The following is a 53,419-nucleotide window of genomic DNA, read 5'->3' on the forward strand; positions in this document are numbered from 1 at the left end:
GCCGTTGATCGAGTAGTTGTAGCGGAACGAGATCGACCCGGCGGGCGTCACGGCCACATAGAGGCCGTCACGGTCGTTTACTTTGTACAGCTTGTCCTGCGGCTTGAGGTTACTCAGCTTGGTATCGGTCAGCATGGTCTGCGTCCTTTTCAGGTTCGCAATACCATGCTCGGAAAGACCGCTCGTTTCGCCTCTCTAGCCCTTGTAAATCAACGGTTTGTGCGATTTAGACACCATGAGCCGCCGGAAAGCCGTGGCATGGTATCGAGCGCCGATCATGGCATCAATTCAACTAATACCATTTGCCATGCCATAAAAAAAACGGTGCTTGGGGGTGCGTCATGTTGCCAGCCGATGCCGAACGCAGACGCAAAAAAGCCCGCAGTGACGCGGGCTTACGGTGGTTTTGGTGCTTTTCAGAGCCAGCAGTTGCCAAACGCCCAATCACTCCCACTCGATCGTGGCTGGCGGTTTGCTGCTGACGTCGTAGGTCACGCGGTTGATGCCGCGCACTTCGTTGATGATGCGGCTGGAGACGCGCTTGAGCAAGGCGTAGGGCAGCTCAGCCCAGTCGGCGGTCATGAAGTCGCTGGTTTGCACCGCGCGCAGCGCCACCACGTAGTCGTAGCTGCGGCCATCGCCCATCACACCCACGCTTTTCACTGGCAAAAATACGACAAAAGCCTGGCTGGTCAGCTCGTACCAGCTCTTGCCGCTGACGGGGTCTATGGTGCTGCGCAGCTCTTCGATGAAGATGGCGTCGGCGCGGCGCAGCAAATCGGCGAATTCTTGCTTTACCTCGCCCAGAATGCGCACGCCCAGGCCCGGGCCGGGGAAGGGGTGGCGGTACACCATGGCCGGGGGCAGACCGAGGGCGACGCCGAGTTCGCGCACCTCGTCTTTGAAGAGGTCGCGCAGCGGCTCCAGCAATTTGAGCCCCAATTGCTCGGGCAGACCACCCACGTTGTGGTGGCTTTTGATGGTGACGGCCTTCTTGCTCTTGGCGCCGCCGGATTCGATCACGTCCGGGTAGATGGTGCCCTGCGCCAGCCACTGGGCACCTTGGCTGGAAGCACCACTGGCGATCAGCTTGGCGGCCTCGGCCTTGAACACCTGAACAAATTCGCGCCCGATGATCTTGCGCTTGGCCTCTGGATCGCTCACTCCGGCAAGCTGGCCAAGAAACTGCTCGGCCGCGTCAACCCGGATCACCTTGGCGTGCAGCTTGCCCACAAACATGTCCATCACCAGGTCGCCTTCGTTCAGGCGCAGCAGGCCGTGGTCGACAAAGACGCAGGTGAGTTGATCGCCAATGGCGCGGTGAATCAGCGCTGCCGCCACCGACGAATCAACCCCGCCCGAGAGGCCCAGAATGACATCCTCAGCCCCGACTTGCTGGCGGATTTTCTGCACCGCCTCGGCAATGTGATCGCGCATCACCCAGTCGGGCGTGGCCTGGCAGATGTCGAGCACAAAGCGCTCCAGTAGCGCACGGCCCTGCACCGTGTGCGTCACTTCGGGGTGGAATTGCACGCCGTAGAAGCCGCGCACCTCGTCGGCCATGCCGGCAATCGGGCAGGTGTCGGTGCTGGCCATGAGCTTGAAGCCCGGCGGCAGCTCGGTGACCTTGTCGCCGTGGCTCATCCAGACCTTGAGCATGCCGTGGCCTTCGGGGGTGTGAAAGTCGGCCAGGTCTTTGAGCAAGGCGGTGTGTCCACGTGCACGCACTTCGGCGTAACCAAACTCACGCTGGCGACCGCTTTGCACCTGGCCGCCAAGTTGCTGCGCCATGGTCTGCATGCCGTAGCAAATGCCCAGCACCGGCAGGCCCAACTCGAACACCGCTGCCGGGGCTTGGTCGGTGTTGTCTTGATAGACGCTGGCGGGGCTGCCCGAGAGAATCACGCCCCGCAACTGGCCGTCGGCGGCGTAGCTGCGCAGCCACGCGTCGCTGACGTCGCAGGGGTGGACCTCGCAGTAAACGTGCGCTTCGCGTACGCGCCGGGCAATCAGCTGCGTGAGCTGCGAGCCGAAGTCGAGAATGAGAATTTTCTGGTGCTGCATGGGCGAGGGTCTGACAAGGCGACAAAATGCCACCGGCCGTCGCCGTGGACGGCCGGTCGGCCAGGCGGCTTCAATCGGCCCGGTAGTTCGGGGCTTCTTTGGTGATCTGCACGTCGTGCACGTGGCTCTCGCGCATGCCGGCGGCGGTGATCTGGACAAATTCGGCCTGAGCGTGCATTTGCTCGATGCTCGTGCAGCCGCAGTAACCCATGGCAGCGCGCAAGCCGCCGGCCATCTGGAAAATGATCGACACCACCGAACCCTTGTAAGGCACGCGGCCCTCGATGCCTTCGGGCACCAGCTTGTCGGCGTTCGGGTTGCCGGTGCTGCTTTCCTGAAAATAGCGGTCGGCACTGCCTTGTTGCATGGCGCCGATGGAGCCCATGCCGCGATAGCCCTTGTAGCTGCGCCCCTGGTACAGCACGATCTCGCCCGGCGATTCTTCGGTGCCGGCAAACATGCCGCCCATCATCACGGCGTCGGCACCGGCGGCAATGGCCTTGGCGATGTCGCCGCTGTAGCGGATGCCGCCGTCGGCAATCATGGGCACGCCGCTGCCGCGCAGCGCGCTGGCCACGCTGTCGATCGCCATGATCTGCGGCACGCCCACGCCGGCGACGATGCGGGTGGTGCAGATCGACCCCGGACCGATGCCGACCTTGACGCCGTCAGCCCCGACCTCGAGCAGCGCCAGCGCCGCCGCGCCGGTGGCGATGTTGCCACCGATCACGTCCACGCCGGGGTAGTTCTGCTTGACCCAGCGCACGCGCTCGAGCACCCCTTTGCTGTGGCCGTGCGCGGTATCGACCACGATCGCGTCCACCCCGGCCTTGACCAGCGCTTCGACCCGTTCCTCGGTGCCCTGGCCCACGCCCACCGCCGCGCCCACGCGCAAGCGCCCGGCCGCATCGCGCGCGGCGTTTGGAAAATTGAGCTGCTTGGTGATGTCTTTGACGGTGATCAGGCCCTTGAGCTCAAAGGCGTCGTTGACCAACAGCAGGCGTTCGAGCTTGTGCTTGTTCAGCAAGGTCTTGGCCTGTGCCGGCGTGGTGCCGTCGGGCATGGTGATCAGGCGCTCGCGCGGCGTCATGATCTCGCTGACCGGCAGCTCGTAGCGGGTCTCAAAGCGCAGGTCGCGGCCGCTGACGATGCCAACCACCTTGCCGGCGTCAACCACCGGAAAGCCCGAGACGCCGAGCTCATCAGACAACTGCATCACCTCGCGCACCGTGGTCTGCGGCGCAATCACCACCGGGTCGCGCAACACGCCCGACTCGTAGCGCTTGACTTTGGCCACCTGCGCAGCTTGTTCCTGCGCGCTGAGGTTTTTATGGATGATGCCTATGCCACCCTCTTGCGCAATGGCAATGGCCAGCCGGGCCTCGGTCACGGTGTCCATGGCGGCCGAAACCAAGGGCAGATTGAGCTTGATGTGACGGGAAAACTGGGTGGCGAGCGAAGCGTCCTTGGGCAGGACCTGGGAATAAGCAGGCACCAGCAACACGTCGTCGAAGGTGAGAGCTTTGCCGAGTAGGCGCATGGAAAAAGGCTCCAAAAGCGCCATTGTATCTGGCCGACCTGTGACCAATCCGGCCGCAGCAGAGCCAGAGCTTGGCTGCTCCCGTTGCCGCCAAGCCCCCAGTCTTTATGCACGGCAAGGCCCAATGAGGGCTTCACGTAGGCGCTCACCACCTTCAGGCTGTTGGGGTTCAGGGCTTCGATGAAGTCTTTGCCGCCGGCGTCGGGGGTGCCGCTCTGGGTGCCGGGGATCACTTTGGCCTGCAAGTGGGTCAAGCCGCCTGCAACTGCCCCAGCGGCAGTTTGGACACCGACCGGTTGAACACCGGCTTAACGCCCGCCACGTGATCCACCCGGTCCGCCACAAAGTAGCCAAACCGCTCGAACTGGAATTTCTGATCCGGCTGTGCGGCGGCCAGTGAGGGCTCCACGTAGGCGCTCACCACCTTCAGGCTGTTGGGGTTCAGGGCTTCGATGAAGTCTTTGCCGCCGGCGTCGGGGTTGGGGTCTCTGAACAGGCGGTCGTACAGGCGCACTTCGGCGCTCACGCCGCTGGTGGCGCTCACCCAGGTGATGGCGGCTTTGGCTTTCACGCTGTCGGCGCCGGGGGTGCCGCTCTTGGTGCCGGGGATCACCTTGGCCTGCACTTCGGTCACGCTGCCGCTCGCGTCTTTGGCGCAGCCGGTGCATTCGATGACGTAGCCGCCTTTGAGTCGCACCACATTGCCAGGAAACAAGCGCTTGTAGCCCTTGGGCGGCGCTTCTTCAAAGTCTTCGCGTTCGATCCAGACGTGCTTGCCGATCTTGAACACCCGGTCGGGCGGCGGCGTCTGGCCTTCGGCTATGGCCGAGTGGGGCAGGGCGGGTTGGGTGCAGGCTTCAGTGGCGTCGTCAGACCCGAACACCTCGGCCCAGTTGGTGAGCACCAGCTTGACCGGGTCGAGCACGGCCATGCCGCGGTGGGCCTTGTTTTCCAGGTCTTCGCGCAGGCAGCCTTCGAGCGTGCTGTAGTCGATCCAAGAATCGCTCTTGGTCACACCGATGCGTTCGGCAAAGAGCTGGATGCTCTCGGGCGTGTAGCCGCGGCGGCGCAGGCCGACTATTGTGGGCATGCGCGGGTCGTCCCAGCCGCTGACCTTGTGGTCGTACACGAGCTGGGCGAGCTTGCGCTTGCTGGTGATGACATAGGTGAGGTTGAGGCGGGCAAATTCGTACTGGCGCGGCGCGGGCGCAGCCAGCAGGCCGCCTTCAATCAAGCGCTCCAGCAGCCAGTCGTAAAACGGGCGCTGGTCTTCAAATTCCAGCGTGCAGATGCTGTGGGTGATCTGCTCCAGCGCGTCCTCGATGGGGTGCGCAAAGGTGTACATGGGGTAGATGCACCAGGCGTCGCCGGTGTTGTGGTGCGTGGCGCGGCGGATGCGGTAGATGGCCGGGTCGCGCATATTGATGTTGGGCGAGGCCATGTCTATTCTCGCGCGCAGCACCATGCTGCCGTCTTCGTGCTGGCCGTCGCGCATTTCACGCAAGCGCGCCAGGTTTTCGGCCGGCGTGCGATTCCGGTACGGGCTGTCCACGCCGGCAAGCCGGAAGTCGCCGCGGGCGGCGCGCATCTGCTCGGCGGTTTGCTCGTCCACATAGGCGTGGCCGGCGGTGATGAGGTATTCGGCCGCGCGGTACATGAAATCAAAGTAGTCGCTGGCCTGGAACAAATGGCTCTGGCCGTTGGCTTCCCAGTTGAAGCCCAGCCACTGCACTGCGTCGAGGATGGAGTTGACGTATTCGGTGTCTTCTTTCTCGGGGTTGGTGTCGTCAAAGCGCATGTGGCACACGCCGCCGTAGTCGCGCGCCAGGCCAAAGTTCAGGCAGATGCTCTTGGCGTGGCCCACGTGCAGGTAGCCGTTGGGCTCGGGCGGGAAGCGGGTGCGGATTTTTGCCGGGTCCAGCGGGCCGGCGGCGTGGTGGGCGGCGTCGCCCGGGCTGCCGGCCCAGCGGCGCTGTGCGTAGGTGCCTTGCTCCAGGTCTTTTTCGATGATCTGGCGCAGGAAGTTGGAGACCTTGTGCTCCTCGCCTTCGGTGGCGGCGGGGGCGTTGTTTCTAGGCTCGCTGGAGGGGGTGTTGGAACTCATTCGCCCATTCTATTGATCCGGTCTGGTGCAGTCTTAATTTCCGTTCGGGTTGAGCTTGTCCTTCGACCCTTCGACCCTTCGACCCTTCGACAGGCTCAGGACAGGCCAAGCTCAGGACAGGCCAAGTTCAGGGCGAACGGTTTTTAGGCTCAAACCCCCTGAACAGTGGCCAGATTGGCCCGCGCTGTGGATCGGAAGTGTGCGCTGATGCGAACGTCTTGCGCAGCGGTCTGCCAAAAGCGCGCCGCCAGTTCGCGCGCGCGCGGCCACACGGCCAGGGTATGCACGCCGGGCTGCGGGGGCTGAGCGGCAAAGTCGCGCGGCACCAGCTCGCCGGCCACCGGGGCATACAGCATGGGCAGCATGTCGTAGGCGGGTGCGAGCCGCCAGCGGTGTTCGTGCAGCAACAGGGAGATGTTGCCGTGGTGGCGGTCGGTGTTGGCAATCAGCGCGCCAAAGGCATCGAGCAGGCAGAGGGTGCTCACGTCGGCGGTGCTCAGGCGCTCGGGGCCAGCCTGGTCTGAACGACGCGCGGTGTCGACCCAGTTGGTGCCCTGGCCGATGTACTGGCGGTCGTACACCTCTAGCGAGACCATGCCCACGCGGCCCTGCGGCGTGCGGTCGAAGCGGCGGCTCTCCAGGAACACGCGGCCTGCGGCCTCGATCAGCTCCGTGTGGGCGGCGCTGACGCCCGCCTCGGCCAGGGTGTGCAGGGCCAGCGCTTCGCAAATGAGCAGGTCGCGCCAGCGCTGGGCGAGCGCGCTGTCACCAGCCGGGGAGAACTTCACCAGCACCGGATGGCCTTCGCGCACGGCGCTGAACTTGGGCTGCTCGCCGCCCGCGCTGGAGCCTGCCAGCGTCTGCCCCAGCGCCTGCGTGGCCAGCTCCGGGTATTGCGCTGCGGGTGTGTCCACCGTGGGCGCGCGGGTGCGCTGCGGCGCGGGCAGACCGAGGAAACGGTCGAACGCGGCGGCGCCCACGATCAGGTTGCCGGGCAGGTCTTCTCCTGCGTTGACCAGGGCTTTCAAGATGTGGTCGTCGCTCCAGTGCTGCAGGTGGGTGGGCAGTTGCAGGGCTGGGTGCGCGGCGGCGAAGCCCCGGCCCAGAAAGCCCTGGGGCCGCATGTCGTAGAGGAACCAGGGCAGGCTGTCGTGCGCGGCGCTGCTGCCGTGCGCCTTGTCGGCCTCGTCCATCCAGAAGCCGCCGCCGGCCAGCGGGTGCAGCGTGCCGAAGGGGCGCAGCTCGCCCAGCGGCGTCACCTCGTGCACGCTCACCTGGCGGCCCACGCCGGCCACTTCGCGCGGCAGCAGGTAGCGCCGCGCCCGCGCCGCACCCACCGCCACCACCAGGCCGCTGGCCAGCAGCGGCGCCAGCAGGCGCGACACCGTGGGCTGGCTCACGCCCAGGCGCTCTTGCAGCTGGGTGCCGCTGGCCTGGCCGCCCAGGCGGTGCAAGGCCTGCAACAACTCGGTTTCGGTGGTGCCGGGGGTGTTCATGAATACATTGTTGAATAGATATTAAAATTGTACTGTGGCGATAAATTCGTTGTTTATCAATGATATTTTGAAGTTTGTTTCGTTTCAATGTGTTGTATGTGAATGGATTTTACATGGTGAAATTGCCCCGCCCGGTGAGCGGCGCCTGCAGCGTCCGGGCCTGCGGGCGTGAACCATGCGCAGCGGGCCGCGCATGCCGACCAGGGGCGTCGCTTAGGCCCCTGCAAGCAGCCCGCCCACGCGGGTGGCGGCACTGTGCGGATTTTGCGGTGGACGCGTGCAAGGCGAGATCGAAAGACTTTGTGGTGCACCGCACCAAGCCTGAAGACCTGCACAGGCCGCCCGTGGCTGGGGCTGGCAGCCGGGGCGCTGCAGGTGGTGCCCGCAGGCTTGCCGTTGCAGCTCAACCCACTGCAGAAGGCGGCACCCTGGCTTGGGGCTTCAGGCCTTCTTGTCGGCGCCGGCGACCAGGGCCTTGAGCGCGGCCTCGATGGCGCCAGCGGTTTCCTGGGGGCGCTCCATTGGAAACAGGTGGCTGCCTTCGAGCATGCGCAGGCGCTCGGGCTGGTCTTTGCCCACCAGCCGGTGCGTCATGCTCATGCCGATCTGCTTCATCTCCAGCGAGTCGGTGCCACCGATGAAGGCCACCGGACACGGCAAGGGGTGGCGGCGCAGCAGGCGGCTCAGGTTGTGCGGCAGGGTGTTGTAGATGGCGGTTTCCACCTCGCGGTCAAAGGTGAGCACCCGCCTTGCGCCCTGGGCGCAGGCTTCGTCGTGCGTGCCGTGGGCGATGTAGTCGCGCAGCACCTGCGGGTCCCAGCGGGCAAAAGCCTTTTTGTGGGCAAAGTGCTCGAAGGCGGCCTGGGCATCGGGCCAGATGTTGCGGCGCTTGCGACTGATCTTGCCGGGCGAGATCGAACCCACGAGCTGGGTGCGCTTGATCAGCTCCAGCGTGCGCGCGCGCCAGCCGCCGAGCACCGGCGAGTCGATCAGCAGCACGCCCCGGACCGCGTGGCCGCCCAGCTGCGGGTGGCGCGCAGCGCACATGAGGCTCAGAAAGCCACCCAACGAATGGCCCACCAGCCAGGCGCCCTGAGCCTGGCGCTCGATCTCGGGCGCGGCGAAGTCGGCCAACTGCTGCACCAGGTGCGGCCAGTTGCAGGTGACCGGGTAGGCCGGGTCGTGACCGAACTGCTCCAGCGCCCGCACAGAGAAGCCGCGCGCGCGCAGCGACTCGAACAGCACGCCGTAGGTGCTGGCGGGGAAGCTGTTGGCGTGGGAAAAAATGATCAGGGACATGATCGCTGGCTGCGTGGCTCCAAGGGGGTACGTGATGCTTTGTCGCTGCTGGCGCTGTTATCGCTGTTGAGAAAGCGAATTGGAGCGTATTCATACGTGCCAGACGACAAAAACGGCCCGCGAAGGGCCGTTTTTGTTGCGGGATAAAAAGGCTTACTTCCCGCTTTCAAGCTTGAAGATATCCGCCGTGCCTTCGCCTGTGGACAGCAGGCCGGTCTTGGCGTAGATGCCCAGCTTGGCGCGCGTGTCCACGATGTCGAGGTTGCGCATGGTCAGTTGGCCGATGCGGTCTTGCGGGCTGAACGGCGCGTCTTCCACCTTTTCCATGCTCAGACGCTCGGGCGCATACGTCAGGTTGGGCGATTCGGTGTTGAGGATCGAATAATCGTTGCCGCGGCGCAGTTCCAGCGTCACCTCGCCCGTGATGGCGCGCGCCACCCAGCGCTGCGCGCTCTCGCGCAGCATGAGGGCCTGCGGGTCGAACCAGCGGCCCTGGTAGAGCAGGCGGCCGAGCTTGAGGCCGTTGATGCGGTACTGCTCGATGCTGTCTTCGTTGTGGATACCGGTGAGCAGGCGCTCGTAGGCGATGTGCAGCAGCGCCATGCCCGGGGCTTCGTAGATGCCGCGGCTCTTGGCTTCGATGATGCGGTTCTCGATCTGGTCGCTCATGCCCAGGCCGTGGCGCCCGCCAATTTCATTGGCCTTCTGGAACAGGTCGACCGGCGAGTCCAAGCGCTGGCCGTTGATGGCGACCGGCTGGCCTTCTTCGAAGCGGATGCTGACTTCTTCGGCCTTGACTTGCACTTCCGGTTTCCAGAACGCCACGCCCATGATGGGGTTGACGATGCGCATGCCGCTGCTCAGGTGCTCCAGGTCTTTCGCTTCGTGCGTGGCGCCGAGCAGGTTGCTGTCGGTGCTGTAGGCCTTTTCGGCGCTCATCTTGTAGCCAAAGCCGTTGGCCGTCATGAAAGCGCTCATTTCGGCGCGGCCGCCCAGTTCGTCGATGAACGACTGGTCCAGCCAGGGCTTGTAGATCTTCAGGCTGGGGTTGGTCAGCAGGCCGTAGCGGTAGAAGCGCTCGATGTCGTTGCCCTTGAAGGTGCTGCCGTCGCCCCAGATGTGGACCTCGTCTTCCTTCATCGCCGCCACCAGCAGGGTGCCGGTGACGGCGCGGCCCAGCGGGGTGGTGTTGAAGTAGCTGATGCCGCCGGTGCTGATGTGGAAGGCGCCGCACTGGATGGCGGCAATGCCCTCGTGCGCCAGTTGCAGGCGGCAGTCGATCAGGCGCGCCTGCTCGGCGCCGTAGGCCATGGCCTTGCGCGGAATGTCGTCGTAGTCCGGCTCGTCGGGCTGGCCCAGGTTGGCGGTGTAGGCGTAGGGCAGGGCGCCTTTTTGTTTCATCCACAGCAGGGCGGCGGAGGTGTCTAAGCCGCCGGAGAAGGCGATGCCGACTTTCTGCAGTCGGGGTAGGTGTTGCAGGATGGTGGCCATGTTGTGGGGGATCGCTGATTAAGCGAAATGGCAGATGTAGTGGTAGGCCTGGCTGACGCGGATTTCAAAGCGGCCCTTGGCCGCTACGCTGAAACTGTCTCCCGGGCCGGCCGTGAGCCACTGCGGGCTGTCACCGATGCGGTATTCGCAGCCACCGGCCACGCATTCCATGGTTTCGGGCGCACCGATGTTGAAGGTGAGCGTGCCGGGCAGCACCACGCCGACCGATTTTTTGCTGCCGTCGGGCAGCGTGAGGCTGTGGCTGACGCACTTGCCGTCAAAAAACACATTGGCCTGGGTGTTGACGCGAACGCCGTCGAAGTGGGTGGGGGTCATGCGGATGGGAAGGAAGTTGCGGCGACTGATTTTAAAGCCGCCGCCCCGGGCTGGCTGCCTGCAAGCCCACGCTGGGCTTGGCCCCCGCGCCTGCCACGGGCTTCACACGATGCGGCTTCGCGCTCTTGGCAGCAGCGAGCGGGGCAGCCAACCCTCGAACAAGGGTTGCAAGCGTTCCAGCCGTTGCTGCGCCACGCACTGTCCATGCAGGTGGCACAACTGGGTAAAGAGCTCGGCGCGGGCAAACCACAGCGCCTGCGCGCTGCCCAGGGTGTTCAGTCGTTGGTGCAGCCCGGGGTTGACGTGCCGCCCGTCTTCCCCCAAGGCGTGCAGCATGGTCCGGCGAATCTCGCCCACAGTGGCGCGTGGGTCTGCGGGTTCCGGCGAGCCCAGCAGCGCTGCCAGGCTGTTTCGAATAGGGCTGCTGAAGGTAAACATAGGGATGCGCTTTGGCTTGTTCCGCCCCAAGCTGAGGCCCTGCCGGAGTCATGGATCCGGGCAGCGAGCCAGCGGCGCTTGTCTTGGCCGCCGCTGGATCTGGCCAATCGGGTCAGTCTTCTAGACTGATGTCTGTCGCCAGCAAGACGCTGCCACCGGTCGCGTTGGTGCCCAGAATACCCTCGACTTCGAGCCGGCGGCCGTTCAAGGCGGTGGTGGCCGGGAGGCCGTCATGAAAGCGCGTGTCTGCGTCCCATTGCACCGAAATGGCGCCGCCGCTGCTGCCACCAAGAGGTGTCAGCGTGAAGCTGCCGCCTGTGCCTGTGGTCGCGGGCACCACGGCCGATGCCGTGCCGTAGCTGTCAAAGTGCAGGGAGACGCCGTCGTCTTCTTCCACCAGGCTGGCGTTGAAAATACCCGCTCTGAGTTCGCCTTCGAGTTCGACGCGTGCTCCGTTGCCCAGGAAGTCGGTTCCGTCCGGGAAGATGGCAGGTGTGTTCGGCGCCGTCACGGCGATGCCGTTGACACTGAAGCGGGTGGCCGAGACGAACTGGCTCACCACGCCTTTGAGTTCGGCCAGCGGGTCTCCCTGCTCTAGCCACTGAGGAACGAAGCGTTCCACCTTCACCGCCAGCAGCACGCCGTCGACCACCCGGCCTTCGACCTCGACCTGCGCGCCCTGCGCGACGACGGCACGGCCGTCCGGGAACGCCGCAGAATGGGCGTCCACGCGCAGGCCGCCGACATCGAAATCGGTGGCCGAGCGAAAGGCCGTGACCGCCTGCGTGACTTCCAGCCAGTTGCGCGCCGGTGCCAGCGCTGCGGCTGCGACCTCTGGCGCGGTGCGGATGTGGGTCACGGCCCAGGGCTGCGGTTCGGCTGTGGTGGCGGCAGCCAGGCGCACCCGCACCCGCAAGCCGTTGGCGAGCGTGACATTCGGCATGTTGGTGGCCGGACCGTAGGCCAAATGGATGCTGCCGATATTGAACTCTCTGGCCGTGCCGCTCAGGGCGCTGACGAGGCCTTCGATCTTGAATACTTGCGCTTGCGGCTCATCGTCGATGTAGGTGGCCTGCAAAACGCCGCTCTGGTTGACGATGCCGTAGACCTCGACCACCAGACCGGTGCTCAGCGAGCCCAGGCCCGCTGGCAAGTCGGCATCGAAGAAGGTGCTGGCGCTGACCTGCACGGTCTGGCCGAGCACCACGAACGTATTGCCGTTGATGGAGGTGATCGGCCCGAGCAGGCTGCTGTCGGCCACCGGGTTGCTCAGTGTGGCCCGCCCGTCGCTGACAGCACTCGCGCTTGACGCGGCCACCACCATGCCCAGCCGCAGGTCGGCAGCCGGCACCGGGGCGCCAAAGCCGTCGGTGATGCTGGGGACGCTGTAGCGCACGCCGTTGATGACGATGGAGCCAAAGCCGGTGATGACGCCGGAGAACGCCCCGGTGCCGCCGATGCCGATGGCGGCGGTGCCGCCGCCCCCGCCGCCACCGCCGCCGCCCCCACCGCAGGCGCTCAGAGTGGCTAGGGCGGCCAGGGCGAGCAGGGTTTTTCTGCGCGTCATGCCCGGGTTGAGTTGTTCAAAGTTCGACATGGTTTAACTCCTGATGTTGAGGTGAAGCTTGCTGAAACGAAACGAAAAACTGAGGTCAATAGCTGTGGTCCTTGCCCGCCGCTGCTGTGTGGCCAGCGGGCTCGTGCATGGCGGTGTTCCAGGTGTACAGGCCGATGCGCATGCGTTGCCTGGCCTCGTGCGGGGCGGCGCGATCGGCCTTCATCAGGCCCTCTATTTCCGGCACCAGCAACTGGAGCAGTTGCTTCCAGGCCTGCGCAATTTTGGGTTTGAGCGCCGCTATCGATTGCTCGGACAGTTCGTCGGCGTCGATCGCCTGTTCGAAATGCGGCGCACCCTGGCCCAGCACGTTGGCGCTGGCCGCGCGCAGGTGGTCGCCGACGTTGTGGCCCAGAAAACCCACCATGCGCGTCCAGTCGCCGTGCGGCACGAAAGCCTGTTGTTGCAGTTGCACCGTGTCGCTGGCGGCGTCGTGCCGCGCCAGGTGCAGGCGGCACAGCTCGTCCAGCAGGGTGCGCGGGTGCACGTCGCGCGTGACCGACTGCGCCAGCGCCTCGAAACTGGGCTGGCTGCCCTGGCGCGGCAGCACCAGCGGCTGCTGCTGCTCATTGCACCAGGTGGGGTCGGTGGTCCAGCGGCTGAACACCTGGCTGGCGGGCGCCGGGCGCGGGCTGAGTTCGCTGGTGTTGTGCGCCAGCAGCCGCGCCACTTCGCGCCGCGCCAGACCGGTGGCGGCGCTCAGGTGGCTGGTGTTGGGCTTGCGGCCTGCCGCGCACTGCTCGGCGTGCGCCACCCTCACGAAGGCCAGCCGCATCTGCTCTTCCAGCGACTGAATGGTCAGGCCGCGCGCCACGCACAACTGCGCCAGCGGCGTCAGGACGGACTGCAGCGCTTGTTGCAAGGCTTGTTGTTCGGTCTGGAGCGGGTGGTCGGGCGCGTGCATGGTGCGAAGACGGTTTTGGATCGAGTGGCCTTTATTTTAAATGTGCAAAACGCACATTTAATCGGATTTTTTGTAACTTCATGTTTTCAGGCCCGGAGACGTCAGCCGGACGCCGGACGCTGGCGCAGCGCCCGGCGGGATAATCGGCCGCACATGAACACATTGAGCGAATGGCTGGCGCACTGCGAACGCCTGCACCCGAAAAGCATTGACATGGGCCTGGAGCGCGTGCGGCGCGTGGCCCAGCGCATGGGCCTGACCATGCCCTGCCCGGTGGTCACGGTGGCGGGCACCAATGGCAAGGGCTCCACCTGCGCCATGCTGGAGGCCGTCTACGGCGCAGCGGGCTACCGCACCGGTTTGTACACCTCGCCGCACCTGGTGCGTTTTGAGGAGCGCTGCCGCATCCAGGGTGAGGCGGTTGCGGCCAACGCTTTGCTGCCCGCCTTTGCCGAGGTGGAAGCGGCGCGCCTGGGGCAGGGCGGCAGCGACGAGGTGGGTTTGACATATTTCGAGTTCACCACGCTCGCCATCTTGCGCACCCTGTCGCACAGCGGTCTGGACGTGGCCATTCTTGAGGTCGGCCTGGGCGGGCGGCTCGATGCGGTGAACATCGTCGATGCCGACTGCGCCGTCATCACCTGCATCGCGCTGGACCACATGGAGTGGCTGGGCGACAACCGCGAGGCCATTGCTTACGAGAAGGCCGGCATCATGCGCACCGGCCGCCCGGTGGTGGTGAGCGATCCGGTGCCACCGCAAAGCCTGCTCGACCGCGCGCTAGAAGTGGGCGCCAACCTGTGGCGCCTGGGCAAGGACTTCCACTTCGCCGGCGACCAGCAGCAGTGGGGCTGGGCCATGCACCCCGCGCACGGCGGGCGGCGCTACGCCGGCCTGGCCTACCCGGCGCTGCGCGGCGCCAACCAGTTGGTCAACGCCTCGGGCGTGCTGGCGGCCGTCGAGGCGCTGCGCCCGCGCCTGCCGGTCACGGCGCAGGCGGTGCGCAACGGGCTGGCCCTGGTGGAGCTGCCCGGGCGCTTCCAGATTGTTCCGGGCACACCCACCTTGGTGCTGGACGTGGCGCACAACCCGCATTCGGTGGCGGCGCTGGCGGAAAACCTGGACGCCATGGGTTTTTACCCCAGCACGCACGCGGTGTTCGGCGCCATGGCCGACAAAGACCTGGGCGCCATGTTTGCGCGCATTGCGCCGCTGATCGACCATTGGTATTTGTGCGATCTGCCACTGGCGCGCGCCAGCCGGGCCGACGACCTGGCGCTCTTGCTCGACGCGACAAGCGCTGGCGCCACGGCGCGCCATGGCCGGGTGGCGGGCTGTTACGCCAGCCCGCAGCAGGCGCTGCAGGCTGCGGTGTCGGCTGCGCAGGCGGCTGATAGAATCGTAGCCTTTGGTTCTTTTCATACCGTGGGCGGGGTTTTGCACAGCGGCACGCCCCGCTTGGCCGCCAAACACCTGGTTTCCTGAGTCGACGCGCCGGTTTGCCGCAACCGGCCGGGCTGGTGCATGGACTTACCCCGAATGTTCAAATTTCGTACCGGCTCCCAGGGCAAACCCGCGACGGCGCCGCCGCAAAGCATAGAGATGGTGCGCCAGCGCGCCCGTCACCGCCTGATCGGCGCTGCCGTGCTGGTGCTGCTGGGCGTGATCGGGTTACCGCTGCTGTTCGACAGCCAGCCGCGCCCGATTGCGGTCGACTTCCCGATCGAGATTCCAGCCAAAAACGAGAGCCTGCCTCCGCTGGTGGTGGGCGCGGCCGCGCCGGCTGTGCCAGCGGCTTCGCGTGTGGCACCAGTAACGCCGACGCAGCCGCCCACCCCTGAACCCGCCGGCTTGGCGCAGGGCGCGCAAGAGGCCTTGGTGCCCGCCGCCGCCCCGCAGGCCGGTGCGGGCCCGGCTGCCCGCGCACCTGCACCGGCGGCACCTGCACCGGCACGCGCGGTCGAATCGACCCCGACCCCAGCTCGAGCTCCGGCTCCGGCTCCGGCTCCGGCTCCAGCTCCGACCCCAGCTCCAGCTCCAGCTCCGGCCGATGGCGCCAAAATTGCCGAGGCGGCACGCATCAAGGCCTTGCTCGAGGGCCGGACGGCTGCACCACCGACTGCACCACCGACTGCGCCTGCGCCCGCTGCCGCTCAGCGCGTGGTGGTTCAGGTCGGGGCTTTTGCCGATCCGGCGCGCGCGCGCGAGGTGCGCCAGCAGCTCGAGCGCGCTGGCCTCAAGACCTATGTGCACGTGGCACAAACCGCCCAGGGGGAGCGCATTCGCGTGCGGCTGGGGCCGTTTGCCAGCCGGGCCGAGGCCGAACAGGCCGCCGCCCGGGTCAGGGCGCTAGGCTTGCCGGCGGCCATTTTGACTTTGTGACACTCGCTTGGCTGTCGATCAAGAGCTTGGGCGTTTGACGGACATGGGCTGGCTGGACTGGGCCTTGCTGGCCATGCTGTCCTTGTCGGTCTTGCTGGGGTTTTGGCGCGGCCTGGTACACGAAGTGATTGCGGTGGCGGGTTGGGTGGCGGCTTTTTTGCTGGCGCAGGCCTACGCGGCTGAAGTGGCGGCCGGGCTGCCGCTGGCGGATCTGGCGCTGCCGTTGCAGGTGGCCATCGGTTTCGTGCTGATTTTTATTGCGGTGGCGTTTGCCGGCGGCTTGCTGGTCTGGATGGTCAAACGGCTGTTTGCCGTGGTGGGTTTGCGACCGGTGGACCGGGTCTTGGGCGGCGCCTTTGGTGCGCTGCGCGGGCTGTTGTTCATGCTGGGCTTGACGCTGGTGGTGCATCTGACGCCGCTGCGCACGCAGCCCTGGTGGCAAGATTCGCTGCTGGCGCAGCCGCTCAGTTCGGCGTTGCTGGCGCTACAGCCCTTGTTGCCCGAGTCGCTGACGCGGCATCTGTCTTGATTTTTTCTTCTGGGGATCGAATATGTGCGGAATCGTCGGCGTGGTGGATCAGGGGCCGGTCAATCAACTGATTTACGATGCCTTGTTGTTGTTGCAGCACCGCGGCCAAGATGCGGCCGGCATCGTCACCGAGCACAAGCGCAAATTTTTCATGCACAAGGCCAAGGGCATGGTGCGCGACGTGTTTCGCACCCGCAATATGCGCTCGCTGCAGGGCCACAGTGGCCTGGGCCAGGTGCGCTACCCGACGGCGGGCAATGCCTACAGCGAAGAAGAGGCGCAACCGTTTTACGTCAACGCGCCGTTTGGCCTGGTGTTGGCACACAACGGCAACCTGACCAACGCACAAGAATTAAGGCAAGAGCTGTTCCAGACCGATCACCGCCACATCAACACCGAGAGCGACTCCGAGGTGTTGCTCAACGTGCTGGCGCATGAACTCGACAAAGTCTCGCGCGGCGCCGACTTGAAGCCCGACGACGTATTCGCCGCCGTGCGCGGCGTGCACCAGCGCGTGCGTGGCTCGTACGCGGTGGTGGCGCTGATTGCCGGTCACGGCCTGCTGGCGTTTCGCGACCCCTACGGCATTCGCCCCTTGTGCGTGGGCCGCAACGGTAGCGGGGTGATGGTGGCCAGCGAGTCGGTCACGCTGGAGGGAAATGGTTTCGAGCTCGTGCGCGATGTGCAACCGGGCGAGGCGCTGCTGGTCGACCTGAGCGGCCGCATGTACGCACAGTCTTGCGCCGAGCGGATCAGCCACCACCCCTGCATTTTTGAGTACGTCTACCTGGCCCGGCCGGACTCGGTGCTCGACGGCATTTCGGTCTACCAAGCACGCCTGAATCTGGGCCAGACGCTGGCCCGGCGCGTGGCCAGCATGGTGCCGCCCAAAGAGATCGACGTCGTCATCCCGATCCCCGAATCCTCGCGCCCCAGCGCCATGCAGTTGGCGCAGTTGCTTGGCCTGCCGTACCGGGAAGGCTTCGTGAAGAACCGCTACGTCGGACGCACCTTCATCATGCCCGGGCAGGGCTTGCGCAGGAAGTCGGTGCGGCAAAAGCTCAATGCCATCGGCAGCGAGTTCAAGGACCGCAATGTGCTGCTGGTGGACGACTCGATCGTGCGCGGCACCACCAGCCGCGAAATCGTGCAAATGGCGCGCGACGCCGGCGCGCGCCGGGTTTACCTGGCCAGCGCCGCGCCGCCGGTGCGCTTTCCCAACGTCTACGGCATCGACATGCCAACGTCTCATGAGCTGGTGGCGCACAACCGAACCATCGAAGAGGTGCGCCAGAGCATCGGTTGCGACGCGCTGATTTACCAAGAGGTCGACGCCATGAAGCAGGCGGTGGGTTCACTCAACCCGGCGCTGGCGGGCTTCGACGCCTCGTGCTTTGACGGCGTTTACGTCACCGGCGACATCACGCCCGAAGGAATTGTCCGCCTCAATCAGACGCGTGGCCCGAGCGAAGAAGGCGAGTCAGACGGCTCGCGCCTGGCTTTGCCGAACGCGCACAGCGCCTGAGAGCGGCTGGAGCGCACGCATCGACATGAGCACAGACACTCCCCAGCCCCCTGCTGCGCCCGGCAGCGGCTTGCACCGCGATACGCTGGCGGTGCGCACCGCCAGCGAGCGCAGCCAGTACGGCGAACACTCAGAAGCCCTGTACCTGACCAGCGGCTACGTGCAGCCCAGCGCCGCGGCGGCGGCGCGCCGTTTCGCCGGCGACGAAGAAGGCTTCACCTACGGCCGCTACGGCAACCCGACCGTGGCCAGCTTCGAGCGGCGCCTCGCCGCGCTCGAAGGCGCGCCGGCTTGCATTTCCACCGCGTCGGGCATGTCGGCCATTCTCATGCTGTGTCTAGGCCTGCTCAAAAGCGGCGACCATGTGCTGTGCTCGCAGTCCATGTTTGGCTCGACCATCAAGCTGATCGGCACCGACTTGGCCAAGTTCGGCGTCGAGTCCAGCTTTGTGCCGCAGAGCGATCTGCGCGCCTGGCAGGCGGCGCTGCGGCCGCAGACCCAATTGCTGTTCGCCGAAACGCCAACCAACCCGCTGACCGAGGTGTGCGACATCCGCGCCCTAGCCGACTTGGCGCACAACGCCGGCGCTTTGCTGTGCGTGGACAACTGCTTTGCCACCCCTGCGCTGCAACGCCCGCTGGCGCTGGGGGCTGACATCGTCATGCATTCGGGCACCAAATACCTGGACGGCCAGGGCCGTGTCATGGCTGGCGCCCTGTGCGCCAGCGAAGAATTGGTGCACAAAAGTTTTTTGCCCATCCTCAAGAGCGGCGGCATGACGCTGGCGCCTTTCAACGCCTGGGTTGTGCTCAAGGGGCTGGAGACGCTGGAAATCCGCATGCAGGCGCAGTCGGCGCGCGCGCTGGTACTGGCGCAGTGGCTGGCGTCGCACCCCTGTGTGACGCAGGTGTTCTACCCCGGCCTGCCCAGCCATCCCCAGCACGCGCTGGCCATGCTGCAGCAGTCCGGCTGCGGCGGTGCGGTGCTGTCGTTCGAGGTCAAGGCGGCCAACGCCGAGCAGGCACGCACGCGCGCTTTTCAGGTGCTGGACGCGATGCAACTGCTCTCGCTATGCACCAACCTGGGCGACACCAAAACCCTGGTGGCGCACCCGGCCAGCACGTCGCACGGCCGCCTGACCGAAGCGCAGCGCTCGGCTGCCGGCGTCAGCCAAGGCCTGATCCGCGTGGCGGTCGGGCTCGAACACCTGGGCGACATCCAACTCGATCTCGATCGCGGCCTTTCTTCCTTCTGACATGACCGTTCAAATTCGCACCCGTTTCGCCCCGTCGCCTACCGGCTTCATCCACCTGGGCAACATCCGCTCGGCGCTCTATCCGTGGGCGTTTGCCCGCGCCCATGGCGGTGTTTTCATTCTGCGCATCGAAGACACCGATCTGGAGCGCTCGTCGCAGGAGGCGGTCGACGTCATCATCGAAGGCATGGCCTGGCTGGGGCTGGATTTCGACGAGGGCCCGTTTTATCAAATGCAGCGCCTGGAGCGCTACCGCGAGGTGTTGGCCGAGCTGGTGGCCGCTGGACATGTGTACCCCTGCTACATGGGTGTGGCCGAGCTCGACGCGCTGCGCGAGCGTCAGATGGCCAACAAGGAAAAACCGCGCTACAACGGCACTTGGCGGCCCGAACGCGGCAAGCAACTGCCGCCGGTACCGCAGGGCATAAAACCGGTGCTGCGCTTTCGGAACCCGCAAGGCGGCGTGGTGGCCTGGGACGACAAGGTCAAGGGCCTGATCGAGATCCGCAACGACGAGCTCGACGACCTGGTGATTGCGCGCCCCGACGGCACGCCCACCTACAACTTCTGTGTGGTGGTGGACGACATCGACATGGCGATCACGCACGTGATCCGGGGCGACGACCACGTGAACAACACGCCGCGCCAGATCAACATCTTCCGCGCCCTCGGCCAGGAGCCGCCGGTTTATGCCCACCTGCCGACCGTGCTCAACGAGCAGGGCGAAAAGATGAGCAAACGCAACGGCGCCAAGCCCGTCACGCAGTACCGTACTGAGGGCTACCTGCCCGACGCGATGGTGAACTACCTCGCGCGACTGGGCTGGAGCCACGGCGACGACGAGATATTCAGCCGCGCGCAGTTCCTCGAATGGTTCAACCTCGACCACCTGGGCCGCAGCGCCGCGCAGTTCGACGAAGCCAAGCTGCGCTGGGTCAACGCCCAGCACCTCAAAGCGATGGACGACGCTGCGCTGGCGCCCCTGGTGGCAGAACAATTGCAAAGACGCGACATCACGGCCGACGAGCGCCTGCCGCGCATCTGCGGCCTGTTCAAGGACCGCTGCGACACCACCGTGGCACTGGCCGGCTGGGCTGCTGCCTTCTATGCCGATGTGAATCCCAGCGCCGACGAAGTGGCGCAGCACGTCACCGAGGCGATCCAGCCCGCGCTGGCAAGCCTGGCCCAGAAACTCGCGGCCTGTGCCTGGGACAAGGCCAGCATCTCGACCGCCATCAAGGAAACCACCACCGCCCACGGCATCAAGATGCCGCAACTGGCCATGCCGGTGCGCGTGCTGCTGATGGGCACGGCGCAGACGCCCTCGCTCGACGCGGTGCTGGAACTGCACAATCGACAAACAGTTTTGGCCAGGCTTCAAAAACCCTGAAAAATGTCCTATAATTTGAGGCTTGCTGATTCGCACTAGGCGCTGACAACGCCAAAGGCAAATCAACACACCCTGTGGGGGTATAGCTCAGCTGGGAGAGCGCTTGCATGGCATGCAAGAGGTCAGCGGTTCGATCCCGCTTACCTCCACCACAATTTGTGAAATGGGCATTGTTGGCGCTGCTACAATGCACAGTTCGGTTTAGTTCCAAGGTTTTGACCCTATCGTCTAGAGGCCTAGGACATCACCCTTTCACGGTGAGTACCGGGGTTCGAATCCCCGTAGGGTCGCCAAGTTTGTGGCACTTGGCCTGAGGCTGCAAAGCATCAGGCAAAAGCTGCACCACTGCGGAGTGGTAGTTCAGTTGGTTAGAATACCGGCCTGTCACGCCGGGGGTCGCGGGTTCGAGCCCCGTCCACTCCGCCATAAAATATAAGCAAATCAACAGCTTAGAACAAAAAGCCCGACCTTAACAGTCGGGCTTTTTCGCTTGTTCGCTCGGTCTGGGTGTCCCTGTGGTGTCCCGATTTGTCTCCGGTTTGACCAAAAAAGTCAATCAGACTAAGGCCATCCTGCGCTCGCTGGCTTCGTGCTGGTGGGCGGGACGGCTCTGTCGATGCATCTGAGTCACCGCGTCAACTACCCGTGTTCCGCGCTCTGCCTCCCTGGCCTGAAGGCCGGGGTTTCACGCGCAAACTGATGAGTCTCTAAAAAGAGTTGCATGTAACGCATTTGGCGCGTATAGTGTTGCATGTAACTTAATGGAGGCTCAAATGGGAGCCAAACACGTTAACGAACGAGTTCAAAAGCACCGCGACGCGCTGCGCATGGCAGGGTTGCGCCCGGTGCAAATTTGGGTGCCTGACACCCGCCGCCCGGACTTCGCGGACGAATGCCGTCGTCAATGCCTTCTCGTTGCGCAGGCGGACAGCGCCGACACGGCTATGCAGCAGTTCATGGATGAAGCCTTGGCAGACGTGGGCGGCTGGACAGAATGAGACGCGGCGACCTCGTAACCATCGCCATGCAAGGCGACTTCGGAAAACCACGGCCCGCCTTGGTCATTCAAGCCGACCAGTTCAGCGAGCATACGAGTGCAACTGTTCTGCCCATTACCAGCACGCTTGTTTCTGCACCCTTGCTGCGCGTCACCATTCAGCCGAGTGTCGAGAACGGCTTGCAGAAGTCATCACAGGTGATGGTGGACAAGGCTATGACGGTGAGGCGCGACAAGGTAGTGCCAGCCTTCGGGCGCATCGACGCGGATGCACTGCTGGAGGTTGAGCGGTGTTTGGCCGTGTTCTTGGGGATAGCGAAATGAGCGGCGCGACAGGCCTTGGGCAAGCTTGTGTGAAAGTTCTGGAACATGCCTGGGGAGAACCACCTCTGCATTGAAGGCGCGATCGCGCTCAACCACGCTGTGCTCCCAGTTCAGGTCCAGTTTTTGGCGTGCCAGCAGCTCGGCGAGCTCGCGGCGAAGCGCGTCCTCGTTGAGGGTCGGGAGTCGAGAGAGGAGGGTGGTTGTCGGGTACAAAACCGCCAAAACCGAATACCAAGAGAGGAGATATCTGCCCAAAAAAACAGCACACCCTACGATCTAAACCGCACAGCACCATGCCCGGTCACGATCACCGGAATCTGCGGTCACGATCAACGGAATACGCACGATTGCCGATCAGATCAACAACCGGCCCAGGAAGGGCTTGGGCGTACGATCCCCACTGGCGGTCTATCGGGAGCTGCTTCTGAACAGCCCGCAACACTCCACCCTCGTTCATTGAAACCCAGGGTGTTGCACTTCACTTTTGAATCCGCCCTTTGACTTTGTCTGGTCAGCGTGACTGTTCGTGCGCGCCGGTTGTGCTGCCCGATGCAGCCCGAATCCGGTTTGCATCTCGAGTGCGAATTCGCTGCATCAGGCTCGTTTCAGGGTGAAAATAGCTACTCTCTTCGCGCCCGCTCCTCGCGGGACCAGGCTGTCACTGGCATGAAATTTGCTTTAAAGTAAGGCGACTCGAACCCCTGTGCCTGCAGCGGGTCTGTCTTGCAGCACCGTATTTCCCGCGCAATCCCGCGCTCTTGCTGCTGCGGCTGTGCCGCCAGCGCCCACCTCATCACGCTGAACCCATGGTCCGCATCCACCTCGCCATCGACCTGAATTACACGGTCAACACCTTGCCGGGTGCTGATTTCATCTTCAACCTCCAGGCCGCGCAGACGCGCCAGCAGTTTGTCGCCTGGGAAGATCTGCTGGTGAGCCAGCCCGTGCCAATGAGCAGCCACACCGACTTGGCCACGAACATGCGCACTCTGCGCCTGACCGCCGCGCCCGGCCCGCTGCTGGTGCGCTACCGCGCCACGCTGGACATCAGCCACCACGCGGCGCCACCCGCCCTGGTAATGGAAACACCCGTGGCCCAACTGCCACCAGACGCGCTGACTTACCTATACCCCAGCCGCTACTGCCAGTCCGACTGCATCACCGCCCAGGCCATGAACCTGTTTGGCAACTTGCCGCAGGGATATTCGCGCGTGATCGCCATCCGCGACTGGGTGCGCTCGCAGGTGAAGTTCCAGTCCAACACCAGCAACTCCATGACCTCGGCGCTTGACACCATGCACAGCCACCTGGGCGTGTGCCGAGATTTCGCCCACCTCATGATCGCCATGTGCCGCGCGCTCAACATCCCGGCGCGGTTTAGCACGGGCATCGATTTCGGCGCCGACCCAGCGCTTGGGCCGACCGACTTCCACGCCTATGTAGAAGTCTATCTGGGCCACCGCTGGTACATGTTTGACCCGTCAGGAACCGCCATCCCCATGGGGTTCGTGCGCATCGGTACCGGGCGCGATGCGGCCGACGCCTCGTTCGCCACCATCTTCGGCAACGTCACTGCGCTGGCGCCGCGCATCGACATTTCAGCCCAGGCCGGTGCAAACACCGGCTGGACATACCCGGTGCATCGCACGGAAGCCCTGTCCACCGATGCGGTGTTCGCCTGGAACGTGGTCAACGCCCGCTGAACCCTGCTTTAAAAAACTTTGTGCGCAGCCGAAAATCCGATGTATACTGCAAGGCTTCGCTGATCGATGTTCTGCTCTTGAGTGGTTCAAAAAGCCAGCGAAGCGCGGTGGCCAAGAGGCCGGGCAGCTTGAAAAAAAATTTTGGTGCTTAGCAAAAAATTTTTAGAAAAACTGCAAAAACCGTGTGAAAACCGTGTGATAATACGAGGCTCTGCTGATCGCAGCAGAGCAAAAACAAGCAGCAGCAACCGTGCTGAATGCTTGCGGATCATTAAAAATATACAGCCGATAAGCGTGGGCGTTTGAAGGCGATTGCCAAACTGGACACGAAAGTGTCCGAGTCGCAAGACTTTAAACGCTCATGAGAATAGAAGTGAAGTTCACTTCAATTCCGTTTTTATGAGTAAATTCAAGATCGAACTAAAGAGTTTGATCCTGGCTCAGATTGAACGCTGGCGGCATGCTTTACACATGCAAGTCGAACGGTAACAGGCCGCAAGGTGCTGACGAGTGGCGAACGGGTGAGTAATGCATCGGAACGTGCCCAGTCGTGGGGGATAACGCAGCGAAAGCTGTGCTAATACCGCATACGATCTATGGATGAAAGCGGGGGACCGAAAGGCCTCGCGCGATTGGAGCGGCCGATGTCAGATTAGCTAGTTGGTGGGGTAAAGGCCCACCAAGGCGACGATCTGTAGCTGGTCTGAGAGGACGACCAGCCACACTGGGACTGAGACACGGCCCAGACTCCTACGGGAGGCAGCAGTGGGGAATTTTGGACAATGGGCGCAAGCCTGATCCAGCAATGCCGCGTGCAGGAAGAAGGCCTTCGGGTTGTAAACTGCTTTTGTACGGAACGAAACGGTCCGGGTTAATACCCTGGGCTAATGACGGTACCGTAAGAATAAGCACCGGCTAACTACGTGCCAGCATCCGCGGTAATACGTAGGGTGCAAGCGTTAATCGGAATTACTGGGCGTAAAGCGTGCGCAGGCGGTTTTGTAAGACAGGCGTGAAATCCCCGGGCTCAACCTGGGAATGGCGCTTGTGACTGTGAAACTGGAGTGCGGCAGAGGGGGATGGAATTCCGCGTGTAGCAGTGAAATGCGTAGATATGCGGAGGAACACCGATGGCGAAGGCAATCCCCTGGGCCTGCACTGACGCTCATGCACGAAAGCGTGGGGAGCAAACAGGATTAGATACCCTGGTAGTCCACGCCCTAAACGATGTCAACTGGTTGTTGGGTCTCTTCTGACTCAGTAACGAAGCTAACGCGTGAAGTTGACCGCCTGGAGAGTACGGCCGCAAGGTTGAAAACTCAAAGGAATTGACGGGGACCCGCACAAGCGGTGGATGATGTGGTTTAATTCGATGCAACGCGAAAAACCTTACCCACCTTTGACATGTACGGAAGTTGCCAGAGATGGCTTCGTGCTCGAAAGAGAGCCGTAACACAGGTGCTGCATGGCTGTCGTCAGCTCGTGTCGTGAGATGTTGGGTTAAGTCCCGCAACGAGCGCAACCCTTGCCATTAGTTGCTACGAAAGGGCACTCTAATGGGACTGCCGGTGACAAACCGGAGGAAGGTGGGGATGACGTCAAGTCCTCATGGCCCTTATAGGTGGGGCTACACACGTCATACAATGGCCGGTACAAAGGGCAGCCAACCCGCGAGGGGGAGCCAATCCCATAAAGCCGGTCGTAGTCCGGATCGCAGTCTGCAACTCGACTGCGTGAAGTCGGAATCGCTAGTAATCGTGGATCAGCATGTCACGGTGAATACGTTCCCGGGTCTTGTACACACCGCCCGTCACACCATGGGAGCGGGTCTCGCCAGAAGTAGTTAGCCTAACCGCAAGGAGGGCGATTACCACGGCGGGGTTCGTGACTGGGGTGAAGTCGTAACAAGGTAGCCGTATCGGAAGGTGCGGCTGGATCACCTCCTTTCTGGAAAAGAGCAGTCAAGCTCAAACGCTCACACTTATCGGTTGTTGGAGAGAAGTCGCCAGCGGTCTGGATTCATCCGGGCCTCTAGTGGCCGACTTGGGGTCTGTAGCTCAGCTGGTTAGAGCACCGTCTTGATAAGGCGGGGGTCGTTGGTTCGAGACCAACCAGACCCACCAAGTGCTCTTTGCTCCGCAATCACCCGGGGGGATTAGCTCAGCTGGGAGAGCACCTGCTTTGCAAGCAGGGGGTCGTCGGTTCGATCCCGTCATCCTCCACCAAACATCTGATCGTTCAACATCAAAGCTTCTGGCGCAGCCGGGAGCTTTGATGTGGATCGGTATCTACCGATTGACAGGCAACGAAGTTGCCACGGCTGTTCATTAAAAATTCATAGAGTCGAATCAGCGTTGCTGATGGAAAGCACATATTCGTAAAGGTTTCATGTGCACCGTGCCATCAGCAACAAGAATTTTTGATTGCGTCAACGAATATTCAATTTTATCGAGAGATACGAATTGAAGCGGCATAACGCGTCAGGTGCAAGACCTGACAGACATTTGCTTGAGACATGGCTTTTGCGTTGCAAGACGTCAAAGTTATAGGGTCAAGTGAATAAGAGCATGTGGTGGATGCCTTGGCGATGATAGGCGACGAAGGACGTGATAGCCTGCGAAAAGCTTCGGGGAGCTGGCAAATTAGCTTTGATCCGGAGATGTCCGAATGGGGAAACCCACCTAGCAGTAGGTATCGCATGGTGAATACATAGCCATGCGAGGCGAACCGGGTGAACTGAAACATCTCAGTAGCTCGAGGAAAAGAAATCAACCGAGATTCCGAAAGTAGTGGCGAGCGAAATTGGAAAAGCCTGTTAGTGATAGCACAAGACTTAACGGAACGTTCTGGAAAGGACGGCCATAGCGGGTGATAGCCCCGTACGTGAAAAGACCTGTGTGGTACTGAGCTGACGAAAAGTAGGGCGGGACACGAGAAATCCTGTCTGAACATGGGGGGACCATCCTCCAAGGCTAAATACTCATCATCGACCGATAGTGAACCAGTACCGTGAGGGAAAGGCGAAAAGAACCCCGGGAGGGGAGTGAAATAGATCCTGAAACCGCATGCTTACAAAAAGTAGGAGCCCGCAAGGGTGACTGCGTACCTTTTGTATAATGGGTCAGCGACTTACATTCAGTGGCAAGCTTAACCGAATAGGGCAGGCGCAGGGAAACCGAGTCCGAATAGGGCGATTTCAGTCGCTGGGTGTAGACCCGAAACCAAGTGATCTATCCATGGCCAGGATGAAGGTGCCGTAACAGGTACTGGAGGTCCGAACCGACTGGTGTTGCAAAACCAGCGGATGAGCTGTGGATAGGGGTGAAAGGCTAAACAAACTTGGAAATAGCTGGTTCTCTCCGAAAACTATTTAGGTAGTGCCTCAAGTATTACCGTCGGGGGTAGAGCACTGTTTTGGCTAGGGGGTCATGGCGACTTACCAAACCAAGGCAAACTCCGAATACCGACGAGTACAGCTTGGGAGACAGAGCACCGGGTGCTAACGTCCGGACTCAAGAGGGAAACAACCCAGACCGCCAGCTAAGGTCCCTAAAACGGGCTAAGTGGGAAACGAAGTGGGAAGGCTAAAACAGTCAGGATGTTGGCTTAGAAGCAGCCATCATTTAAAGAAAGCGTAATAGCTCACTGATCGAGTCGTCCTGCGCGGAAGATGTAACGGGGCTAAGCCAGTTACCGAAGCTGCGGATTTGCAATTTATTGCAAGTGGTAGGAGAGCGTTCTGTAAGCCTGTGAAGGTGTCTTGTGAAGGATGCTGGAGGTATCAGAAGTGCGAATGCTGACATGAGTAGCGTTAAAGGGGGTGAAAAGCCCCCTCGCCGTAAGCGCAAGGTTTCCTACGCAACGTTCATCGGCGTAGGGTGAGTCGGCTCCTAAGGCGAGGCAGAGATGCGTAGCTGATGGGAAACAGGTCAATATTCCTGTACCGATTGCAAGTGCGATGTGGGGACGGATCTTAATAGGTTAGCCGGCGGTTGGATGTGCCGGTTTAGACAGATGTAGGCGATACGTAGGCAAATCCGCGTGTCATATACCGAGGCTGTCGACCGAGCGGGCTTGCCCGTGAAGTAACTGAACGAGGTCCCAGGAAAAGCCACTAAGCTTCAGCTTGCAATTGACCGTACCGCAAACCGACACTGGTGCGCGAGATGAGTATTCTAAGGCGCTTGAGAGAACTCTGGAGAAGGAACTCGGCAAATTGACACCGTAACTTCGGAAGAAGGTGTGCCCTTGTAGTGTGATGAGAACATCTGAGCACGAACGGGTTGCAAAAAATTGGTGGCTGCGACTGTTTATTAAAAACACAGCACTCTGCAAACACGAAAGTGGACGTATAGGGTGTGACGCCTGCCCGGTGCTGGAAGATTAATTGATGGGGTGAAGCCTTGATCGAAGCCCCAGTAAACGGCGGCCGTAACTATAACGGTCCTAAGGTAGCGAAATTCCTTGTCGGGTAAGTTCCGACCCGCACGAATGGCGTAACGATGGCCACACTGTCTCCTCCAGAGACTCAGCGAAGTTGAAATGTTTGTGATGATGCAATCTCCCCGCGGAAAGACGGAAAGACCCCATGAACCTTTACTGTAGCTTTGTATTGAATTTTGAACAGATCTGTGTAGGATAGGTGGGAGGCTTTGAAGCAGGGTCGCTAGATCTTGTGGAGCCAACGTTGAAATACCACCCTGGTGTGTTTGAGGTTCTAACCTGGGTCCCTGAATCGGGATCGGGGACAGTGCATGGTAGGCAGTTTGACTGGGGCGGTCTCCTCCCAAAGTGTAACGGAGGAGTTCGAAGGTACGCTAGGTACGGTCGGACATCGTGCTAATAGTGCAATGGCATAAGCGTGCTTAACTGCGAGACTGACAAGTCGAGCAGATGCGAAAGCAGGACATAGTGATCCGGTGGTTCTGTATGGAAGGGCCATCGCTCAACGGATAAAAGGTACTCTGGGGATAACAGGCTGATACCGCCCAAGAGTTCACATCAACGGCCCTGTTCGACACCTCGATGTCGGCTCATCACATCCTGGGGCTGAAGCAGGTCCCAAGGGTATGGCTGTTCGCCATTTAAAGTGGTACGTGAGCTGGGTTCAGACCGTCGTGAGACAGGTTGGTCCCTATCTACCGTGGGCGCTGCAGATTTGAGGAAGCCTGCTCCTAGTACGAGAGGACCGGAGTGGACGCACCTCTGGTGTACCGGTTGTCACGCCAGTGGCATCGCCGGGTAGCTAAGTGCGGAAGAGATAACCGCTGAAAGCATCTAAGCGGGAAACTCGTTCCAAGATAAGATCTGCCGGGGCCTTGAGCCCCCTAAAGAGTCGTTCAAGACCAGGACGTTGATAGGTCGGGTGTGGAAGCGCAGTAATGCGTTAAGCTAACCGATACTAATTGCTCGTGCGGCTTGACCCTATAACTTTGATGACAGTCAGCAGGCAAATGTCTGGAACACATAGTTCCTATGCCTTCATGGTTCATTCCATGACGTTGACCGCAGTCAAAAATCAGCTGATTCCAAACTCTATGAATTCGTCCGCTTGCGCATTGCGCGCAGCCGGAATACAAGTTATGCCTGACGACCATAGCAAGGTGGTACCACTCCTTCCCATCCCGAACAGGACAGTGAAACGCCTTTGCGCCGATGATAGTGCGGGTTCCCGTGTGAAAGTAGGTCATCGTCAGGCTCTTACCAGCCCCCCAAACCCCCTCGCGCCTGCCGGTGCCTGGGGGTTTGGGCTTTGTGGGTCTGCAGTTGTTCGGCAAACAAGCGCAGCTTGCATGTGCCGCAACGCATCACTGCATGCAGTCGCTCTTGTCAGTGACGACTCATTCGTAGCGCAAGGCTTCGATCGGATCGACTGCATGTTCAACCCGGCCAAGAGAACAGTCTGCACAGGCCTGCCGGGTGCGGGCTCGGGCATGATGTCGGCAATGGTCACGCGCCGTCGCCTTTTTTTTCGTAACGCTCAAGCCCTGCTGCTCAGACTGTGCCGCTCGGGGTTGCGCTTTCCCTGGCGCAATACGGCGCTCACGCTGAGCGAGCGTTTTCGGGAAGACCGCCTGGGCGTCACGGCCAGCAGCCTGAGCTTTACGACCCTGATTTCACTGGTGCCGCTATTCACGGTGGCGCTGGCGATGTTCAGCGCTTTTCCGGTGTTCGACCGCTTGCAAATCACATTGCAAGACTGGCTGATTGATCGCATGGTGCCGCAGGCTATTGCTGGCCCGGTGCTGGCTTACCTGAACGAATTTTCCGAGCGCGCCAGCCAAATGGGTTGGGTGGGTGGCGTGGCTTTTCTGGTCACGGCGCTGGTGCTGATTCTGACCATAGACAGCAAGCTCAACGATATGTGGCGCGTGCGGCGCAGCCGCGGGCTGACCCAACGCGTGCTGGTGTACGGGGCGCTGCTGACGCTTGGCCCGCTGGTGTTGGCGTTCAGTCTGACTATCACCAGTTATCTCGTCGGGGCATCTGCGGGTTTGGTCGGCGCGCTGCCGGGTTCTACCCAGTGGCTGCTGGCAGGTTTGCAGTTTGCGCTAGGCTTGTTGGCGCTGACGGCGCTGTACCGCTGTGTGCCCAACACCCGGGTGCGCTGGCCACACGCGCTGGCGGGCGGTTTGTTCGCGGCCCTTGGGTTCGAGCTCGGCAAGCTGCTGCTGGCCGTGTATTTAGCCCTGATGCCGGGCTATTCGCTAATTTACGGCACGTTGGCCACCCTGCCGATTTTGCTGCTCTGGATTTACCTGGCCTGGGTGATCGTGCTGCTGGGTGCGGTGGTGGCTGCCTACTTGCCCAGCTTGCTCTCAGGTGTGGTGCGGCGCAGCGGCGCGCCGGGATGGAATTTTCAGCTCGCACTTGAATTGCTGGATCAATTGCACAACGCGCGAGCCGCCGCGCTGCCCGGCCAGCGTCTGGATGCGCTGGCGCTGGCCTTGCGTCTTGATGCGCGGCAACTCGAAGAACCACTGGCGGCCCTGGTGGCGCTGGACTGGCTGGGGCGGCTCGATGCTGACGGTCAGCGCTACGTGTTGCGGGTGGACCCGGCGCAGACCCGGTTGGCGCCGCTGATCGAGCGACTCTTGTTGCCGCAGCAGTTCAGCACACGCCGCTTCTGGGCTGAAACCGGTTGTGCTCAGCTCACGCTGGAGCAGGCGTTGACGCAAACAACGCTGCGCTGCAGCGGCCTCAGCCCCGCACGTCGCTGCAGCTGAGTACCGACCGAAGCGCAAGCAGCGCAGCGAAAAATCTCGTATCGATCCCGGCGTAGGCCCGTGTATGCTCGTACATCCGAGTGCGTTGTGCGGGCCAGATGGAGCGCCAGCGTGCTGCCGTCGCCCACGTTGGCCAGGTGGCTGAAGGTGGGCTGGTATATTGTGTGCCGTCTTGCCGTTTGCATCTGCCCAATGTGCAGCTGCCCAATGTGCAACTGCCATCAACCGAGGAGAACAAACATGAAAGTCAGCGACATCTTGCGCTTAAAGGGCGACGCGCTCTACACCTGTCACCCTGATGAACCGTTAGATAAAGCGGTCGAGGCCATGTCCAGTCGCGACAGCGGCTCGCTGGCTGTGATGGAGAACGGCGAATTGGTCGGCATGTTGACGTTTCGCGAGGTGATGCAGACCTTGGCGTCCAACGCGGGCACCCTCAGCGGCAAGCGGGTACGCAGCGTGATGGATGACCACCCCATGTGCTGCACCTCTCAGACATCGATCGAAGATGTGCGGCCCATGATGCTGGAGCACCACACACGGTACATGCCGGTGCTGGACCAGAAGATGCTGATGGGCGTGATCAGTTTTTACGACGTCGCCAAGGCGGTGGTCGACAGCCAGAATTTCGAAAACAAAATGCTCAAGGCCTACATACGCGACTGGCCGCAAGAGCAAGCCGGCGCCAGCGGCGACGCAAGCGCACGCTGAGAGATTGGGAGAGCGCGGCCTGCGCCGCTGCAGGGCCGCATGCATGCTTCGCACACAGAAATCTGGCGCTCGCTGCCAGCAGGGCTCTGGGATTGCGCAGGCGCGGCTGCGGGCATTTTTTTCACCCCACATTTTTAGTGCGGACTGCGCAGCCTGCGTTGCGCAAGAGCCGACTCTGTATCTGTATCGCGTCCGTCAATGAATGCCGTAGCCATCGAACACAGCACACCAGTGTCTGATATCCCAGCCGATGACACGGCGGAATTCACGTTAAAAGCATCGCCTTGGCGTGTCTCGGTGGCGCCAATGATGGACTGGACGGATAGACATTGTCGCTATTTTCATCGTCTGCTGACGCGCCACAGCCTGCTGTACACCGAGATGGTGAGCACTGGCGCGCTGTTGCACGGCAACGCCGCCCAGCACCTGCAATTCAACCCGCAGGAGCATCCGCTGGCGCTGCAACTCGGTGGCAGCGCGCCGACCGAGCTGGCGCACTGCGCCAAGCTCGCGCAGGCATACGGCTACGACGAGGTCAACCTCAACTGCGGCTGCCCGAGCGAGCGCGTGCTGCGTGGCGCTTTTGGCGCCTGTCTGATGGGGCAGCCTGCCTTGGTGGCCGACGGCGTCAAGGCCATGCTGGACGTGGTGGACATACCGGTGACGGTCAAGCACCGCATTGGCATCGACCGGATCGAGAGCTACGGATTTGTGCGCGATTTTGTCGGTACGCTGGCGCAGGCGGGTTGTCGCGTTTTCATCGTGCATGCGCGCAACGCCTGGTTGCAGGGGTTGTCACCGAAAGAAAACCGCGACGTGCCGCCGCTGCGTTACCCCTTGGTGTATCAGCTCAAGCGTGATTTTCCAGACCTGACCATCGTCGTCAACGGCGGCATTCGCAGCCATGCACAAATGAGCGAGCACCTTGCACAGGTAGACGGCGTGATGATAGGGCGCGAGGCCTATCACAACCCCTGGTTGCTGGCGAGTTGGGATCAGCAGTTTTACGCCGCCCCAGATCAGAACACCGGGCTTACGCGCGAAGCGGTGGAGTTGGCGCTGGTCGACTACATGGAGCGCGCCGGCGCCCACGACGGCGCGCCCTGGTACGCCATTGCCTGCCACATGCTGGGCCTGCGCCATGGCTTGCGCGGAGCTCGCAAGTGGCGTCAGGTCTGGAGCGACCACCGCCTGAAATCCTCGCCTGCGCGCAGCGTCTGGGCTCTGGCGCAGGCGCATGTCGGGCCGGCGCAGGAGTCCGACTGAACAGCAGGTCTTCGGTGAAGCTGATCCGGTGTTGCTTGTCGCCGGTCTCGAGGTGGCGATCACCACCGCCCGACTCGTCACGGTGCCACGCTCGGTGTCGATCTGGTAACTGCTGTCGCCCTGCACACGCAGGGCTTTCACGCCGCAGGGCTGCCAGCACATCACGCCACCCGCTTCGCACCCGGCCAGCAGCAGGGCGATCAGGTCTTCGGCGCAACGGTCGCAGAACTTCAGACGGATTGCAGCCGCTGCACGGTGTCGGGGTATTGCGCTACCAAGCGAATGAGCAGGGCCGCCTGGGCGTTGGGTTTGGCGCGGCCTTGTTCCCAGTTTTCCAGCGTGCGCGGGTTGGTGCGCAGGTAACGGGCAAACACGGTGCGCGAAAGGTGCAACTGTTCGCGCACCTGCAGCACGTCTTGTGCGGTCAGGCTGGGCGCCGGTTGCGCCTCGGCCTCAAAGCTGCGCAGGGTGAGCTTGCCTTCGCGCTCCTGCGCCAGGGCGTCAAAGCCTTCGCTCAATTCGGCAAAGAGGTTACGCTTTTTCATGCTGGGCTCCTTCAGCTGGTTGTACATCAGGCGCCTTGGCGCTTGTCGCCACCCAGCCACCAGAAATAGATCACCCGCAAGCCGCCCCGTTTGCCTTTGCCCCGGCGGGCATCAGCGTGCCGGAGTTTGCGTAGGCCGCCGGTGCCTTCGATCACATCGCCTGCCTCGGGGTTGGCCAGCAGGGCCTGTTGCAGGTGCCTGTATTGCGCGTCGTCCAGATACGAAGATCGGACACGTTCAAAAACAGGGAGTTCTTTGAACAGGGCTCGCACGACAAAATTATACGCAAATTGCGTATAAATAGCCCAATACCGAAGAAGTTCAGGCCACCTGGCGCTGCGATTGCGGCTGCGCCACGGCGGCGACGCCGCGCACCACATCACCGACCACGATCACCGACGGACTGCCCAGGCCTTCGCGGGCCAGCGTGGCGGTGAGTTCACCCAGCGTGCAGAGCGCGTGGCGCTGCTGCGGCAGGCTGGCGTTCTCGATGATGGCCAGCGGGGTGCTGGCGGGCAGGCCGGTCAGCAGCTCGGCCTGGATGGCTGCCGCGCTGGACACGCCCATGTAGATCACCAGCGTGAGCCTGGCGTCGCGCGCGGTGGCGGCCAGGGCTTTCCAGTCGGTGCCGCGCGATTCGTGTGTGATGCCGGGCTTGGCGTGGCCGGTGATGAACACCACGCCGTGCGCGTGCTCACGGTGGGTGAGCGGTGCGCCCAGCGAGGTCAGGCCGGCCAGGCCTGCCGTGATGCCGTTGATCACCTGCACCTCGATGCCTTGCTCGCGCAGGTGCTCCACCTCTTCGCCGCCACGGCCGAAGATGAAGGGGTCGCCGCCCTTCAGGCGCACCACCACCTCGCCTTCGCGCGCGGCCATGAGCATGAGTTTTTCAATGAAGGCCTGCGGCGTGCTCTTGCAGCCGCCGCGTTTGCCCACGTGCACGATGCGCGCGCTGGGCGAGGCGTGCGCCAGCACGCCGTCGCTCACCAGGTCGTCCACCAGCAGCACGGTGGCCGCGGCAATGGCCCGGGCGGCCTTGAGGGTGAGCAGTTCCGGGTCGCCCGGGCCGGCGCCGACGAGGGTGACGCTGCCGGGGTTGAACCGGGTCTGGGACGTGGTGACGGTGGCGGGCGTGTTCATGGTGGGCTGACCTTTGCGGTGCGGCTTGTCTTTGCAGTGGGCTGGCGCTGCAGCTCCTGCAGGATGTGTGCCACCTGCAGCGCGATCGGCGCGGGCACGGGTTTGCGGTCATCGAGCACGTCGCGGATGTAGGCGGCGGTGCTGGCCGCGTCCACCTCGCGCGGCAGCTCGGGCAGGCTGGCCAGCGAGCCCGCTTGCGCGGGCTGCAGCAGGATGCGTTCGCCATCGCGGAACGCGTCCATCTGCGGCGTGCGGCGCGCATCGGCCACCGGCTCGCCTTCGGTGCCGCGCAGCAGCAGGGCGTGTGCGCCGACCAGGGCAAAGGTCTGCGCCATCGACAGCGCGTACTCGGGGTGCGTGTAGCTGCCCACCACCAGGGCCGCGCCCTCGCAAGGGTTCATGAGCTTGACCAGGCTGTGCGCCGGGTTGCGCAGGCCGACCGCGCGGCGCACGTCGAGCAGGCGCTTGAGGCCCGGGCTCAGCAGTTCGGTGGGCAGGTAGGCGCACTGGCCTGCTTGCAGCTGTGGCACCGAGGTCTGCGCTGCTTGCCCCAGCGCCGCGAACACCTCTGCGCTGGTGATGCGCCTGTCTTCGGTGGCGCTGCCGTGCACCAGCACCGCTGCGCCGCCGCGCGCCAGCAGCAGCGCCAGCAGCGGGGTGAGCACCGGCAGCTTGCGTGCACCGTTGTAGCTGGGCAGCACCACGGTGGTGAGGCCGTTGTGGGGCACACGCTGCAGCCGGGCGTGGGTGGCGTCCAGAAAGCCGGCCATCTCTGGCGGCGTTTCGCCCTTGATGCGCATGGCCAGGCAGAAGCCGCCGATCTCCAGGTCGGTCACGCGGCCGTCGAGCACCTGGCCCAACAGATCCGTGGCGTGTTCGCGCGACAGCGAGCGGGCGCCGTCCTTGCCGCGCCCGATCTCCTTGATGTACTGACTGATGCCCATGGGTGGTGATTGTCCGCGATGTCAGATAACTTCGGGTTATATGGAGGACCGTGATCTCAGCCTCTCAAACCGCCACCCAAGACGCGGGCACCGCCTTGACCAGCCGCCGCAGCTCGGGGATGCAGGAGCCGCATTGGGTGCCGCACTGGAGCTTGCCCTGCAGTGCCGCCAGCCGGTGGTCGGCGCTGCCGCCGCAGTCCGGCAGCGCGGTGCGGATCGCGTCCTCGCTGACGTTGCAGCAGGAGCAGATCTGGGGGCTCCGGGCGAGCACCGCGACCGGCGCCGATGCGCCGGGCATCAGCAGCAGGCGGCCGTGCTTGCCTGCGGGCAGTTGATCCTGCAGCAGGGTCTTGATCCAGGCCTCGGCGCTGGTGTCGCCGGCGAGCAAGAAGGCGTCGAGCGTGACGCTGTCGCTCTCCTGCGCCGTCTCGCGTTGCAGGCGTGCGGTGCGGCGCTGTTGCCGGCGCTGGTCCAGGTAGCGCAGCGTCTGCGGGGTGTTCAGGCCGAGCAGGGCCTCGATGCGCTCGATCAGGGCCGCATCGGGCGCCTCGTGCGCGGCGGCGCGCAGCAGCACGCCGCTGCGCTCGCGCCCGAAAGGAACGCAGGACGCAAAGTCGAACGACGGCATCAGGCGGCGCAGCTCGGCCAGTGCCGTCAAGGCCGACGCCTCGGGCAGCCAGGCCAGGCCCAGCAGGGTCCAGGGCAGTTCGGCCTTGAGGATCTTGACCGCCGCGTGCTTGAGCTCGGGCTGTTGGGAGCTGGGGCAATACGCCGAGCTGGTGAGGGCATTCACGCCCGCCAGCGGCTCGCCCTGGCTGCTGCGGCCACTCAGGTATTCAGGCCCCCAGTGCATGGCGATGAAGACCTGGGTGGGCTGGACCGTGCGCGAGCCCTGCACCGGCAGCACGATGGCGCCGCGCTTGCTGGTGACGTGCACCAGGTCGCCGTCTTGCAGCCTGCGGCGCTCCATGTCCTGCGGGTTCATCTGCACGCAAGGTTCGGCCACGTGGCCGAACAGCCGGCCGAGCGTGCCGGTGCGGGTCATGCCGTGCCAGTGGTCGCGCAGGCGCCCGGTGGTGAGCGAGAACGGATAGCGCGCTTCGCGCGGCTCGGCCACCGGCATGTAGGGCAGGGCGGCGAAGCGGGCCTTGCCGTCGGCGCTGGGGAACACGCCGTCTTCGTAGAGCCTTGTTTTGCCAGCCGTTTCGCCTTCGCGCAGCGGCCATTGCTGCGGGCCTTGGGCGTCGAGCATGGGCCAGGACAGGCCGCTGATGTCGAGGTCGCGGCCCCGGGTGGAGTCGCGGTGTTCGAGCCAGATCTGTTCTGGGGTTTGGTAGGGGAACAGCGTATTGGCTGGTGCAGCATCTTTCTCCGGCTGCAGCGCAAACGGGGTCAGAGCCGAATTTCGATCGACGTTGTTGGATGCCTCGGAGGCTGCTGTCCTGAATTCGGATCTGACCCCGTTTGCTTTTTCCAGCCGACGCGCGAAATCCACCCCGATCTGCCAGTCGTGCCGGGCTTCTCCCGGCGCGGGCACGGCCGCGCGCACGCGGCTGATGCGGCGTTCGCTGTTGGTGACGGTGCCTTCCTTCTCGCCCCAGGTGGTGGCGGGCAGCAGCAGGTCGGCGAAGTCGCAGGTGGCGGCGGTGGAAAACGCTTCCTGCACCACCACAAACTCGGCGCGCTGCAGCGCGCGGCGCACGGTGGCCTGGTCGGGCATGGACTGCGCCGGGTTGGTGCAGGCTATCCACAGCGCCTTGATCTCGCCGTCGGCCGCAGCCTGGAACATCTCCACCGCGGTCTTGCCGGGCTGGCTGGGCACCTCAGCCACGCCCCACAGCGCGGCCACTTCGGCGCGGTGCGCCGGGTTGGCCAGGTCGCGGTGCGCGCTCAGCAGATTGGCCAGGCCACCCACTTCGCGCCCGCCCATGGCGTTGGGCTGGCCGGTCAGGCTGAAGGGGCCGGCGCCGGGTTGGCCGATCTGGCCGGTGGCCAGGTGCAGGTTGATGAGCGTCGCGTTTTTTGCGGTGCCGCTGCTGCTCTGGTTCAGGCCCTGGCAATACAGGCTGAGCGTGGGTTTTCGGTGGGTGGTCCCCGGGCCGTCCAGGCCAGCGAACCATTTTGCGGCGGTGAACAGGTCTTGCTTGTTCAGGCCACAGACCTGCGCCACATGCTCGGGTGTGCTGCTGCGCACCAGCGCCTTGAGATCGTCGAAGCCGCTGGTGTGGGCGGCGATGTAGTCGGCGTTGGTCCAGCCTTCCCACAGCATGATGTGCAGCAGGCCGTGGAACAGCATCACGTCGCTGCCCGGTTGCAGCGGCAGATACAGGTCGGCCAGTTCGGCGGTGTCGGTGCGGCGCGGGTCGGCCACGATCAGCTTCATGCCGGGGTTCTTCTGGCGCGCTTCTTCGATGCGGCGAAACAGCACCGGGTGGGCAAAGGCCGTGTTGCTGCCGACGATGAACAGGCATTGCGCGTGGTTCACGTCGTCGTAGCAGGCCGGTGGCGCGTCGGCCCCCAGCGTGAGTTTGTAGCCCGCCACCGCGCTGCTCATGCACAGGCGCGAGTTGGTGTCCACGTTGTTGGTGCCGATCAGCCCTTTGGCCAGCTTGTTGAAAACATAGTAGTCCTCGGTCAGCAACTGGCCGCTGAGGTAGAAGCCCACGGCGTCAGGACCGTGTTGGGTGATGGTCTGAGCGAAGCGCTCGGTGGCCAGGTCCAGTGCCGCGTCCCAGCCCAGGGCCACCGGCACCTGGCCGCGCTGCAGCCGCTGCATGGGTTGCAGCAGCCGGGTCTGGCGCGTGATCGCGGGTGTGGCCGTCAGGTGCAGCGTCGTGCCCTTGGTGCAGAGTTTGCCGAAGTTGGCCGGGTGGTCTGGGTCACCGCGCACGCCGGTGATCTGGCCGCCCTCGGTTTCGATGAGCACGCCGCAGCCCACACCACAGTAGGGGCAGGTGGAGCGGGTTGTCTTCACCCCCTCTCCCCCTGGGAGAGGGTGGGGGTGAGGGCTGTTTCCGGAGTGCAATGCCATGGGGAAAGCCCTCACCCTAGCCCTCTCCCAGAGGGAGCGGGGACAAGACACGTCGCGCCGGGCCGGCGATGGGGCGGGTCAGGTCGGTGGCCTGCGTGGCGAGTTCGCTCGCGTCCAGGAACACCTGGCCGTCTTCGACCTTCACCGTGAACTTCGGTGTGCAGCCTTCGTCGGGCGCGGCGGCCTGGCCGGTGCACAGGCCGATGGTCCAGTTGTGCAGCGGGCAGGCCACGCTGGTGCCGAACACGATGCCTTGCGAGAGCGGGCCGCCTTTGTGCGGGCAGCGGTCGAGCAGGGCAAACACCTCGTCCTGGTCGTTGCGGAACACGGCCACGTCCAGGCCCCGGGCGCGTTCGACGCGGCGCGAACCCAGCACCGGGATGTCTTCCACGCGGCAGATGAGTGTCCAGGCGCTGGCGATCATGCTGTGCTCCCTTCGGTAGCGTTGCTGATGGTCTTGATCGGGATGAACTGGCGCGTGTCCACGGCCGCTTCCTTGAAGTCGAACCAGGGATCGGGCTCGCCGTCGAGCGCGAACTGCAGGCGTTCCCACAGCGCCTTGCGTCCGGCGGCGTCGTCCAGGATGCGCTTCTTCACATAGTCCAGACCGACGCGGTTGACGTAGTGCACCGTGCGCTCCAGGTACCAGCCCTCGCTGCGGTACAGCTCCATGAAGGCGCCGGTGTGCTCCATCACCTCTTCGGCGGTCTTGAGTTTCACGAAGAAGTGCGCCACCTCGGTCTTGATGCCGCCGTTGCCGGCCACGTACATCTCCCAGCCCGAGTCCACGCCGATGATGCCCACGTCCTTGATGCCAGCCTCGGCGCAGTTGCGCGGGCAGCCGCTGACGGCGAACTTCACCTTGTGCGGTGCGTACATGCGCCACATCGCGCGCTCCAGGTCCTTGCCCATCTGGGTGCTGTCCTGCGTGCCCATGCGGCACCACTCGGAACCCACGCAGGTCTTCACCGTGCGCAGCGCCTTGGCGTAGGCGTGGCCGCTGGGCATGCCGATGTCTTTCCACACGTTGACCAGGTCTTCTTTCTTCACGCCCAGCAAGTCGATGCGCTGGCCGCCCGTGACCTTGACGGTGGGGATGTTGTACTTGTCCACCGCGTTGGCGATGCGGCGCAGTTCGTCGGCCGTGGTCTCGCCGCCCCACATGCGCGGGATCACGCTGTAGGTGCCGTCCTTCTGGATGTTGGCGTGCGAGCGCTCGTTGATGAAGCGGCTTTGCGGATCGTCCTTGGCCTCTTTGGGCCAGGTGCTGATCAGGTAGTAGTTGACGGCCGGGCGGCAGGTGGCGCAGCCGTTCGGCGTCTTCCAGCCCAGTGCCTTGAAGGTGTCTGCAATGGTCAACAGTTTGTCGTTGCGGATCGCGTCCCGCACGTCCTGGTGGCTGCGATCGGTGCAGCCGCAGATGGCCTTCTTCCTGGGCGTGGCCGAGTAGTCGCCACCGGCGGTGAACATCAGGATCTGCTCGACCAGGCCGGTGCAGGAACCACACGAAGCGCTGGCCTTGGTGTGCTTCTTCACCTCGTCCAGCGTGAACAGGCCTTTGTCCTTGATGGCCTTGCAGATGGTGCCCTTGGTCACGCCGTTGCAGCCGCAGACCTCGTCGCTGTCCTGCATGGCGGCGGCCTTGTTGTGGCCCTGGTGGCCCACATCGCCGATGTTGCTCTCGCCAAACATCAGCTTGTCGCGGATGTCGCTGACGGTGCGGCCTTCGCGCAGCAGCTTGAAGTACCAGCTGCCGTCCACCGTGTCGCCGTACAGGCAGGCGCCGACCAGCTTGTCGTCTTTGATGACCAGCTTCTTGTAGACGCCGCCGAAGGGGTCGCTCATCACGATTTCTTCGGTGCCTTCGCCACCGGTGAAGTTGCCGGCGCTGAACAGGTCGATGCCGGTCACCTTGAGTTTGGTCGAGGTGAGCGAGCCGGTGTAACGGCCGATGCCGAACTCGGCCAGGTGCGTGGCCAGCACCTTGCCCTGCTCGAACAGCGGGGCCACCAGGCCGTAGGCGATGCCGCGGTGCGCCGCACACTCGCCCACCGCGTAGATGCGCGCATCGGTCGTGGTCTGCATGGTGTCGCTCACCACAATGCCTTTGTTCACGTGCAGGCGCATCGACTCGGCCAGCGCGGTGTTGGGGCGGATGCCCACGGCCATCACCACCAGATCGGCTGGCAGCTCGGTGCCGTCCTTGAAGCGGATCCTTCCCACCCGTTCGGGCTGAGCCTGTCGAAGCCCTGCAGGCCCTTCGACAGGCTCAGGGCGAACGGCGGGGAGCAAGGCATCAGTCTGCGCACCCATCAGGAACTTCATGCCGCGCTCTTCCAGCGACTTCTGCAGCAGCTTGCCTGCCACGGCGTCGAGCTGGCGCTCCATCAGCCACGGCGCGACGTGCACCACGCTCACGCTCATGCCGCGCTTCATCAGGCCGTTGGCCGCTTCCAGGCCCAGCAGGCCGCCGCCAATGACCACGGCGTGTTGGTAGGTGGCGGCGGCGTCGATCATGGCCTGCGTGTCGGCGATGTCGCGGTAGGCCAGCACGCCTTGCAGGTCCTTGCCGGGAAGCGGCAGGATGAAGGGGTTGGAGCCGGTCGCCATGATCAGGCGGTCGTATGCGGCCGACACGGCCTCGCCATTGGGCCCCACCGCGTGCACCACGCGCTTGACGCGGTCCACCTCAGTCACCTTGTGGCCCGCATGCAGGGTGATCCCGTGCTCGGTATACCAGCTCCAGTCGTTCAACACGATCTCATCCAGCGTCTGCTCACCGGCCAGCACCGGAGAGAGCAGGATGCGGTTGTAGTTGGGGTGCGGCTCCGCGCCAAACACGGTGATGTCGTAGAACTCGGGTGCGATCTTCAACAGCTCTTCGAGCGTGCGCACACCGGCCATGCCGTTGCCGACCAACACCAGCTTGCGCTTCACCTTGGGGTTTACTCGCATGTCCATCGTGTTCTCCTCAAAGCATTTTTTCAACGTGCGCCTGGCGGGTGTAGAGAAAGTCGATCACCGCCTTGCGGTACCGCTGGTACTGCGGATCATCGGCCAGTGCCACGCGCCTGCGCGGGCGCGGCAGGTCCACGCTGAGCACCTCGCCGATGGTGGCGGCGGGCCCATTGGTCATCATCACGATCTTGTCGGACAGCAGCACCGCTTCATCCACGTCGTGTGTGACCATGACCACGGTGGCGTGGGTCTGGGTGACGATCTCCAGCAGCTCGTCCTGCAGCTTGGCGCGGGTGAGGGCGTCGAGTGCGCCAAAGGGTTCGTCCATCAGCAGCACCTTGGGTTCCATCGACAGTGCGCGGGCAATGCCCACGCGCTGCTTCATGCCACCCGATATTTCGCCAGGGCGCTTTTGTGCGGCGGCGCTCAGGCCGACCAGGGCCAGTGCGTCTTCGGTGCGCTGCTTCAAGTGGGCTTTGCTTTCGGTGGCGCAGAACACCCGCTCGACCGCCAGGAACACGTTTTCAAAACACGTGAGCCAGGGCAGCAGCGAATGGTTCTGGAACACCACCGCGCGCTCGGGGCCGGGGCCGGCGATTTCGCGGTCGGCGCAGAGCAGCACGCCGCTGGTGGGGGTGGTCAGGCCAGCGATCAGGTTGAGCAGGGTGGACTTGCCGCAGCCCGAGTGGCCGATCAGCGCCACGAACTCGCCCTTGGCGACCGAGAGATTGATGTCGCGCAGCGCCGGGAAATTGCCCTTCCTGGTCTTGAAGGTCTGCTCGACGGTCTGGATGTCGATGTACTTCGTGTTCATGCCTTCACCTCTTCGTAGGTAAACAGGGAAGCCAGCTTGATGAGAGCGAATTCGAGCAGCAGGCCGACGATGCCGATCACGAAGATTGCGATGATGATGTTGGAGACGTTCAAGTTGTTCCACTCGTCCCAGACCCAAAAGCCGATGCCCACGCCGCCGGTCAGCATTTCGGCCGCCACGATGACCAGCCAGGCCGTGCCCACCGCCAGGCGCACGCCGGTCAGCAGGTAAGGCAGCACGGCTGGAAAAAGAATCTTGGTGAAGATCTTCCATTCGCTCAGGTTGAGCACGCGGGCCACATTCAGGTAGTCCTGCGGCACGCGCTGCACGCCCACGGCGGTGTTGATGATCATGGGCCAGATCGAGCAGATGAAGATGGTCCAGATGGCGGCCGGGTCGGCGCTTTTGAACACCAGCAGGCCAATCGGCAGCCAGGCCAGCGGCGAGACCGGGCGCAGCAGGCTGATGAGCGGGTTGAACATGCGCGAGAGGAACTCCGAGCGGCCGATGGCAAAGCCGGCCGGCATGCCGACCAGCGCCGCCAGACCAAAGCCGAGCGCCACCCGCTCCAGCGAAGCCAGCACATTCCAGCCGATGCCCTGGTCGTTGGGCCCGGCATAGTAGAACGGGTCCGAAAACACCTGCAGCGCCTGCGCCCAGGTCTCAAGGGGCTTGGGGATGCCGCTGGCGCTGGTAGCTGCGATCGCTTGCCACACCAGCACCAGCAGGGCCAGACCCAGAACCGGCGGCAGCACCGCCATCCAAAGGCCTTGGAAATCGCGCGTTGGCTTCTTGGGGGCTGCGGCGATCGGAGCGCAGGCGCCCGTGGTTGCGGCGATGCAAGACGAGGCGGGGCCGGCGGCTGGCGTGGCGCTCGCCTCCAGCGGCGAATGAAAAACGGCGGCGACCATGATGGATGTCCTTTCTGTGCAATGAACGAAATGCCTTCAGGGCTGTTTCATGAATTTGCGTTCGCCCTGAGTCCGAACGGCATTTTTTGCCTGGGGATTGAAGTGCCCTTCAACCCATGAGGCCGCGCAAGCACCCTTCGACACACGCAGGCAGAGCCGCCTGCGTTGCCCGCTCGAGGCAGTCGCGCGACGCGCGGCGGCGCCGGATCAGGCCTTGATCGCGAAGCCATCGGCGTACCTCGCGGGGTCTTTGCCATCCCACAGCACGCCGTCCATCAGCGTGCTGCTGCGCATGGGATTCCTGGGCACGCTCACGCCCATGGCTCCAGCCACCGACTTGTAGAGGTCGATCTGGTTGATCTGCCTGGCAATGCCGAGGTAGTCGGGGTGGCTCTTGATCAGGCCCCAGCGTTTGTGTTGGGTCAGGAACCACATGCCGTCGGACAAATAGGGGAAGTTGACTTGACCGCCGTCATGAAACTGCATCGGATGGGCGTCGTCCCAGGTCCTGCCCAGGCCGTTTTGGTAGCGCCCCAGAATGCGCGGCAGAATCACGTTCACATCGGTGTTGACATAGGCACGTGCGGCAATGGTTTGGGCCATCCGGGTTTTGTTCGACAAGCTGGCGTCGATCCACCGGCTGGCTTCGAGCACGGCCATCATCACGGCGCGCGCTGTGTTGGGGTGCTTCCTGACGAACTCGGCCGTCGTGCCCAGCACCTTCTCGGGGTGGTCGCGCCAGATGTCCTGCGTGGTGTTGGCGGTGATGCCGATGCCGTCCATGATGGCGCGGTGGTTCCAGGGCTCGCCGACGCAAAAACCGTCCATGTTGCCCACGCGCATGTTGGCCACCATCTGCGGCGGCGGCACCGTGATCAGGCGCGCACCCGAGAGTGGGTTGATGCCGGCGGCAGCCAGCCAGTAGTTCATCCACATGGCGTGCGTGCCGGTGGGAAAGGTTTGCGCAAAGGTGTAGGTGCGCTTGTTGGCGGCCATGAACTTGGCCAGCGTGGGGCCGTTCACCGCGCCCTGGTCGGCCAGCGCTCTGGACAACGTGATCGCTTGGCCATTTTGGTTCAGGGTCATGAGCACGGCCATGTCCTTCTTGGGGCTTGCGGTGCCCATGTGCACACCGTAGATCAAGCCGTACAGCACGTGGGCCAGATCCAGCTCGCCATTGACCAGTTTGTCGCGCACACCGGCCCAACTGGCTTCCTTGGTGGGAACTATGTTCACGCCGTATTTTTTGTCAAAGCCCAGCACGTGGGCCATCACGACGCTGGCGCAGTCGGTCAGTGGGATGAAGCCGATCTTGACCTCGGTCTTTTCCGGCGCGTCGGAGCCAGCGGCCCACACGCCGCTGTGGCCCAGGGTGGCGAAAAAAGTGGCGGCGGCCGCGCCCTGCCTGATGAAGTCGCGGCGCGCCGTGCCGGCCGCGAGCGAGGCCGCATCGGCCTTGTCGACGGGGGCTGGCTTGGCGTGGTCTGTGCTGGTGCTTTGGGTCATCGTCAACTCCTTGCAAATGAAAAACCGGAACCCCAAACGCAAACGGCGCCCATTGCCAGGCCTGTGTGTTGCAGGCCGACAATAGACGCCGTTGTCCGTGTCTGGGAAGACTGTGGGTACCAAAACCGCCATTGGCTCCGGTGCCTTGGGAACACTTAAGCAGGGACCGTGCCAGGCCTGGGCTTGTCGCGCGTGCCTGATGTCAAGTGCCTGAAATATATAGAAAAATATGGCTTTTGACGCGTGTGCCGGATGCCGTCGGCGGTCTTTTCCGAGCCGCTCCAGTTTGGTGCGTGCACCGCTTGGCGTGCCTGCGTGGCACACAAATTGTGCAGTGCAGCGAAATGGCGTCAGCGTCCGCGCTGGGGCAGCACCTCGGCCATGGCCAGCACCGCCTCGGCCACCTCGACCAGGCGCCGGTTCTGATTCATGGCCATCTGGCGCATGGTTTTGTGGGCTTCGTCCTCGCTGAGATGGCGGTGCGCCATCAGCAGGCCCTTGGCGCGCTCGACGGTCTTGCGTTCGGTCAGGCTGGCGCGCACCGTGTCCAGCTCGTCGCCCATGCTCTGCAGGCGCTGCGCCTGTTCCCGAACCAATTCAAGAATGGAACGCTCCACCTGCGGCCCAAAGACCTGGCTGGGGTGTGTCAGGCCCATGGGCGGAGAATGCGCCGAGCCGCCGTCTTCAAAGAAGTCGGTGCCAGCGCTCGGCTGGGGCGACACGCTGCGCTGCAACTGCTCGAAGTCGGTCAGCTCCTGCTCGGCCACCTGCAGGCGCTGTCGGCACAGGGCCAGCAGCTCAGCCGTCAGTGCGTCTTCCACCGTCTTCATGGCGTCGATGCGGGCGCTGCAGGCGTCGAACCAGGCCTGGCTCTGCCCCGCGTCCAGCAGGTGGCCCGCCGCTGTGGTGCACAGGATGCGGCGCTGGCGCTCCAGCAGGGCCATCTGTTCGGGGCGCTGGGTCAGTTGCCAGGCCGCGCGCAGCGCATCGCTGGCGAAGTCGGCAAACACCTGCAGGCAGCGTTCCTGCGACTCGATCAGGTGCAGCAGCCGCTGCTGGCCTTGCGGGTCGGTGCGCCCGGCGGCGAACTGGGCCGAGCCGGTGGCGCGTTCCTGGCCCGCAAACTCCTTGCCCTGCAAGAAGTTGAACAGTGCGACCAGTCGGCGTGAAATGTCCGGGTCCCAGGCGCTGTCGGCGGCTTCAAACACCACCGCCAGCAGCGCGCTGATGAGGCGAATGTAGGCGGCCGTGGCGCGAGCCGCGTTCCAGGTCTGGGTTTGCACCCGTTCGCGCAGACGGGGCAGGGCGCTCAGGCCCTGTAGGGCGTAGGCGATGCGGCCAAACAGGCGGGCCCGGCTGCCGCTTGGCGCGGCTTCGGTGTCCAGGCGGTCCAAGCTGTCCAGTACCTGGGCCTGTAGCGCCTCGGACTGTGCCACCTGCGCATCGCGCTCGGCCGCCCAGCGCTGGCCCAGTGAGGCCAGGTACAGGTTGGACAAGCCGCGCTCGCGCTGCAGTGCGTGCACCAGGTGGCCGGCGGCGTCCAGCAGCGCGCTGGTGAGCGCGAGCTGGCGCAAACCGGCGATTTCGCTGCGCTTGGCGGCGATGAGGAAGCAGAGGGCCGATTTCATGGGGTATTCTCACATCCGCGGGGCAGGCGCTTGCATGGCCCAAGCAAAAGACATGCCGAGTCGTTTGCGGGGCCTGTTGCGGGCGGAGCAGACAGGGCGGTTCAGGACAGATTTCTCTGCCCAGGCAGGCCGATCACGCGATGCTCGGAAAAACCCAATATTTCGCTCGATTGCTGGTGTGGCGTTGCGCGCTTGCTGGGACACAAATAAAACCGATGGGTTTTTGACCCTGATGAGGAGCACAAGTCACAGCCATAGTGCACCTATGGCACGCAGTTGCAACGACAGCAGGAGCGAAAAGACGCGGTTTTTATGTTCCAGATGGCGTGCCAAACTACACTGGCAGCGCGTGCCTCAATTCAAACCCACTCAGGAGACTTTTGTCATGGCCATTTATGAACTCGATGGTGTCAGCCCCAGCGTGGCCGAGACGGCCTGGGTGGCGGAAAACGCCCAGGTCGTCGGCCGCGTGGTGCTGGGCGAAGACAGCAGCGTGTGGTTTGGCGTCACGGTGCGCGGCGACCTTGACACCATCACCATCGGGCGCGGCAGCAACATTCAGGACGGCAGCGTGCTGCACGCCGACGACGGCATTCCGCTGACCATTGGCGAGCGCGTTACCGTCGGGCATCAGGTCATGCTGCACGGCTGCACCATTGGCGACGAATCGTTGATAGGCATTGGTGCGGTGGTGCTCAACGGCGCCACAATCGGCACCAACTGCCTGGTCGGCGCCGGCGCCTTGGTGACCGAAGGCAAAGAATTTCCCGACGGCTCCCTGATTCTGGGCAGCCCGGCACGTGCGGTGAAAACCCTCAGGCCAGAACAAATCGAGCTGCTGCGCCAGAGCGCGCTGCATTACATCGAAAACGCGCGCCGCTACCGGCGCGGTTTGAAGAGAGTGGACTCCTGAATCCGTGACCTCGATTTCAACCCACGCCCAACGGGCTCGAAATTGAGGTCGGAATCAGGAATTTGTATTCGATGCGCGGGTTCCACTGGAGCAGCAGATCGACCCGGCGGCCCAGCCGCGCCGCTTGGGCCAGCGTCTGCGTGATCGGGTGCTGCGAGCAAAAGCCCGAGTCCGCACGCAGCAGCAAGGGCGCCGCGCTCACCGCGCAGGCCGTGCCCAGCGCGCACTCGACGCTGTACTCGCTCTCACGGGCGCTGCGCTGGCGGCCCGCGCGCAAGTCCAGCTCCAGGCAGTAGCCGCGTGTGCCCAGGCGCAGCGCGATGGGGCAGCAGCCGTCCACCCAATCCACCGAACTTAAGCTGGTACAATCCGCAAGCCTTTGATTTTGTTTGATTGTCTTTCTAGGCTGGCATGAATTCTGCCTCAATACTGTGATTTTGCGCAGTACATTCTGACCGATTTTTCCGATCACCTGCACAGTCCGGCCTTTGCCGAGATGGCCCGCAGCCCCGATCACCCCCAGGCCTTCACCCGCGCCCGCAAGCTGCCTCTGCCCACCCTCCTGGGCGCCCTGCTGCGCTTTTGCGGCGCCAGCGTGCAAAGCGAACTCGACGCTTGCTTCGCCAGCCTGCGCACCCACGGCAATGGGGGCACATCCACACGAGGACGCAAGGCAGGACGGCGACCACAGCATAATACGCGCCATGGATTGCACCAAAACTTTGCAGATGCGCATCAAGGACAAGCACGCCAGCGTGCGGTGTGAGAGGGCGCGCGAGGTCAACCAGGTGTGGAACCACGTCAACGCCATCTTTGAGCTGCGTGCCGGTTCGTTCAGTGAAGACAGCCGGGGCCGCTGGTATCGCAGCCACGAGCAAAGGCTGGGAATTGCACAGCGTGCCAGAAAGAAAAAGTGCGCCCGTGCCATCCACGCCAAAGTCAAGAACCTGCGCAAAGACGAACTGCACCCGTTCAGCAGCGCACCGGTGAAAACCAACGCCGCCATCTTCGTGGGCGACGTGGCCAGTGCCAAGCTGGTCAAAACCAAGATGGCCAAGAGCACGCTGGACGCGGGCTGGGCCATGCTCAAGACGATGTTGGAATACAAGAGCGATCAGGCCGGTATCGTCTTCGAGGTAGTTGAACGAAAACCACACAACCCAGACTTGTTCGTGCTGCGGGGTCATTCCCGCCAGCAGTCCGAAAGGTAGAGCAGGTTTGCGAATAAGAGAATGGGTTTGCAGCGAATGTGGCACGGCACGCGACCGGGACACAAACGCAGCCAAAAACATTCTCGCGGCGGGATATCGTCGTCTGGCAGCAGGAATCACCTTCTCTTTAGGGCGGTGAGGATGTCAAGCCTCAGCAGTACCGCATGTGCGCCTAACGGGCATGACTTTGAAAGGCGCCCCAAAAAATGAAAGTCCTGCCCGTTCTCCCTCACCCCCAACCCCTCTCCCGCACGCGGGAGAGGGGAGCGAAGTGAGTCGCGGCCCGACTTTCACAGTAAAGGACAATCTCGGTTTAACCACCTTTCTTGCCCCGATCCCATCCCGATGCAAACGTTTTCTTTCTCTCCCTTCAACGAATACCTGCGCGATTTGCAGCAGCGCATCACCACCTGCGTGGCCGCACTCGACGGCGGTGAGTTCTTGACCGACCTGTGGCAGAAAGACCCGGGCGAGACGCTGCAAGGCCAGGGCGTGACGCAAATTCTGGAAGGCGGCGCGCTGTTCGAGCGCGCCGGCTGCGGCTTCTCGCACGTCAGCGGTGCGCGCTTGCCCCCTGCGGCCACCCAGCACCGGCCCGAATTGTCGGGGGCGCCGTTTGAGGCCATGGGGGTGTCGCTGGTGTTCCACCCGCGCAACCCTTACGTGCCCACCGTGCACATGAACGTGCGCATGATTGCTGCCAGACCGGCCAGCGGCGCGCCGGTGTGCTGGTTTGGCGGCGGCATGGACCTGACGCCTTATTATGGCTTTGAGGAAGACGCGCAGCACTTTCATCGAACATGCCAAAACGCACTGGAGCCGTTCGGCGTCGACAAATACCCGCGCTTCAAAAAGTGGTGCGACGAGTATTTCTTCCTGAAGCACCGCAACGAGCAACGTGGCATTGGCGGCGTTTTTTTTGATGACTTTTCCGAACTCGGTTTCGACGGCGGCTTTGCCATGACGGCTGCCGTGGGCGACGCTTTTCTCGCTGCTTACTTGCCCATCGTCGAGCGGCGCAGGCAGCTCGCGTATGGCGAGCGCGAGCGCGACTTTCAGCTCTACCGGCGCGGGCGCTACGTCGAATTCAACCTGGTTTGGGACCGCGGCACGCATTTCGGACTGCAGTCGGGCGGGCGCAGCGAATCGATTCTGCTCTCAATGCCGCCGCTGGCAAGCTGGTCTTACCGGCGCAAGACCGAAAAGGGCACGCCGGAAGACCGGCTGCAGCAGGAATTTCTGGTGCGCAGGGAATGGGTTTGATGACCCAGACCGCCGCTGCAGCAAAGCCGCGACTGCTGCGGGTCGGCGTGTTCGGCGGCGCTTTCGACCCGCCGCACTGGGCGCACCGCACGCTGGCCGAAGTGGCACTCAAGCAGCTCGAACTCGACGTGCTGCACGTCTTGCCGACCGGCCACGCCTGGCACAAGGCGCGCGTGCTGTCGGCGGCCGAACACCGGCTGGCGATGTGCCAACTGGCGTTCGGGGATCTCCCGAAAACCCGCATCGACACGCGCGAAATGCGCCGCCAGGGGCCCAGCTACACCGCCGACACGCTGCACGAACTCGCCAGCGAATACCCGGGGGCGCAGTTGTTTTTGCTGCTGGGTGCAGACCAGTTGCAGGCATTCAAGAGCTGGATGCGCTGGCCTGAAGTGCTGCAACAAGCCAGCTTGGCGGTGGCCGACCGCGCGACCAATGTCGGCGCCGACGCGGCGCTGGCGTCGGGACAGGTCATTGACCTCTCAAATACCGATCTGCCGTTCGAGCGACTCCTCATGCCCTTGCAAAACATCAGCGCCACAGCGGTGCGCGCCCGGGTTGGACAGGCGCTCAGCCGCAGCGGCGCACTGGAAGTGCTGGTGCCGCAGGCCGTCGCAAGCTATATTTCACTCCATAACCTCTACCAGAATCCTACATGAGCGAAATCACAGCCAAAAGAGACATCCAAAAACTTCAGCGCGCCATCGTCGATGGGCTCGAGGACGTCAAGGGGCAGGACATTGTGGTTTTCAACACGGCCGAGATCTCGCCGCTGTTCGAGCGCGTGATCGTGGCCAGCGGCAGCTCGAACCGCCAGACCAAGGCGCTGGCCGCCAGCGTGCGCGACGCGGTTCGTGAAGCGGGTTTTGACAAACCGCGCATCGAAGGCGAAGAAAACGGCGAGTGGATCATCGTCGACTGCGGCGCCGCGGTGGCGCACGTGATGCAGCCGGTGATTCGCCAGTACTACCGGCTGGAAGACATCTGGGGCGGCAAGCCGGTGCGCCTCAAACACGGAGCCGAAAAGCCGGTGCCGCCGCTGGATAGACCGGCGGGCAAACCTCGCTCCAAGAAAGACGGCGTGAACGTGCCAGCCGTGCCGGCGAAAACCGTGGCGCGCAAACGGGCGCAGTCGGCCAGCCAGACGGAAGCTTTGGCCGGCACAATCAAAGCAAAACCCAAGACCGCCATCAAAGCCCGTACCGCCGGGGCTGAAGGCGCGGCAGTCAAAAATGTCAGTGTCAAAAAAACCATGACGACGCAGACCGGCGACGGCGCGCCGACCAAGCCCAAGCTGAAGACGCTGGTGGTCAAACCGCGCGCCGCAGCCAAACCGGCCGGCCCAGCCAGCGCCAAAACGCCCGCCAAGACGCCGGCTACAAAGCGGACGAAGAAACCGGTTAAGCAAGCGACTTGAGGCGCGCCGCCAAATCTGCTGCGGCCGCAGCGCAGCGGCCAGCGCTGGCGCTGCAGCCACCCGCGGCTGCCGATACACGAACTCCGTCTCCATGGTCAACAAACCCCCGAGCGATTATTCCGAGGCGTCGATCCGCGTCCTCAAGGGTCTGGAGCCGGTCAAGCAGCGTCCGGGCATGTACACCCGCACCGACAACCCGCTGCACATCATCCAGGAGGTGCTGGACAACGCGGCCGACGAAGCCTTGGCCGGGCACGGCAAAAAAATCAAGGTCACGCTGCACCGCGACGGCTCGGTCAGCGTAGAGGACGACGGACGCGGCATCCCGTTTGGTCTGCATCCGGAAGAAAACGCGCCGGTGATCGAACTGGTGTTCACCCGGCTGCACGCCGGCGGCAAGTTTGACAAAGGCCAAGGCGGCGCCTACAGCTTTTCCGGCGGCTTGCACGGCGTGGGTGTCTCGGTCACCAACGCCTTGTCGAGCCGGCTCGAAGTCAGCAGCTACCGCGAGTCGCGGGTGGCGCGGCTGGTGTTTGAGGCCGGCGAGGTGACCCAGCCGCTGCTGCTGACCGAGCGCGCACCGGGAGACCGCAAACAAGGCACCACGGTGCGCGCCTGGCCGGCGGCCAAATATTTCGACTCGCTTGTCCTGCCGATAGCCGAACTGACCCATCTGCTGCGCAGCAAAGCGGTGCTGATGCCGGGAGTCAGCGTGACGCTGGCCAACGAGACCACGCAAACCTCGCAAACCTGGATATTCAAAGGCGGCTTGCGCGACTACGTGCAGCAATCCTTGTCGGCCGAGCCACTCATTCCCTTGTTTGAAGGCGAGGCAAGCGTAGGCAGCGGGCACGACACGTTCGCCCCGGGCGAGGGTGCGGCCTGGTGCGTTGCCTTCACCGAAGACGGCCCGCTGGTGCGCGAGAGCTACGTCAACCTCATTCCCACCAGCGCCGGCGGCACACACGACAGCGGCCTGCGCGAGGGATTGTTCCAGGCCGTCAAAGGATTCATTGAACTGCACGCGCTGCTGCCCAAGGGCGTCAAGCTGCTGCCGGAAGACGTGTTTGCGCGTGCCAGCTACGTGCTGTCGGCCAAAGTGCTGGACCCGCAGTTTCAGGGTCAAATCAAGGAGCGGCTGAACTCGCGCGATGCACTGCGCCTGGTGGCCAGTTTTGTGCGCCCGGCGCTCGAACTCTGGCTCAACCAGCACGTCGAGCACGGCAAAAAACTGGCTGAACTGGTCATCAAGGCCGCGCAGACGCGGCAAAAAGCCGGGCAAAAAGTTGAAAAACGCAAAGGCTGCGGCGTTGCCGTGCTGCCTGGTAAACTGACCGATTGCGAAAGCCGTGATCTGGCGCACAACGAGGTGTTTCTGGTCGAGGGCGACTCGGCCGGCGGCAGCGCCAAAATGGGCCGCAACAAAGAATGCCAGGCCGTGCTGCCGCTGCGCGGCAAGGTGCTCAACACCTGGGAAGTCGAGCGCGAGCGGCTGTTTGCCAACAACGAAATTCACGACATTGCGGTCGCCATCGGCGTCGATCCGCACGGCCCGAACGACCAGCCCGACCTTGGCGGCCTGCGCTACGGCAAGGTCTGCATCCTGAGCGACGCCGACGTGGACGGCTCGCACATTCAGGTGCTGCTGCTGACACTTTTTTTTCGGCATTTTCCCAAGCTGATCGAAGCAGGCCATCTGTACGTGGCGCGCCCACCGCTGTTTCGTGTTGACGTGCCGGCGCGCGGCAAAAAGCCGGCCCGAAAAGAGTACGCGCTGGACGAGGGCGAGCTGCACACCATTTTGGACAAAGCGAGCAAAGACGGCGTGCCGCGCGAGAAATGCCAGATCAGCCGCTTCAAGGGTTTGGGCGAGATGAACGCCGTACAGCTCTGGGACACCACGCTCAACCCCGACACCCGTCGCTTGCTGCCGGTGAGCTTGGGCGGTCTGGATTTTTCCGCCACCGCAGACCTGTTGAGCAAGCTCATGGGCAAAGGCGAAGCCGCCGCCCGGCGAGAACTGATGGAGCTGCACGGTGACTCGGTGGAGCTGGATCTGTAGGCGGCACTGAATCGGAATAAATCGGGGTCAGACCCCGATTTTTCTGCACACGAATGCCATTTCGGGTAAACTGCGCAACAGAGGGGCTGCACTGGTTTCGACGTGGGTTCGGACGCGCAGCAGGGCATGTCGAGGTTCTGTCACCTCGTAAATCAGCAGAAAAAAACCAACTGCAAACGACGAACGTTTCGCACTCGCCGCTTAATTGCCGGTGAGCTTTGCAACAGCAGGCCTACAGGCTGGGCAAGGGTTCAGACGGCACAAGCCGCATGAGTCCAGGCTGCAAAGATAATTCAATAGGCTGGCCGGGCGTCGGGTAACTTGGCGCAAGGCGAGATTCAAGGTTGCTGGCAATTTGCATAGCGTGCCGCTGCGCGATGCGAAGAGCGAGACTCAAAACAGACGGCTACACATGTAGAACTGCTCGAAGAAGGCTTGCGGACGGGGGTTCGAATCCCCCCAGCTCCACCAATAACCAGGC

42 protein-coding genes, 5 tRNA genes, 3 rRNA genes and 1 other RNA gene are annotated in these 53,419 nt (G+C 63.4%); 28 read left to right on the forward strand and 23 right to left on the reverse strand.

Features of this window, described 5'->3' with window-relative positions:
* The 11 genes from EST26_RS09450 to EST26_RS09500 all read right to left on the reverse strand — a co-directional run.
* The coding region (locus tag EST26_RS09450; protein WP_291067415.1) for an Arm DNA-binding domain-containing protein at positions 1 to 135 on the reverse strand (135 nt) is incomplete at its 3' end.
* A 309-nt stretch (positions 136 to 444) separates the two neighbouring features.
* Positions 445 to 2,064: a glutamine-hydrolyzing GMP synthase gene (guaA, locus tag EST26_RS09455; protein ID WP_291067347.1), complete on the reverse strand. Its 1,620-nt coding sequence runs from the start codon at positions 2,062 to 2,064 to the stop codon at positions 445 to 447.
* A 70-nt stretch (positions 2,065 to 2,134) separates the two neighbouring features.
* The gene (gene guaB, locus EST26_RS09460; RefSeq protein WP_291067349.1) at positions 2,135 to 3,604 is read right to left on the reverse strand and encodes an IMP dehydrogenase; all 1,470 of its coding nucleotides are present in this window, start codon (positions 3,602 to 3,604) and stop codon (positions 2,135 to 2,137) included.
* A 250-nt stretch (positions 3,605 to 3,854) separates the two neighbouring features.
* The gene (locus tag EST26_RS09465) at positions 3,855 to 5,708 is read right to left on the reverse strand and encodes a glutamine--tRNA ligase/YqeY domain fusion protein (protein ID WP_291067351.1); all 1,854 of its coding nucleotides are present in this window, start codon (positions 5,706 to 5,708) and stop codon (positions 3,855 to 3,857) included.
* A 149-nt stretch (positions 5,709 to 5,857) separates the two neighbouring features.
* A complete protein-coding gene (yjjJ, locus tag EST26_RS09470) occupies positions 5,858 to 7,204 on the reverse strand; it encodes a type II toxin-antitoxin system HipA family toxin YjjJ (protein WP_291067353.1) in 1,347 nt (448 codons plus the stop codon).
* A gap of 441 nt (positions 7,205 to 7,645) precedes the next feature.
* Positions 7,646 to 8,503, reverse strand: coding sequence for an alpha/beta hydrolase (locus EST26_RS09475; RefSeq protein ID WP_291067355.1), 858 nt, complete (start codon positions 8,501 to 8,503; stop codon positions 7,646 to 7,648).
* 153 nt (positions 8,504 to 8,656) lie between these two features.
* Positions 8,657 to 9,994, reverse strand: a complete 1,338-nt coding sequence (argG, locus tag EST26_RS09480) for an argininosuccinate synthase (protein WP_291067356.1) — start codon at positions 9,992 to 9,994, stop codon at positions 8,657 to 8,659.
* Positions 9,995 to 10,012: 18 nt separating this feature from the next.
* Positions 10,013 to 10,330, reverse strand: coding sequence for a pyrimidine/purine nucleoside phosphorylase (locus tag EST26_RS09485; protein WP_291067358.1), 318 nt, complete (start codon positions 10,328 to 10,330; stop codon positions 10,013 to 10,015).
* 102 nt (positions 10,331 to 10,432) lie between these two features.
* Positions 10,433 to 10,768, reverse strand: coding sequence for a hypothetical protein (locus EST26_RS09490; RefSeq protein ID WP_291067359.1), 336 nt, complete (start codon positions 10,766 to 10,768; stop codon positions 10,433 to 10,435).
* A 112-nt stretch (positions 10,769 to 10,880) separates the two neighbouring features.
* A complete protein-coding gene (locus tag EST26_RS09495) occupies positions 10,881 to 12,365 on the reverse strand; it encodes a DUF5666 domain-containing protein (protein WP_291067361.1) in 1,485 nt (494 codons plus the stop codon).
* A gap of 55 nt (positions 12,366 to 12,420) precedes the next feature.
* A complete protein-coding gene (locus tag EST26_RS09500) occupies positions 12,421 to 13,287 on the reverse strand; it encodes a DUF6502 family protein (RefSeq protein ID WP_291067363.1) in 867 nt (288 codons plus the stop codon).
* A gap of 153 nt (positions 13,288 to 13,440) precedes the next feature.
* Between EST26_RS09500 and folC the strand changes: the two genes are divergently transcribed.
* The 20 genes from folC to dusA all read left to right on the forward strand — a co-directional run bounded on the left by folC (position 13,441) and on the right by dusA (position 32,595).
* On the forward strand, positions 13,441 to 14,772 hold the full coding sequence (folC, locus tag EST26_RS09505; protein ID WP_291067365.1) for a bifunctional tetrahydrofolate synthase/dihydrofolate synthase: 1,332 nt from the start codon (positions 13,441 to 13,443) through the stop codon (positions 14,770 to 14,772).
* A gap of 54 nt (positions 14,773 to 14,826) precedes the next feature.
* Complete coding sequence (locus EST26_RS09510) at positions 14,827 to 15,669, forward strand: SPOR domain-containing protein (protein ID WP_291067367.1); 843 nt, start codon at positions 14,827 to 14,829, stop codon at positions 15,667 to 15,669.
* A 7-nt stretch (positions 15,670 to 15,676) separates the two neighbouring features.
* Positions 15,677 to 16,198, forward strand: coding sequence for a CvpA family protein (locus EST26_RS09515; RefSeq protein ID WP_291067368.1), 522 nt, complete (start codon positions 15,677 to 15,679; stop codon positions 16,196 to 16,198).
* Positions 16,199 to 16,220: 22 nt separating this feature from the next.
* Positions 16,221 to 17,723, forward strand: coding sequence for an amidophosphoribosyltransferase (purF, locus tag EST26_RS09520; protein WP_291067370.1), 1,503 nt, complete (start codon positions 16,221 to 16,223; stop codon positions 17,721 to 17,723).
* Between the two features lie 25 nt (positions 17,724 to 17,748).
* Positions 17,749 to 18,978 carry an O-succinylhomoserine sulfhydrylase gene (locus EST26_RS09525; RefSeq protein WP_291067371.1) on the forward strand — a complete coding sequence of 410 codons (1,230 nt, stop codon included), beginning with the start codon at positions 17,749 to 17,751 and terminating at the stop codon, positions 18,976 to 18,978.
* A gap of 1 nt (position 18,979) precedes the next feature.
* Positions 18,980 to 20,368 carry a glutamate--tRNA ligase gene (gene gltX, locus EST26_RS09530; RefSeq protein WP_291067373.1) on the forward strand — a complete coding sequence of 463 codons (1,389 nt, stop codon included), beginning with the start codon at positions 18,980 to 18,982 and terminating at the stop codon, positions 20,366 to 20,368.
* A 76-nt stretch (positions 20,369 to 20,444) separates the two neighbouring features.
* Positions 20,445 to 20,520: transfer RNA gene (locus EST26_RS09535), tRNA-Ala, on the forward strand.
* Positions 20,521 to 20,585: 65 nt separating this feature from the next.
* A tRNA-Glu gene (locus EST26_RS09540) sits at positions 20,586 to 20,661 on the forward strand.
* Between the two features lie 56 nt (positions 20,662 to 20,717).
* Positions 20,718 to 20,794, forward strand: a tRNA-Asp gene (locus tag EST26_RS09545).
* 347 nt (positions 20,795 to 21,141) lie between these two features.
* Entirely contained in the window at positions 21,142 to 21,366 is a 225-nt protein-coding gene (locus tag EST26_RS09550) for an antitoxin MazE family protein (RefSeq protein ID WP_291067375.1), read from the forward strand.
* Positions 21,363 to 21,689, forward strand: a complete 327-nt coding sequence (locus EST26_RS09555; RefSeq protein WP_291067377.1) for a type II toxin-antitoxin system PemK/MazF family toxin — start codon at positions 21,363 to 21,365, stop codon at positions 21,687 to 21,689. Before EST26_RS09550 ends, EST26_RS09555 begins: the two co-directional genes overlap by 4 nt.
* Before the next feature lie 806 nt (positions 21,690 to 22,495).
* Entirely contained in the window at positions 22,496 to 23,392 is an 897-nt protein-coding gene (locus EST26_RS09560; RefSeq protein ID WP_291067378.1) for a transglutaminase family protein, read from the forward strand.
* 417 nt (positions 23,393 to 23,809) lie between these two features.
* Positions 23,810 to 25,339, forward strand: a 16S ribosomal RNA gene (locus EST26_RS09565).
* 99 nt (positions 25,340 to 25,438) lie between these two features.
* Positions 25,439 to 25,515, forward strand: a tRNA-Ile gene (locus EST26_RS09570).
* Between the two features lie 26 nt (positions 25,516 to 25,541).
* Positions 25,542 to 25,617: transfer RNA gene (locus EST26_RS09575), tRNA-Ala, on the forward strand.
* A gap of 324 nt (positions 25,618 to 25,941) precedes the next feature.
* A 23S ribosomal RNA gene (locus EST26_RS09580) occupies positions 25,942 to 28,818 on the forward strand.
* A 159-nt stretch (positions 28,819 to 28,977) separates the two neighbouring features.
* Positions 28,978 to 29,090 (forward strand): 5S ribosomal RNA (rrf, locus tag EST26_RS09585).
* The 16S, 23S and 5S rRNA genes sit together here with 2 tRNA genes alongside, the layout of an rRNA operon.
* Before the next feature lie 247 nt (positions 29,091 to 29,337).
* Complete coding sequence (locus tag EST26_RS09590; RefSeq protein ID WP_291067379.1) at positions 29,338 to 30,618, forward strand: YihY family inner membrane protein; 1,281 nt, start codon at positions 29,338 to 29,340, stop codon at positions 30,616 to 30,618.
* Positions 30,619 to 30,858: 240 nt separating this feature from the next.
* The gene (locus tag EST26_RS09595; protein ID WP_291067381.1) at positions 30,859 to 31,329 is read left to right on the forward strand and encodes a CBS domain-containing protein; all 471 of its coding nucleotides are present in this window, start codon (positions 30,859 to 30,861) and stop codon (positions 31,327 to 31,329) included.
* A 231-nt stretch (positions 31,330 to 31,560) separates the two neighbouring features.
* A complete protein-coding gene (gene dusA, locus EST26_RS09600) occupies positions 31,561 to 32,595 on the forward strand; it encodes a tRNA dihydrouridine(20/20a) synthase DusA (protein ID WP_291067383.1) in 1,035 nt (344 codons plus the stop codon).
* Between the two features lie 230 nt (positions 32,596 to 32,825).
* Here the strand turns inward: dusA and EST26_RS09605 are convergent, their stop codons facing one another.
* The 11 genes from EST26_RS09605 to EST26_RS09655 all read right to left on the reverse strand — a co-directional run bounded on the left by EST26_RS09605 (position 32,826) and on the right by EST26_RS09655 (position 46,072).
* On the reverse strand, positions 32,826 to 33,140 hold the full coding sequence (locus tag EST26_RS09605) for a helix-turn-helix domain-containing protein (RefSeq protein ID WP_291067384.1): 315 nt from the start codon (positions 33,138 to 33,140) through the stop codon (positions 32,826 to 32,828).
* A 26-nt stretch (positions 33,141 to 33,166) separates the two neighbouring features.
* Positions 33,167 to 33,412: an addiction module toxin RelE gene (locus EST26_RS09610; RefSeq protein ID WP_291067385.1), complete on the reverse strand. Its 246-nt coding sequence runs from the start codon at positions 33,410 to 33,412 to the stop codon at positions 33,167 to 33,169.
* Between the two features lie 49 nt (positions 33,413 to 33,461).
* Positions 33,462 to 34,280 carry a uroporphyrinogen-III C-methyltransferase gene (gene cobA, locus EST26_RS09615; protein WP_291067386.1) on the reverse strand — a complete coding sequence of 273 codons (819 nt, stop codon included), beginning with the start codon at positions 34,278 to 34,280 and terminating at the stop codon, positions 33,462 to 33,464.
* Complete coding sequence (gene ybiB / locus EST26_RS09620; protein ID WP_291067387.1) at positions 34,277 to 35,224, reverse strand: DNA-binding protein YbiB; 948 nt, start codon at positions 35,222 to 35,224, stop codon at positions 34,277 to 34,279. Before ybiB ends, cobA begins: the two co-directional genes overlap by 4 nt.
* Before the next feature lie 64 nt (positions 35,225 to 35,288).
* Positions 35,289 to 38,198, reverse strand: coding sequence for a nitrate reductase (locus EST26_RS09625; RefSeq protein ID WP_291067389.1), 2,910 nt, complete (start codon positions 38,196 to 38,198; stop codon positions 35,289 to 35,291).
* Positions 38,199 to 38,271: 73 nt separating this feature from the next.
* Positions 38,272 to 38,679, reverse strand: coding sequence for a nitrite reductase small subunit NirD (gene nirD / locus EST26_RS09630; RefSeq protein ID WP_291067391.1), 408 nt, complete (start codon positions 38,677 to 38,679; stop codon positions 38,272 to 38,274).
* Positions 38,676 to 41,216 carry a nitrite reductase large subunit NirB gene (gene nirB / locus EST26_RS09635; RefSeq protein ID WP_291067392.1) on the reverse strand — a complete coding sequence of 847 codons (2,541 nt, stop codon included), beginning with the start codon at positions 41,214 to 41,216 and terminating at the stop codon, positions 38,676 to 38,678. The genes nirD and nirB overlap by 4 nt, the downstream gene beginning before the upstream one ends.
* 10 nt (positions 41,217 to 41,226) lie before the next feature.
* Entirely contained in the window at positions 41,227 to 42,027 is an 801-nt protein-coding gene (locus tag EST26_RS09640; RefSeq protein ID WP_291067394.1) for an ABC transporter ATP-binding protein, read from the reverse strand.
* Positions 42,024 to 42,938: a nitrate ABC transporter permease gene (gene ntrB / locus EST26_RS09645; protein ID WP_291067395.1), complete on the reverse strand. Its 915-nt coding sequence runs from the start codon at positions 42,936 to 42,938 to the stop codon at positions 42,024 to 42,026. The genes EST26_RS09640 and ntrB overlap by 4 nt, the downstream gene beginning before the upstream one ends.
* 207 nt (positions 42,939 to 43,145) lie before the next feature.
* A complete protein-coding gene (locus EST26_RS09650) occupies positions 43,146 to 44,444 on the reverse strand; it encodes a CmpA/NrtA family ABC transporter substrate-binding protein (protein ID WP_291067397.1) in 1,299 nt (432 codons plus the stop codon).
* A gap of 350 nt (positions 44,445 to 44,794) precedes the next feature.
* Positions 44,795 to 46,072 (reverse strand): nitrate regulatory protein, encoded by a 1,278-nt coding sequence (locus EST26_RS09655; RefSeq protein WP_291067398.1) that lies wholly within the window; start codon positions 46,070 to 46,072, stop codon positions 44,795 to 44,797.
* Positions 46,073 to 46,457: 385 nt separating this feature from the next.
* On the opposite strand from EST26_RS09655, the gene EST26_RS09660 reads away from it, so the two are divergent.
* Positions 46,458 to 46,985: a gamma carbonic anhydrase family protein gene (locus EST26_RS09660; protein ID WP_291067400.1), complete on the forward strand. Its 528-nt coding sequence runs from the start codon at positions 46,458 to 46,460 to the stop codon at positions 46,983 to 46,985.
* A 16-nt stretch (positions 46,986 to 47,001) separates the two neighbouring features.
* Here the strand turns inward: EST26_RS09660 and EST26_RS09665 are convergent, their stop codons facing one another.
* Positions 47,002 to 47,325 carry a hypothetical protein gene (locus EST26_RS09665; protein ID WP_291067402.1) on the reverse strand — a complete coding sequence of 108 codons (324 nt, stop codon included), beginning with the start codon at positions 47,323 to 47,325 and terminating at the stop codon, positions 47,002 to 47,004.
* Between the two features lie 364 nt (positions 47,326 to 47,689).
* Between EST26_RS09665 and EST26_RS09670 the strand changes: the two genes are divergently transcribed.
* From EST26_RS09670 to ssrA, 7 genes are all read left to right on the forward strand, one after another.
* Positions 47,690 to 48,196 (forward strand): hypothetical protein, encoded by a 507-nt coding sequence (locus EST26_RS09670; RefSeq protein ID WP_291067404.1) that lies wholly within the window; start codon positions 47,690 to 47,692, stop codon positions 48,194 to 48,196.
* Positions 48,126 to 48,335, forward strand: a complete 210-nt coding sequence (locus EST26_RS09675) for a zinc ribbon domain-containing protein (protein WP_291067406.1) — start codon at positions 48,126 to 48,128, stop codon at positions 48,333 to 48,335. Before EST26_RS09670 ends, EST26_RS09675 begins: the two co-directional genes overlap by 71 nt.
* Before the next feature lie 206 nt (positions 48,336 to 48,541).
* Positions 48,542 to 49,459, forward strand: coding sequence for an oxygen-dependent coproporphyrinogen oxidase (gene hemF / locus EST26_RS09680; protein WP_291067408.1), 918 nt, complete (start codon positions 48,542 to 48,544; stop codon positions 49,457 to 49,459).
* Positions 49,459 to 50,118, forward strand: coding sequence for a nicotinate (nicotinamide) nucleotide adenylyltransferase (nadD, locus tag EST26_RS09685; protein WP_291067409.1), 660 nt, complete (start codon positions 49,459 to 49,461; stop codon positions 50,116 to 50,118). Before hemF ends, nadD begins: the two co-directional genes overlap by 1 nt.
* On the forward strand, positions 50,115 to 50,876 hold the full coding sequence (rsfS, locus tag EST26_RS09690) for a ribosome silencing factor (protein WP_291067411.1): 762 nt from the start codon (positions 50,115 to 50,117) through the stop codon (positions 50,874 to 50,876). Before nadD ends, rsfS begins: the two co-directional genes overlap by 4 nt.
* A gap of 91 nt (positions 50,877 to 50,967) precedes the next feature.
* A complete protein-coding gene (locus tag EST26_RS09695) occupies positions 50,968 to 52,938 on the forward strand; it encodes a DNA topoisomerase IV subunit B (protein ID WP_291067413.1) in 1,971 nt (656 codons plus the stop codon).
* 82 nt (positions 52,939 to 53,020) lie between these two features.
* Positions 53,021 to 53,409: a transfer-messenger RNA gene (ssrA, locus tag EST26_RS09700) on the forward strand.
* The last annotated feature ends 10 nt before the right edge of the window (positions 53,410 to 53,419 follow it).

The organism is Hydrogenophaga sp. (assembly GCF_014773545.1).
In the GTDB taxonomy this organism is placed as follows: domain Bacteria; phylum Pseudomonadota; class Gammaproteobacteria; order Burkholderiales; family Burkholderiaceae_C; genus Hydrogenophaga.

Coding starts and splice junctions, on each gene's coding strand:
- guaA (WP_291067347.1), bottom strand. CDS start 2,064: ATGCAGCACCAGAAAATTCTCATTCTCGACTTCGGCTCGCAGCTCACG.
- guaB (WP_291067349.1), bottom strand. CDS start 3,604: ATGCGCCTACTCGGCAAAGCTCTCACCTTCGACGACGTGTTGCTGGTG.
- EST26_RS09465 (WP_291067351.1), bottom strand. CDS start 5,708: ATGAGTTCCAACACCCCCTCCAGCGAGCCTAGAAACAACGCCCCCGCC.
- yjjJ (WP_291067353.1), bottom strand. CDS start 7,204: ATGAACACCCCCGGCACCACCGAAACCGAGTTGTTGCAGGCCTTGCAC.
- EST26_RS09475 (WP_291067355.1), bottom strand. CDS start 8,503: ATGTCCCTGATCATTTTTTCCCACGCCAACAGCTTCCCCGCCAGCACC.
- argG (WP_291067356.1), bottom strand. CDS start 9,994: ATGGCCACCATCCTGCAACACCTACCCCGACTGCAGAAAGTCGGCATC.
- EST26_RS09485 (WP_291067358.1), bottom strand. CDS start 10,330: ATGACCCCCACCCACTTCGACGGCGTTCGCGTCAACACCCAGGCCAAT.
- EST26_RS09490 (WP_291067359.1), bottom strand. CDS start 10,768: ATGTTTACCTTCAGCAGCCCTATTCGAAACAGCCTGGCAGCGCTGCTG.
- EST26_RS09495 (WP_291067361.1), bottom strand. CDS start 12,365: ATGTCGAACTTTGAACAACTCAACCCGGGCATGACGCGCAGAAAAACC.
- EST26_RS09500 (WP_291067363.1), bottom strand. CDS start 13,287: ATGCACGCGCCCGACCACCCGCTCCAGACCGAACAACAAGCCTTGCAA.
- folC (WP_291067365.1), top strand. CDS start 13,441: ATGAACACATTGAGCGAATGGCTGGCGCACTGCGAACGCCTGCACCCG.
- EST26_RS09510 (WP_291067367.1), top strand. CDS start 14,827: ATGTTCAAATTTCGTACCGGCTCCCAGGGCAAACCCGCGACGGCGCCG.
- purF (WP_291067370.1), top strand. CDS start 16,221: ATGTGCGGAATCGTCGGCGTGGTGGATCAGGGGCCGGTCAATCAACTG.
- EST26_RS09525 (WP_291067371.1), top strand. CDS start 17,749: ATGAGCACAGACACTCCCCAGCCCCCTGCTGCGCCCGGCAGCGGCTTG.
- gltX (WP_291067373.1), top strand. CDS start 18,980: ATGACCGTTCAAATTCGCACCCGTTTCGCCCCGTCGCCTACCGGCTTC.
- EST26_RS09550 (WP_291067375.1), top strand. CDS start 21,142: ATGGGAGCCAAACACGTTAACGAACGAGTTCAAAAGCACCGCGACGCG.
- EST26_RS09555 (WP_291067377.1), top strand. CDS start 21,363: ATGAGACGCGGCGACCTCGTAACCATCGCCATGCAAGGCGACTTCGGA.
- EST26_RS09560 (WP_291067378.1), top strand. CDS start 22,496: ATGGTCCGCATCCACCTCGCCATCGACCTGAATTACACGGTCAACACC.
- EST26_RS09590 (WP_291067379.1), top strand. CDS start 29,338: ATGGTCACGCGCCGTCGCCTTTTTTTTCGTAACGCTCAAGCCCTGCTG.
- EST26_RS09595 (WP_291067381.1), top strand. CDS start 30,859: ATGAAAGTCAGCGACATCTTGCGCTTAAAGGGCGACGCGCTCTACACC.
- EST26_RS09605 (WP_291067384.1), bottom strand. CDS start 33,140: ATGAAAAAGCGTAACCTCTTTGCCGAATTGAGCGAAGGCTTTGACGCC.
- cobA (WP_291067386.1), bottom strand. CDS start 34,280: ATGAACACGCCCGCCACCGTCACCACGTCCCAGACCCGGTTCAACCCC.
- ybiB (WP_291067387.1), bottom strand. CDS start 35,224: ATGGGCATCAGTCAGTACATCAAGGAGATCGGGCGCGGCAAGGACGGC.
- nirD (WP_291067391.1), bottom strand. CDS start 38,679: ATGATCGCCAGCGCCTGGACACTCATCTGCCGCGTGGAAGACATCCCG.
- nirB (WP_291067392.1), bottom strand. CDS start 41,216: ATGGACATGCGAGTAAACCCCAAGGTGAAGCGCAAGCTGGTGTTGGTC.
- EST26_RS09640 (WP_291067394.1), bottom strand. CDS start 42,027: ATGAACACGAAGTACATCGACATCCAGACCGTCGAGCAGACCTTCAAG.
- ntrB (WP_291067395.1), bottom strand. CDS start 42,938: ATGGTCGCCGCCGTTTTTCATTCGCCGCTGGAGGCGAGCGCCACGCCA.
- EST26_RS09650 (WP_291067397.1), bottom strand. CDS start 44,444: ATGACCCAAAGCACCAGCACAGACCACGCCAAGCCAGCCCCCGTCGAC.
- EST26_RS09655 (WP_291067398.1), bottom strand. CDS start 46,072: ATGAAATCGGCCCTCTGCTTCCTCATCGCCGCCAAGCGCAGCGAAATC.
- EST26_RS09660 (WP_291067400.1), top strand. CDS start 46,458: ATGGCCATTTATGAACTCGATGGTGTCAGCCCCAGCGTGGCCGAGACG.
- EST26_RS09670 (WP_291067404.1), top strand. CDS start 47,690: ATGGATTGCACCAAAACTTTGCAGATGCGCATCAAGGACAAGCACGCC.
- hemF (WP_291067408.1), top strand. CDS start 48,542: ATGCAAACGTTTTCTTTCTCTCCCTTCAACGAATACCTGCGCGATTTG.
- nadD (WP_291067409.1), top strand. CDS start 49,459: ATGACCCAGACCGCCGCTGCAGCAAAGCCGCGACTGCTGCGGGTCGGC.
- rsfS (WP_291067411.1), top strand. CDS start 50,115: ATGAGCGAAATCACAGCCAAAAGAGACATCCAAAAACTTCAGCGCGCC.
- EST26_RS09695 (WP_291067413.1), top strand. CDS start 50,968: ATGGTCAACAAACCCCCGAGCGATTATTCCGAGGCGTCGATCCGCGTC.